Origin of the sequence: Saccharopolyspora sp. NPDC050642 (genome assembly GCF_040654735.1) — a bacterium.
Taxonomy (GTDB): domain Bacteria; phylum Actinomycetota; class Actinomycetes; order Mycobacteriales; family Pseudonocardiaceae; genus Saccharopolyspora; species Saccharopolyspora elongata.
In genome coordinates, this window is the sequence record NZ_JBFAIN010000007.1 from 172642 (window position 1) to 229884 (window position 57243).

51 protein-coding genes and 3 pseudogenes (2 of these 54 cut by a window edge) are annotated in these 57243 nt (G+C 68.6%); 22 read left to right on the plus strand and 32 right to left on the minus strand.

The window, feature by feature from the left end:
* Nucleotides 1–1478: the 3' portion of a transglycosylase domain-containing protein gene (locus AB0H93_RS14160; protein WP_358572205.1), read on the plus strand. The gene continues 541 nt to the left of window position 1, outside the view; the window shows 1478 of its 2019 coding nt (coding positions 542–2019); its start codon lies off the left edge, out of view; it ends in the stop codon at nt 1476–1478.
* 49 nt (nt 1479–1527) lie between these two features.
* On the opposite strand, the gene AB0H93_RS14165 is transcribed toward AB0H93_RS14160, so the two are convergent.
* The 3 genes from AB0H93_RS14165 to AB0H93_RS14175 form a co-directional block, all read right to left on the minus strand.
* The gene (locus tag AB0H93_RS14165) at nt 1528–3945 is read right to left on the minus strand and encodes a hypothetical protein (protein ID WP_358572207.1); all 2418 of its coding nucleotides are present in this window, start codon (nt 3943–3945) and stop codon (nt 1528–1530) included.
* 73 nt (nt 3946–4018) lie between these two features.
* Nucleotides 4019–4642: a class F sortase gene (locus AB0H93_RS14170; RefSeq protein ID WP_358572209.1), complete on the minus strand. Its 624-nt coding sequence runs from the start codon at nt 4640–4642 to the stop codon at nt 4019–4021.
* Nucleotides 4639–5310, minus strand: a complete 672-nt coding sequence (locus AB0H93_RS14175) for a DUF4142 domain-containing protein (RefSeq protein ID WP_358572211.1) — start codon at nt 5308–5310, stop codon at nt 4639–4641. The genes AB0H93_RS14170 and AB0H93_RS14175 overlap by 4 nt, the downstream gene beginning before the upstream one ends.
* A gap of 295 nt (nt 5311–5605) precedes the next feature.
* Between AB0H93_RS14175 and AB0H93_RS14180 the strand changes: the two genes are divergently transcribed.
* Nucleotides 5606–6028 (plus strand): hypothetical protein, encoded by a 423-nt coding sequence (locus AB0H93_RS14180; protein ID WP_358572213.1) that lies wholly within the window; start codon nt 5606–5608, stop codon nt 6026–6028.
* 18 nt (nt 6029–6046) lie between these two features.
* Here AB0H93_RS14180 and AB0H93_RS14185 read toward each other — a convergent pair.
* The 7 genes and pseudogenes from AB0H93_RS14185 to AB0H93_RS14215 form a co-directional block, all read right to left on the minus strand.
* Nucleotides 6047–8267: pseudogene (locus AB0H93_RS14185) on the minus strand (heavy metal translocating P-type ATPase).
* 190 nt (nt 8268–8457) lie between these two features.
* Nucleotides 8458–9249: a crotonase/enoyl-CoA hydratase family protein gene (locus tag AB0H93_RS14190; protein WP_358572215.1), complete on the minus strand. Its 792-nt coding sequence runs from the start codon at nt 9247–9249 to the stop codon at nt 8458–8460.
* A gap of 53 nt (nt 9250–9302) precedes the next feature.
* On the minus strand, nt 9303–10421 hold the full coding sequence (locus AB0H93_RS14195; RefSeq protein WP_358572217.1) for an acyl-CoA dehydrogenase family protein: 1119 nt from the start codon (nt 10419–10421) through the stop codon (nt 9303–9305).
* A 1-nt stretch (nt 10422) separates the two neighbouring features.
* Nucleotides 10423–11238: an enoyl-CoA hydratase-related protein gene (locus AB0H93_RS14200; RefSeq protein ID WP_358572219.1), complete on the minus strand. Its 816-nt coding sequence runs from the start codon at nt 11236–11238 to the stop codon at nt 10423–10425.
* Nucleotides 11238–12185 carry an acyl-CoA dehydrogenase family protein gene (locus tag AB0H93_RS14205; protein ID WP_358572221.1) on the minus strand — a complete coding sequence of 316 codons (948 nt, stop codon included), beginning with the start codon at nt 12183–12185 and terminating at the stop codon, nt 11238–11240. The genes AB0H93_RS14200 and AB0H93_RS14205 overlap by 1 nt, the downstream gene beginning before the upstream one ends.
* A complete protein-coding gene (locus AB0H93_RS14210; RefSeq protein WP_358572223.1) occupies nt 12182–13108 on the minus strand; it encodes an acyl-CoA dehydrogenase family protein in 927 nt (308 codons plus the stop codon). Before AB0H93_RS14210 ends, AB0H93_RS14205 begins: the two co-directional genes overlap by 4 nt.
* A gap of 2 nt (nt 13109–13110) precedes the next feature.
* A complete protein-coding gene (locus AB0H93_RS14215) occupies nt 13111–14250 on the minus strand; it encodes an acyl-CoA dehydrogenase family protein (protein WP_358572225.1) in 1140 nt (379 codons plus the stop codon).
* 43 nt (nt 14251–14293) lie between these two features.
* Between AB0H93_RS14215 and AB0H93_RS14220 the strand changes: the two genes are divergently transcribed.
* Complete coding sequence (locus AB0H93_RS14220) at nt 14294–14731, plus strand: Zn-ribbon domain-containing OB-fold protein (RefSeq protein ID WP_358572227.1); 438 nt, start codon at nt 14294–14296, stop codon at nt 14729–14731.
* Nucleotides 14732–14846: 115 nt separating this feature from the next.
* On the opposite strand, the gene AB0H93_RS14225 is transcribed toward AB0H93_RS14220, so the two are convergent.
* Both AB0H93_RS14225 and AB0H93_RS14230 read right to left on the minus strand, forming a co-directional pair.
* On the minus strand, nt 14847–15584 hold the full coding sequence (locus AB0H93_RS14225; protein ID WP_358572229.1) for an FCD domain-containing protein: 738 nt from the start codon (nt 15582–15584) through the stop codon (nt 14847–14849).
* Between the two features lie 666 nt (nt 15585–16250).
* Nucleotides 16251–16658, minus strand: coding sequence for a VOC family protein (locus tag AB0H93_RS14230; protein ID WP_358572231.1), 408 nt, complete (start codon nt 16656–16658; stop codon nt 16251–16253).
* Between the two features lie 77 nt (nt 16659–16735).
* Between AB0H93_RS14230 and AB0H93_RS14235 the strand changes: the two genes are divergently transcribed.
* A complete protein-coding gene (locus AB0H93_RS14235) occupies nt 16736–17191 on the plus strand; it encodes a MarR family winged helix-turn-helix transcriptional regulator (protein ID WP_358572233.1) in 456 nt (151 codons plus the stop codon).
* 117 nt (nt 17192–17308) lie between these two features.
* On the opposite strand, the gene AB0H93_RS14240 is transcribed toward AB0H93_RS14235, so the two are convergent.
* The 7 genes from AB0H93_RS14240 to AB0H93_RS14270 form a co-directional block, all read right to left on the minus strand.
* Nucleotides 17309–18529, minus strand: a complete 1221-nt coding sequence (locus AB0H93_RS14240; RefSeq protein ID WP_358572235.1) for an amidohydrolase — start codon at nt 18527–18529, stop codon at nt 17309–17311.
* A 34-nt stretch (nt 18530–18563) separates the two neighbouring features.
* Complete coding sequence (locus tag AB0H93_RS14245) at nt 18564–19565, minus strand: oligopeptide/dipeptide ABC transporter ATP-binding protein (protein ID WP_358572237.1); 1002 nt, start codon at nt 19563–19565, stop codon at nt 18564–18566.
* Nucleotides 19562–20575 (minus strand): ABC transporter ATP-binding protein, encoded by a 1014-nt coding sequence (locus AB0H93_RS14250; RefSeq protein WP_358572239.1) that lies wholly within the window; start codon nt 20573–20575, stop codon nt 19562–19564. Before AB0H93_RS14250 ends, AB0H93_RS14245 begins: the two co-directional genes overlap by 4 nt.
* Entirely contained in the window at nt 20575–21576 is a 1002-nt protein-coding gene (locus AB0H93_RS14255) for an ABC transporter permease (protein WP_358572241.1), read from the minus strand. The genes AB0H93_RS14250 and AB0H93_RS14255 overlap by 1 nt, the downstream gene beginning before the upstream one ends.
* 59 nt (nt 21577–21635) lie before the next feature.
* A complete protein-coding gene (locus AB0H93_RS14260) occupies nt 21636–23354 on the minus strand; it encodes an ABC transporter substrate-binding protein (protein ID WP_358572243.1) in 1719 nt (572 codons plus the stop codon).
* Between the two features lie 35 nt (nt 23355–23389).
* The gene (locus tag AB0H93_RS14265) at nt 23390–24406 is read right to left on the minus strand and encodes an ABC transporter permease (RefSeq protein WP_358572245.1); all 1017 of its coding nucleotides are present in this window, start codon (nt 24404–24406) and stop codon (nt 23390–23392) included.
* Between the two features lie 847 nt (nt 24407–25253).
* Nucleotides 25254–26531, minus strand: a complete 1278-nt coding sequence (locus AB0H93_RS14270) for a M20 family metallo-hydrolase (protein WP_358572247.1) — start codon at nt 26529–26531, stop codon at nt 25254–25256.
* A gap of 134 nt (nt 26532–26665) precedes the next feature.
* On the opposite strand from AB0H93_RS14270, the gene AB0H93_RS14275 reads away from it, so the two are divergent.
* Nucleotides 26666–27715 carry a LacI family DNA-binding transcriptional regulator gene (locus AB0H93_RS14275; protein ID WP_358572249.1) on the plus strand — a complete coding sequence of 350 codons (1050 nt, stop codon included), beginning with the start codon at nt 26666–26668 and terminating at the stop codon, nt 27713–27715.
* A 331-nt stretch (nt 27716–28046) separates the two neighbouring features.
* Here the strand turns inward: AB0H93_RS14275 and AB0H93_RS14280 are convergent, their stop codons facing one another.
* Nucleotides 28047–28958: a serine protease gene (locus tag AB0H93_RS14280; protein WP_358572251.1), complete on the minus strand. Its 912-nt coding sequence runs from the start codon at nt 28956–28958 to the stop codon at nt 28047–28049.
* A 462-nt stretch (nt 28959–29420) separates the two neighbouring features.
* Nucleotides 29421–29620 (minus strand): annotated as a pseudogene (locus tag AB0H93_RS14285) (hypothetical protein); the annotation flags it as partial.
* Nucleotides 29621–29865: 245 nt separating this feature from the next.
* On the opposite strand from AB0H93_RS14285, the pseudogene AB0H93_RS14290 reads away from it, so the two are divergent.
* The 3 genes and pseudogenes from AB0H93_RS14290 to AB0H93_RS14300 form a co-directional block, all read left to right on the plus strand.
* Nucleotides 29866–29940 (plus strand): annotated as a pseudogene (locus tag AB0H93_RS14290) (hypothetical protein); the annotation flags it as partial.
* A 106-nt stretch (nt 29941–30046) separates the two neighbouring features.
* A complete protein-coding gene (locus tag AB0H93_RS14295; RefSeq protein WP_358572253.1) occupies nt 30047–30247 on the plus strand; it encodes an ATP-binding protein in 201 nt (66 codons plus the stop codon).
* Nucleotides 30248–30440: 193 nt separating this feature from the next.
* On the plus strand, nt 30441–30845 hold the full coding sequence (locus AB0H93_RS14300) for a hypothetical protein (RefSeq protein ID WP_358572255.1): 405 nt from the start codon (nt 30441–30443) through the stop codon (nt 30843–30845).
* A gap of 228 nt (nt 30846–31073) precedes the next feature.
* Here the strand turns inward: AB0H93_RS14300 and AB0H93_RS14305 are convergent, their stop codons facing one another.
* Nucleotides 31074–31556, minus strand: coding sequence for a cytidine deaminase (locus tag AB0H93_RS14305; RefSeq protein WP_358572257.1), 483 nt, complete (start codon nt 31554–31556; stop codon nt 31074–31076).
* A gap of 524 nt (nt 31557–32080) precedes the next feature.
* On the opposite strand from AB0H93_RS14305, the gene AB0H93_RS14310 reads away from it, so the two are divergent.
* The 8 genes from AB0H93_RS14310 to AB0H93_RS14345 all read left to right on the plus strand — a co-directional run bounded on the left by AB0H93_RS14310 (nt 32081) and on the right by AB0H93_RS14345 (nt 39623).
* Complete coding sequence (locus AB0H93_RS14310; protein WP_358497382.1) at nt 32081–32536, plus strand: VOC family protein; 456 nt, start codon at nt 32081–32083, stop codon at nt 32534–32536.
* A 560-nt stretch (nt 32537–33096) separates the two neighbouring features.
* Nucleotides 33097–33246, plus strand: a complete 150-nt coding sequence (locus AB0H93_RS14315) for a hypothetical protein (protein WP_358572259.1) — start codon at nt 33097–33099, stop codon at nt 33244–33246.
* 273 nt (nt 33247–33519) lie between these two features.
* Nucleotides 33520–34449, plus strand: a complete 930-nt coding sequence (locus AB0H93_RS14320) for an NAD(P)H-binding protein (protein WP_358572261.1) — start codon at nt 33520–33522, stop codon at nt 34447–34449.
* Between the two features lie 388 nt (nt 34450–34837).
* On the plus strand, nt 34838–35860 hold the full coding sequence (locus tag AB0H93_RS14325; protein ID WP_358572263.1) for an alcohol dehydrogenase: 1023 nt from the start codon (nt 34838–34840) through the stop codon (nt 35858–35860).
* Between the two features lie 237 nt (nt 35861–36097).
* Entirely contained in the window at nt 36098–37075 is a 978-nt protein-coding gene (locus tag AB0H93_RS14330) for an alpha/beta hydrolase (protein ID WP_358572265.1), read from the plus strand.
* Nucleotides 37076–37327: 252 nt separating this feature from the next.
* Entirely contained in the window at nt 37328–38515 is a 1188-nt protein-coding gene (locus AB0H93_RS14335; RefSeq protein WP_358572267.1) for an AI-2E family transporter, read from the plus strand.
* Between the two features lie 102 nt (nt 38516–38617).
* Nucleotides 38618–38794: a hypothetical protein gene (locus AB0H93_RS14340; protein ID WP_358572269.1), complete on the plus strand. Its 177-nt coding sequence runs from the start codon at nt 38618–38620 to the stop codon at nt 38792–38794.
* Between the two features lie 64 nt (nt 38795–38858).
* Nucleotides 38859–39623: an SDR family oxidoreductase gene (locus AB0H93_RS14345; protein ID WP_358572271.1), complete on the plus strand. Its 765-nt coding sequence runs from the start codon at nt 38859–38861 to the stop codon at nt 39621–39623.
* Between the two features lie 89 nt (nt 39624–39712).
* Here AB0H93_RS14345 and AB0H93_RS14350 read toward each other — a convergent pair whose 3' ends face one another.
* From AB0H93_RS14350 to AB0H93_RS14370, 5 genes are all read right to left on the minus strand, one after another.
* Complete coding sequence (locus AB0H93_RS14350; RefSeq protein ID WP_358572273.1) at nt 39713–40447, minus strand: NAD(P)H-binding protein; 735 nt, start codon at nt 40445–40447, stop codon at nt 39713–39715.
* A gap of 64 nt (nt 40448–40511) precedes the next feature.
* A complete protein-coding gene (locus AB0H93_RS14355; protein WP_358572275.1) occupies nt 40512–40949 on the minus strand; it encodes a cupin domain-containing protein in 438 nt (145 codons plus the stop codon).
* 367 nt (nt 40950–41316) lie between these two features.
* On the minus strand, nt 41317–42360 hold the full coding sequence (locus AB0H93_RS14360) for a phosphotriesterase-related protein (RefSeq protein WP_358572277.1): 1044 nt from the start codon (nt 42358–42360) through the stop codon (nt 41317–41319).
* Entirely contained in the window at nt 42357–43364 is a 1008-nt protein-coding gene (locus AB0H93_RS14365) for a DMT family transporter (RefSeq protein WP_358572279.1), read from the minus strand. Before AB0H93_RS14365 ends, AB0H93_RS14360 begins: the two co-directional genes overlap by 4 nt.
* 127 nt (nt 43365–43491) lie before the next feature.
* Complete coding sequence (locus AB0H93_RS14370) at nt 43492–44232, minus strand: glutamine amidotransferase (RefSeq protein WP_358572499.1); 741 nt, start codon at nt 44230–44232, stop codon at nt 43492–43494.
* Nucleotides 44233–44383: 151 nt separating this feature from the next.
* Between AB0H93_RS14370 and AB0H93_RS14375 the strand changes: the two genes are divergently transcribed.
* The 3 genes from AB0H93_RS14375 to AB0H93_RS14385 all read left to right on the plus strand — a co-directional run bounded on the left by AB0H93_RS14375 (nt 44384) and on the right by AB0H93_RS14385 (nt 47756).
* Nucleotides 44384–45394 carry a LacI family DNA-binding transcriptional regulator gene (locus tag AB0H93_RS14375; protein ID WP_358572281.1) on the plus strand — a complete coding sequence of 337 codons (1011 nt, stop codon included), beginning with the start codon at nt 44384–44386 and terminating at the stop codon, nt 45392–45394.
* Nucleotides 45395–45407: 13 nt separating this feature from the next.
* Nucleotides 45408–46499 carry a M20 family metallopeptidase gene (locus tag AB0H93_RS14380; protein ID WP_358572283.1) on the plus strand — a complete coding sequence of 364 codons (1092 nt, stop codon included), beginning with the start codon at nt 45408–45410 and terminating at the stop codon, nt 46497–46499.
* A gap of 369 nt (nt 46500–46868) precedes the next feature.
* Nucleotides 46869–47756: a mechanosensitive ion channel family protein gene (locus AB0H93_RS14385; protein ID WP_358572285.1), complete on the plus strand. Its 888-nt coding sequence runs from the start codon at nt 46869–46871 to the stop codon at nt 47754–47756.
* A gap of 114 nt (nt 47757–47870) precedes the next feature.
* Here the strand turns inward: AB0H93_RS14385 and AB0H93_RS14390 are convergent, their stop codons facing one another.
* The 3 genes from AB0H93_RS14390 to AB0H93_RS14400 all read right to left on the minus strand — a co-directional run bounded on the left by AB0H93_RS14390 (nt 47871) and on the right by AB0H93_RS14400 (nt 51499).
* Entirely contained in the window at nt 47871–48950 is a 1080-nt protein-coding gene (locus AB0H93_RS14390; protein WP_358572287.1) for a DUF4185 domain-containing protein, read from the minus strand.
* A 186-nt stretch (nt 48951–49136) separates the two neighbouring features.
* Nucleotides 49137–49916 (minus strand): formylglycine-generating enzyme family protein, encoded by a 780-nt coding sequence (locus AB0H93_RS14395; protein ID WP_358572289.1) that lies wholly within the window; start codon nt 49914–49916, stop codon nt 49137–49139.
* A gap of 173 nt (nt 49917–50089) precedes the next feature.
* Complete coding sequence (locus AB0H93_RS14400; protein WP_358572291.1) at nt 50090–51499, minus strand: sulfatase-like hydrolase/transferase; 1410 nt, start codon at nt 51497–51499, stop codon at nt 50090–50092.
* 119 nt (nt 51500–51618) lie between these two features.
* Between AB0H93_RS14400 and AB0H93_RS14405 the strand changes: the two genes are divergently transcribed.
* Together AB0H93_RS14405 and AB0H93_RS14410 are read left to right on the plus strand one after the other, a co-directional pair.
* Nucleotides 51619–53046, plus strand: a complete 1428-nt coding sequence (locus AB0H93_RS14405; RefSeq protein ID WP_358572293.1) for an MFS transporter — start codon at nt 51619–51621, stop codon at nt 53044–53046.
* Between the two features lie 10 nt (nt 53047–53056).
* Nucleotides 53057–53788, plus strand: coding sequence for a GntR family transcriptional regulator (locus tag AB0H93_RS14410; RefSeq protein WP_358572295.1), 732 nt, complete (start codon nt 53057–53059; stop codon nt 53786–53788).
* Between the two features lie 224 nt (nt 53789–54012).
* Here the strand turns inward: AB0H93_RS14410 and AB0H93_RS14415 are convergent, their stop codons facing one another.
* Both AB0H93_RS14415 and AB0H93_RS14420 read right to left on the minus strand, forming a co-directional pair.
* On the minus strand, nt 54013–54957 hold the full coding sequence (locus AB0H93_RS14415) for an EamA family transporter (RefSeq protein ID WP_358572297.1): 945 nt from the start codon (nt 54955–54957) through the stop codon (nt 54013–54015).
* 346 nt (nt 54958–55303) lie between these two features.
* Nucleotides 55304–55915, minus strand: a complete 612-nt coding sequence (locus AB0H93_RS14420) for a TetR/AcrR family transcriptional regulator (RefSeq protein WP_358572299.1) — start codon at nt 55913–55915, stop codon at nt 55304–55306.
* Between the two features lie 201 nt (nt 55916–56116).
* On the opposite strand from AB0H93_RS14420, the gene AB0H93_RS14425 reads away from it, so the two are divergent.
* A protein-coding gene (locus AB0H93_RS14425; RefSeq protein ID WP_358572300.1) for an MFS transporter crosses the window boundary here: on the plus strand, nt 56117–57243 show its 5' portion. 331 nt of this gene lie beyond the right edge of the window; only the first 1127 of its 1458 coding nucleotides appear in the window; its start codon is at nt 56117–56119; the stop codon falls past the right edge of the window.

Genomic DNA, 57243 nt, shown 5'->3' on the forward strand with positions numbered 1-57243 from the left:
CTTGGGGCGTCCACGCCGCCGCCAACGCCTACTTCGGCAAGCTGCCGCGCGACCTGAACGCATCCGAAGCGGCACTGCTGGCGGGCGTGGTGCAGAAGCCGAACGAGAACGACCCGCGGGTGGACGCGGATCAGGCGAACTGGCGCTGGACCTACGTGGCCGACCAGATGCTGGCCAACGGGATGGTCGACCCCGGGCAGCGGGCAGCGATGCGGATGCCGGAGACCCGGGAGCGGTTCGCGTGGCGGGGCGAGGAGATGTCCGGTCCGCTGTTCCACGTCCGGGAACGGGTGCTGCAAGAGCTGGAGCAAGCCGGATTCAGCGCCCAGCAACTGCATCAGAACGGAAGCACGGTCATCACCACGATCGACCGCGACGCGCAGCGCGTGGCCGAGTCCGCGATGGCCGCGGAGACCGCGAATCAACCGCAGAACATCCGGGCCGCGCTGGTGGCGATCGAGCCTGGCACCGGCGCAATTCGCGCCTACCACAGCGGAGACCGCCAGATCGGCGGCTTCGACTGGGCCAAGGCCGTGCAGCCGCCGGGCACGACGATCCAGCCGTTCGTCGTGGCCGCGGGGTTGATGCAGGGTTACGGCCTCGGCGAGGTCTACAGCGGGCGATCACCGCAGGAGATCAACGGCGCCACTTATCGGAACACCGGTTCCTGCCCCGACCTCTCGACCTGCAGCGTCCGTGCGGCGATGTCGGAGTCGGTCGAGACGGCCTTCCTGAACATGACCCTGAAGTTCGGTCCTGGCAAGGTCCGCGATGCCGCCCTGCGTGCGGGAATTTCCCCGACCGCCGGGGGGAAACCGTCGATGCAGGAGCGTGATGGCGAGGTGGGGATCCGCATCGCGATGGGCGACTACCCGGTGAGCACCGTGGACATCGCGCGCGGGTATGCGACGCTGGCCGACGGCATGCGGTCGCAACCGCACTTCTTGCAGAAGGTGTTGGACAGCAACGGGAACGAGTTGGCCGACTTCGCGACCGAGCCGGAGAGCGCCTTCTCCGACAATCCCTCGGAGAGCAGGGACATCGCCGGGAACGTCACGGAATCCATGCGGTGGTCGTTCCCTTCGATGCTCCTCAACGATCCGGTCACCGGCGGGCTCACCACCGAGCGGCCGGTCGCGGGGAACAGCGGCATCGCCCAGTTCGGCGGTTCTCCGGACAAGACCCTGACGGCGTGGACGGCGGGCTTCACGCCGCAGATCGCCGTCGCGGTGTCGGTCAGCGCCAGCGACGAGAAGGGCCGACCGCAACCGGTGGTGGGGTCCGGCGGCTCGATGATGGGCGAGGTGTACCCGAACCGGATCTGGCGGCAGTTCATGAAGGCATACCTGGAGCCCAGGCCGGCCGAGGCGTTCATGCCGTTCATCCCCATCGGGACCTACGGCGACCCCAATCAGCTCCCACCGCCCCCGGGCGCGGCGGTGTTGGCAACCACCACCCCGACAGCGAGGCCGCGCTGACACTTGTTCGCTCGACCCGCTGCGGCGGGTATTCGTTCACCGCACCGGATCACTTGAACGGCTTCCAGCGCTCTCCCGCGAAGCGGACGAGCGCCTGCTCGAGCTGAGCGGGCACGGAGCCGTCGGTCGGCAAGTGGTACATCGCGATCCATCCGGCGGAGTTGACCCGCACCCACGCGGCGAGCTCGGCCTCGGGCGCCGGGCGCACGTGCAGCATGAACTCGTCGCTCTTGCCGAACGGCGGCTCGAACTTGCGCACGGCGACTTCCGCGACCTCGTCCCACGGGAAGGTGAGCGTCCGGCGGCCGACCGTTGCCTCGATGACCTCGCTGGTCAGATGCAGCTCGATCTTCCGGCTCAGGAGGCGGAGCAGGCCCCAGACGACCAGCATGGGCCCGCCCAGGAGTGCGCCCATGCTCAGCCACGCCTGGATGTCCGTCAAGCTGCTCCCGGACTGGACGATGAAGACCACCGCCATGACGGGCAGCAGCACCACGACCACCTGCAGCTTGAACCCGGTTCCGCCGCGGCTGTGGATCCGCAGCTCGTCCGCCTCGTACCGGCCCGCGACCTGTGCGGCGTCCTTCCCGGTCCACGCCGACGCGAGCCGGGCCTGCAGATGGGAGTGCCGGAACTGGTACACGCCGCCGACCCGGCGCAACACCCCGGCGCGGTGGGCATCTTCGAGGAAGGTCAGGACCGACCAGGGCAGGCGGCCCATTCCTGCCAACACCGCCTTCGCCAGCAGCCATTGGCACCACGGGCTCAGCACGACCACCACGACCGCGGACGCCAGCCCGCCGATCACCCAGATCCCGGACGCCGCCGCCCAGCCCGACGTCGGCAGCAGCCAGGCCACCGTCGCTCCGACCGCGGGGCTGACCAGCGCCGCCGTCAGTGCGGTGCACGCCTGCTCACCGCGGAGCAACGCACGGGGCCCCAGTACTTGAGCAGACTGCATCGGCGCGCTGAATCCAAGGATCAGGATTGCTGTGACGCCGACGCCCAAGAACAAGATGTCCGCGCCACTGGGCAAGAACGGCACGAGCCCAAGCACGATCGCGAGCGTCGTGATCATGCCGACCAGCCGCCCCTTCAGCCTCGGTCTCCGTGGCAACTCGCTCTTCCACAACCGAAGCAAGCTGATGACAACCCCACCGGCGAGCGCGGTTTTCAACGCAACGTCCGAGCCGAGAACGATCTCGAACGACTGGAATGCGTTCGGGGTGGGATACCAACCGATGAGGAGGTCCATCACCTGAACCAGGACGAAATAGCTCGCGACCAGAGCGGGTACCTCGACGAGCGGGACCGGATTCGCCCGGCTCAGCCGCCACCACTTGATTTCCCTGCTGTGCAAGCGCGTCACGTGCGCGGCCAGGAACGCCAGCCACCGCTGGGCCCGCAGCGGCCCCCAATCCCGAATGGGTCTCGGCTGATCCGGCGACCTCGGCCCAGCCGGGAAGACCGCCGGCACCAAGGCGTCGAGCAGGTGCCGGTCGATCGCCAACGCAGCTGGAAAGCGCTTCCTGTCGAGCAATGCGGTGGGATCGTTCGCCTTGCTGCTGTAGACGGTGCGCGCGAGCCACAGCATCAGCGGCGAAGCGAACGCCTTGGCGACCGGTCCGTCGGGATTCGTGGTGAGCTCGGACAGCACCGGCTCCCACCGGTCCAGCTGCCGCGGCTGGGAAGTCCTGCGCAGATAGCCTGCTGCCGTCTGGGTATCCACTGGCTGCGCACGGATCACGGCGGCACCGCCGAGCACGCTCTTGTCAGTGATCGCCTCGGCGTACTCCGCGGCCCGGCACGTGAGGATCACCGGCGAGCCGTCGCCCAGTGCCCTGTTCAGCTTGGCCAGCGCTTCCTCGAGCAGGAACTCCGGCATCTCGTCAAGGCCGTCCAGAACCGGAAGGATCCTGCGGTCGCGCACCAGCTCCCGGATCCGGTCACGGCTCAGATCCTCGCCCTGCCCCAGGTACTCCTCCTTGATGCGGCGCCCCAACCAGACGTCGAAGTGCTCCTTCACCGGATTCCACGACGACGCCAACAAGATCACCGGTACCGGCTGGTCCGCCGCGCGATCACGCAGCAGTTCCAGCGCCAGCAGGATCGCCAGCGACGTCTTGCCCGAGCCCGGCCCGCCGATGATCGCCAGCCGCTGCTCGGGCATCTCGCGGAACGCCTCCGTCAGCTCGGCCAGCCCACCGGCCGGCCCGGATCCCACGTTCTCCCGATGGTCGGCCACCGACCAGTCCGCCACCCATTGCACGGGAAGCTTTCCCGCGCCCGCCAGACCTCTCGCCACGGCCTCGTCCCGCCACTGCGCGTGCACGATCCCGGCAAGCCCCCTCGCCGCCGTGTCCAGAGCCGAATCCGTGACGGCCGGAAACACGATGTCACCGATGATCTCCCCGGCCTGCACCACGTAGGTCGCGTTCCCCGCGAACTGGTTGTGGACCTCCCCCATGGCTTTGATCTACCACCCCAGCCCGGGCAGAACCAGCCGCCGACTGTGTGGATGGCCTGGGAATGCCATGCGCCTACGTCGGGACGGCGTAGGCGACGATGTTGTGATCGTATTCGCGGGTGCTGTCGTTGAAGGGGCCTCCGCAGGTGATCAACACCAGGCGGGGATGGCCGGTGCGGTCGAACACGTCCGCCGGCAGGGATGCCTTCGGGTAGCTGCGCACTGCCGCAATCCGGTACCGGGTCGTGCTGTGCGCGGAGGCGATCTCGATAGGATCGCCCGGCTGGAGATCAGCCACCTGGAACAAAGCACCTGGACCGGCATTGCGGGTGTCGACGTGCCCGGCCAGCACGACTGTGCCGTGCCGGGAACCCGGTGCGGCGCCGGCGCTCCACCAGCCGACCACGCTGGGTGATTCGGGCACGCCCAGCTGCTGGTCCGGTCCGGGCAGAACCGGTTGTACCGGTGCGGCGACACCCAATGTCGACAGCCGCACCCGCTGCGGCACCTCGCTCGCTGACACCGACTCCAGCGCGTCCTGCTCCGCAGCAGGAGCAGGTCCCGCATGGGCGGGCGGGACGGTTCCGACATGCGGCAGGGTGGGACCGCCGGCCAGAACGTCGCCGAGTCCCGCCGCCGCAGTCACCAGACCGAGCGCCAGCAGAGCCTCCGGCGCCCGGCGCCGCCATGAGCTCACCCGAGCTGCCGGCGCCGACGCAGCAGCACCACGCCTGCACCCACGGCCATCGCCAGACCTCCCGCCACCAGGCCGAGGTCGGCAGCGTGGGACCGTACTCGCTCCGCCAGGCCGCCGGAACCCGTGTTGGCCCCCTTCGGCGGAATTCCGAGGGCCTTCGCATCCGCCTGGGCATGACTCAGGTGCTTGAGGACCGCCGGGAGAAAGTCCTTCGCGTAAGCCTGCACGTCAGCATCCCGGCCGGAGTCGATTTCGGCACGCGTTTGCGTGCTCGCCTCCTGGTGTCCGGAGATCTGCGCCTGCAGATAGGTGGTGTCGAACATAGCGCCGGACGCGCTCTCCAGCTGCTTCCCGGTGTTCTGCTGTTCCGCATTCGGCGACGACGGAAGCGTCACGCCCTTCTGACCGGCCAACTGCTCGAGCTTGCTCTGCGCGTTCTGGTGGTCGGCGAGCGTTTCCTGCGCCAGCGACCGCACCTGCGGCGTGGTGGCCTTCTGCAGCGCCAGCTTGCCTATCGTGATCTCCGCCAGATTCACCTGCGCAGCCTGCGTCATGAAGGACTTGTCCTGTTCCGCCGGTTCGGCGGCCGCGATGCCGGACGACTGCGCCGGATTTGTCGACGGCGAAGCCGCGTGCGCCGCAACGCCGGGCACAGCCAACGCCGCCACCAAGGCCGCACCACCGAACGCTGCCGCAGCGCATTTCCTCATCCCGGTCACCATCCCCCGGTCAAGAACCATTTCCGTGCGGGGAGTACCCCACATGCCGCAGCAGAAACTCCGGTGCAATACCGGATCTTTGGCCGGTCGGCCTGATTTCGCTCTTGGTTCGGCGATTCGATCGAGCTTCGGCGATCAGACCAAGAATCACAACACATGGCAGAAGGCCCTATGAACTGCACTTGCGTGCCGACCAGCGGGCCCTCACCAACGTCGAGCCGACAGAATTCGAACCTGCGGCACCTTGACCACCCAGCTCTGTCGCCGTGCCCGACAGCACCGGCAGCGCGCCGGCGTGACTGCCAAGCCCACGCTGAGCAGTGACAATCTTGCCGCTGCTGTCGACGCGCTGCAGGACTGCGTCGAGGCGGTGACCGCATGCGCCGCCGCGATGCTGACCGAGGACGACCTGCAGCCCCTGGCCCCCGCCGTGAGCCGTGACATGGATTGTGCCGACGTGGTCACCGCGACCCGCAACGTGCTCACCCGCGCCAACGGCGAACTCCGGAAGCACGGGCGCGGCAGACGTCGGTGTGGACCGCGTGCTGCAGACCGCCACCGAGCACGGCCTGACCGGGCCCGTCGAGATCACCCCGCCATCGGACGGCGGTGCGTACACCGTGCAGCAGATCCAGCGGCGCTCGCGATGTTGCTCTCGTCGCTGTAGCCCCTGAAACGAGTGGAGCTACTCCTCCGGTAGCGCGGTATCACCGTCGCGGTGGGCCGTGCTACCGGAGAAGCGGCGCAGTCGTTGGCTGTTCGACACGACGAGCACGGAGGACAGGGCCATCGCGGCCGCGGCGATGAGCGGATTGAGCAGGCCCAGCGCCGCAAGCGGAAAGGCCGCGACGTTGTAGCCGAACGCCCAGACCAAGTTGCCTCGAATCGTGCGAAGCGTGCGGCGGGCCAGCCTGATCGAATCCGGGACGGCGGTGAGTTCCTCGCGGACCAGGACGATGTCGGCGGCGTTGATCGCGACGTGAGTGCCCGAACCGATGGCGAGCCCGAGATCGGCGCATGCCAGGGCCGGTGCGTCGTTCACGCCATCACCGACGACCGCGACCGCACGTCCCTCGGACTGCAGGCGCCGCACGACTTCGACCTTCTCGTCCGGCAGGACCTCGGCGATCACCTCGCCGATGCCCACTTCCTCGGCGACCTTCCGCGCGGTGGCGTCGTTGTCGCCGGTGAGCATCACCGTGCGCAGGCCGATTCGGTGCAGTTCGGCCACAGCGGCCGCAGCCGACGGTTTGACCCGGTCCGCCACCGCGATCACGGCAACCGCACTCCCGTCGCAACCGACGACGACCGTCGTGTTGCCCTGCTGCTCCCATTTCCGGCGTGTTCGGTCGAAATCCTCCGGCAACACCAGACCATGCTCGTGGAAGAGCTTGGCGCGTCCCACAAGCACGTCGTGGCCGTCGACGGTTCCAGTGGCCCCCAGCCCCGGCATGCCTGTGAACCCCTCGACCTGCGGCAGAGTCTCCAGCTCCGCGCGCGCGTGGGAGCTGATCGCCGCAGCGACGGCGTGTTCGGAGACATCCTCCACCGCGCCGGCCAGGCGCAGAACACGACGCACGTCGACGTCGGGGACGCAGCTCACCTCGACCACGGTCATCCGACCGTCGGTGACGGTGCACGGTCTTGTCCAGAACCACGGTGTCGATGTCCTGCGTGGACTCCAGCGACCGGTAGCCCTTGATGAAGATCCCCAGCTGCGCCGCCCGGCCTGACGCCACCATGAGGGCCGTTGGTGTCGCCAGTCCCAGCGCGCACGGGCAGGCGATGACCAGCACGGCCAGCGCCGCGGTGAACGCTTCCTGCGGCGACCCCACCGCGAGCAGCCATCCGAGCAACGTGCCCGCCGCCGCCACCAGCACGGCGGGCACGAAGTAGGCGGAGATGCGGTCGGCGAGCCGCTGCACCGCGGCCTTGCCCGACTGCGCCTCCTCGACCATCCGCACCATCGCCGCCAGCTGGGTGTCCTGACCGACCCTGGTCGCTTCGACGACCAGCCAGCCGTTCAGCACGACCGTGCCCCCGACGACCTCGTCGTTCGCGATGACCTCGACCGGAACCGACTCACCGGTCATCGCGCTGCAGTCGACCGCGGCCTGCCCGTCGACCACGCGACCATCGGTGCCGATCGTCTCCCCCGCCCGCACGAGGAACCGCTGGCCGACGCCCAGTTCATCGACGGGAACCTGACGCTGCGAGCCGTCGTCGAGCAGCACGGTCACAGCCTTGGCACCGAGCGCGGCGAGCTCGCGCAGCGCGTCACCCGCGTTGCGGTGCGCCCTGGCCTCGACGTAGCGACCGGCCAGCACGAACGCCGCGACCCCGGCCGCCACCTCCAGGTAGATCGCCCCTTCCGGCCGCAGCAGAAGCCGCCACCCCACCGCATCGCCGGCACTCCCGGTCTGGAAGAACATGGCGTACAACGACCAGCCCGTCGCCGCCGTGATCCCGAGCGACACGAGAGTGTCCATCGAGGACGCCCGGTGCCGCGCGTTGATCAGGGCGGCTCGGTGCAACGGCCAAGCCGCCCACCCGACGACAGGCAGGGCCAGCACGAGGAGCAGCCACTGCCAACCGGTGAACCGCGCCTGGGGCAAGAACATGAACAACAGCGACAGGTCGCAAATGGGCACGAACAACGCGATCGAGACCACCATGCGGCGCCAGAGATCGCGTGCCCGGTCATCGTCCGGTTCCGCCTCGCTTTCCGGAGCGAGCACCGCAGCCTGGTACCCGGCTTTCTCCACGGTGTCCACCAGCAGCGCATCGTCCACCAACGACGTCGCCGTCACGCTCGCGCGCCCGGCGGCGTAGTTCACGGTGGCGTGCACACCGTCGAGCTTGTTGAGCTTGCGCTCGATGCGCGCGGAGCAAGCGGCACACGTCATGCCGCTCACCGACAACTCCACGCGCCGTCCGGCGCCGGTGCTGTCGGAGGTCGATGACTTCACGGAAGAGCGAACCTTTCGTCTGTTCCTGCACACCGAGTCGCGATGGACTCGATCAGCTGCGCCGATCGACATGGCGCTGAACAGGTGGTCGCGCACCGGTGGCGAAAAGTTCCCGCCCCATGACTCTTCAGCGTCCCGTCCATATCGGCTTGCGCTTCTCCGCGAACGCTGCCAGCCCCTCAAGTCGATCCTCGGAGTCGAGCGCCCTGGCGGCGATCGGCTGCTGCGCCTCCCACGCCTCCTCCTCTGTCACCCACGACGACGACCGGAAGATGATCTCCTTCGAGGCCATCACTGCCGTAGGCCCGTTTTCCTGCAGAGATTCGGCGAGTTCCAATGCGGCCTCGAAGGCGGCTCCCGGGGGTACGACCCGGTTGACCACGCCCCAGTGGTGGAAGAACTCCGCGTCGCGGAACACACCGGTCAAGGCGAGCTCCATGGCCACGTGGTACGGCAACCGCTTCGGCAGCCGGAACAGTCCGCCGCCGGCCGCCACGACGTTGTGCCGGACCTCGGGCAGCCCGAACCGAGCGGTGGCGGCAGCGACGATCAGGTCGCAGGAGAGGCACAGCTCGAACCCGCCGCCGACGGCGAACCCCTCCACCGCGGCGATCAGGGGCTTGCGCGGTGGCCGCCGGAAAACACCGAAACCACCCCGCTTCGGCGTGACCGCCTTTTCGCCCCTGGCCGCCGCTTTCAGGTCCGCCCCGGCGGAGAACGTCCCGCCTGCGCCGGTGACGATGCCGACGAACAGGTCGTCGTCGTCATCGAGCAGGTCCATCGCCCGCTCGATCTGCTCGGCGGTCGCCAGGTCGACCGCATTCCGGGATCCGGGTCGGTTGATCGTGACGATCAGGGTTCGATCGCGCCTTTCGGTCAGGACCAGGTCCTCGGCGGAGCTGCTGGACCGCTTTGGCATGGACAGCGCCTCTTTCCCTGGCCGGTGAGCGAACGTCGATCCAGTGCGAGGTCTCAGGCGCGCAGCCCGAATTCCTGCCGGGCGATGAGCCCGCGCATGACCTCCGAGGTGCCGCCGCCGATGGTTTCGAGGATCGACTGGCGCCACATGAACTCGGCGTCGGTTCCCTTGACGAGCGCCTCGGCCGAGCCGAACTCCAGTCCCGCACGGGCGATGTCCTGTGCCAGGACCGTCCCCGCCAGCTTGTGGTAGGCCGCGGGCACCGCCGATGGCTCACCGCTGATCACCTCGCCGAGAAGTGCCAGCGCCAGCGCCTCGACCTCCGCAACGCGCACGGCCAATTCCGCGAGCCGACGCCGGACGACCGGGTCGCCGAGGGCACCGGCGGCCTCCAACCCGGTCACCACGTCGTGCAGGTCCCGCCGCAGCCGTTTCGGTGGGAACTGCACGTGCCGCTCCACCGCGAGCGCCGAGCTGACCACCTGCCAGCCCTCGTTCTCGTCGCCCACCCGGTTGCCCACCGGGACCCGCACGCCGTCGAACCGGACCTCGTTCAGCCGCCCGCCGTCGAGCGTCGGAATCGGCGACACCGACACCCCGGGGCTGTCCAGCGGCACGATCAGCACGCTGAGCCCGCGCGATCTGCTGTCCTGGGTGCCGGTCCGGCACAGCAGCCAGATGTAGTCCGACCAGTGCGCGTTGGACGTCCAGCATTTCGCACCGTCGACCACGTACTCGTCGCGGTCGCGCCGGGCCCGGGTGCGCACCGTCGCCAGGTCGGAGCCGGCGTCCGGTTCGGAGTAGCCGAGGCAGAAGTTGATCCGGCCGCGCCGCAGTTCGGTCAGGAACCGGCTGCGCTGCTCGTCGGTGCCGTGCGACATCAGCGCCTTGGCCACCAGGCCGGGTCCCATCGGCGGCCGAGCCACGCGGGCGTAAGCCATCTCGTCCCACAAGATGAACTCGTAGGCCGGCGAGCGGCCGGCGCCGCCGAACTCGACAGGCCAGGACAGCGACAGCCAGCCCCGGTCCCCGAGCGCCCGGTAGACGCGCCGGACGCCGTCGGGTGTGTTCACCCCGCGATGGAAGTAGCCGTTCACGTCGCGGTAGTTGTCCAGGAACTCGAGGACCTCGGCGCGGAAGGCCTCTTCTTCAGGTGTGAAGCCGAAATCCATCTCAATCCTCCGCGCCGGTGGTCCACCGCGGTTCCCGGCCCTCGCTGAACGCGCGCGGCCCTTCCTTGGCGTCGGGGTGGGCCCAGTGCATGCGCAGCAACGCCCAGCCGTACTCGCACGCTTGCGCGTATCCCATTTCGAGCGAGCCCCAGATCGCCTGCTGCGACAGCGACACCGCGGCCGGCGAGTTCCGCACGATCGCGCGGGCCATCTCCTCGGCCGCGTCCATCAGACCGTCCGTTGTGGACAGTTCGTCGACCAGGCCGAGCTGGTAGGCGCGCTCGGCCGGCATGCGGTAGCTCTTCCCCAGCAACGTCATCCGCAGCGCGGACCCCAGCGGGAGCCGCTTCGCCAGCCCGATGTTCTCCATCGCGCCGACGAGCCCGACGTTCACGTGGGTGTCCATGAAGGCCGCGTGGTCCACGGCGAGCACGATGTCGGCGTCCACCACGAAATGCAGTCCCGCGCCGGCGACGAGGCCGTTGACCGCGCTGATCACGGGCTTCCACACCCGGTTCTGCTTCGGCGACCAGTACACCTCGTCGGTCAGCGGCCCGGTGCCGGTGCTCATGCCACCTCGTTCGGCGACCGCGTTGACGTCCGCACCGGTGCAGAAGTGCCGGTCGCCGGCACCCGTGACGATCGCCGCGCGGATCCACGGGTCGTCGCGCACCTCGCCCCAGATCTCCTTCATCCGCGGCATCATCGACCCGGTCAGCGAATTTCCCTTGCGCGGACGGTTGAGCGTGATGTACGCGACGTGGTCACGCTTGTCGAAGAGCACCTCGGGGGCAACCGCTTCATCCTGCTCGCGCATCATTCCTGACCTTTCCGGCAGTATCTCGCCAATACCTGTTCGCCCAAGCCGTTCGCGTAGCCGGGCAGCGTTGCCAACTGCCTGATCCGGTGCGCCACCTGCCCGATCGGCCCCTCCACGGAATACCCGATCGCACCGAAGGTCTGGTGAGCGACGAGCGCCGCCTCGACCGCGGCCCGGGAAGCGGACAGCCTCGCGGAAACCGCCAGCACGCCACCGTCCTGCGAACCGGCGTCCACCGCAAGCGCGGCCATTGTGGTCAGCTTCTCGGCCGAGGTCAACGCGACGCCCGCGGTCACGATCGGATGCGCGACCGCCTGGAAGGAGCCGATCGCCCGGCCGAACTGAACGCGGGTCCTGGCGTGCTCGGCGGCCGCGTCGAGCAGTCGCCGGCCTGCGCCCCACAGGTAGGCCGCAAGGGCCACATCGGACAACGCCATCCCGGCGCGCACCCGCTCCAACGCCCGCACGCGCTCCAGGACGACCCGGCCCCACGGCTCGCCGCCCAGCGTCTCGACCGGCTCGACCGTCCCGGTCGGACGGGCCAGCCACGCCCCTTCGCCGTCGGTTTCGATGAACACCTCCGCCAGTGGGGCCCAGGGCAGCAGCGGTGGCTCCCCGAACGCGGGAAGGCCGGTGCCGCTGGCGAGGGGGTCGATCATTCCCGCAGGCAGCGTGTGCGTGGCGAACACGGTCGCCGCAAGGGGCCCGGGTGCGGCGGCTCGCCCGAGTTCCGCACCGACCGCGGCGATCTCGCCTGCCCCGCCGCCCTCACCGGGCACCGCCAGCGACAGCACGCCCAGCTCGGCCAGCCCTCGCCAGAACGGCCACGGGAAGGACCCGGGACCAGCGCCCCGGACCTCCTCCGTGCAGCGCGCCGCGCAATAGCTCCGGACCAAGTCGGCCAACGCGCGTTGCTCCGCGGTGCGGGTCAGCGCGATGCTCATGACGCCCTCGCCCAGCGCGCGGCCACCACCGTGCGTTCGTGCGCGCGCCGGCCGCCGAGTTCGGCCCGCTGCGCCTGCATGCGCAGCGTCCACAGGTGCAGGTCATGTTCCTTGGTGAGCCCGACGGCGCCCATGATCTGGTGCGTTTCCCGCGTCAACCGGCTCAGCGCGGCCATCGTGTGCGCCGCAGCGACCGCGGCCGACTCCGTCGGCGCACCGCGGAAAGCAGCCTCGTAAACCAGCCAACGCGCACCCTCGACGAGCACGCTCAGCTCGGCCAACCGGTGCTGCAACGCCTGGAACGACCCGAGCGATCGGCCGAACACCTTGCGGTCCTTGGCATAGGTGACGGCAACGTCCAGGGCCTGCCGCATCATCCCCACTGCTTCCGCCGACGCTCCGACGCGCCACCAGTTCACCATGATCGCGGCAGTTCCGGGAGCAAGCTCGTGCCGCCGTGCAGGAGTCACCCGCGCCAGCGGGTAGCCGTAGGCGGATGGCACCGGCTCGGCGGCAGCCGGGTCGACCTCGGCGACGACACATCGGTCGCCGTCGGCCAGCAGCATCCGCCCGGCCTCGCCACCGAAGCGGGCCGGGCTGGGATCCCCGCCCACCGCCATGGCGATGGGCCCCTCCTGTTGATCGAGCCCGAGCGCCGGCAGCACCAGCAGGTGCGGTACCGGCGTGATGGCGCCAAGCTCGGCGGCGATCCGCTCGACCGCGAGCGCCGCGCCGAGTGGACCGGCTTCCTCAGCGCCGAACAGGTCGAGGAAGCCGGCCCGCCGCAGCTCGGATTCCAGTATGTGGTCGTACTCGCCACGCACCGCGAGTTCACGGCTACGAGTTGTTCCGGCGTGCCAGCTCAGCAAGGTGCCCAGGGCGTCGAGTAGTGCGCGCTGGGTCGACGACGGCTCGAAATCCATGGCTAGTCCTTCGGCAGGTTCAGGATGAGACGGGTGATCAGGTTGAGCTGGACCTCGTAGCTGCCCGCTGCGATACCCGCGCCGAGCGAGTTGCGGAACTGCGCGTCGCCCAGCTCTCCCTCCACCAGGGCTTCGCTGCCCATGACGTCCAAGGCGAGGTCGCCGACGGCCCGTTCGGCCTGCACCATCGCCGCGCGGGCCTGGTACGCCAGCGGCGAGGGTTCCTTCGCCTTCGCTCGCTCGTCGATCACGCGGTAGACGAGAACCCTGGCCGCTTCGCACAGCGCCCGCGCGTGGCCGAACTGTTCTTGGACACCGACGTCGGCCAGGCGGCCGGCCGCCCCGCACGACTCGGCCAGCCGGTCGAGCACCAGTGCGGCGCGCGCGTACCGAGGTGCCCCGACGCGTTCGTAGGCGAGTGTGCGCCGGACGATCTCCCAGCCCTTGTTCTCCTCGCCGAGCAAGCATTCGGCAGGAATCCGGGCGCCGGTCAGGAAGAGCTCGTTGAACGAGTGATCACCGACGAGTCCGTCGATGCGCCGGACCTCGACCCCGGGTGTCTTCAACGGCAGCAGGAAGACCGAAATGCCGTCGCGTCCGGCGGCGACCGAACCGGTCCGGGCCAGCAGGAAGCAGTGGTCCGCCGCATTGGCGTAGGAAGTCCAGATCTTCTGTCCGTCCAGGACGTAGCTGTCCCCGTCCCGCACCGCCCGCGTCCGCAGCGCCGCCAGGTCGGTACCGGCCTCCGGTTCGGAGAAGCCCTGGCACCAGAAGACTTCGCCGCGCGCGATCGGCGGCAGCAGCTTGCGCTTCTGCTCCTCGGTGCCGTACTTGATGATCGCGGGGCCGACCCAGTTCACGTTCATGTACTGCGGTCCGCGTGGTTCCCCGCGCTTCCACATCTCCTCGCCGAGCACGAAGTGCTGCCACGCACCTTGACCGCCACCGCCGTACTCCTCCGGCCAGTGCGGTGTGAGCCATCCCCGGTCGGCCAGCTTGCGCACGAACGCACGCGAGAAGTCACTGTAGACCGCACTGCCGAGGCCGGTCTCGGATCGCTCCCAGCCGGCCAGCTCGCGGTCCAGGAAGGCGACGGGGGCGAAGGTCGCACTGGCGAACTGGACGAAGGGCCTGCTGCTCATGACCTCGGAGTGATCAGTGCCTGTTGACGTACCAAGCCGGCCGATGCCGATCCCCACTGCCCTGTCGGAACCGTTCTGGCAGGGCTGCGCCGAAGGTGAGCTGCGCTACCAGCATTGCACGCAGTGCGGGGCGGCGGTGTTCAAGCCGCAATCGCACTGCCCGCAGTGCCTGTCCGAACGGCTCACCTGGCGGGCCGGCTCCGGAATCGGCGTGGTGTACAGCTTCTCCGTGGTGTGGCGGCCACAGACCCCCGCCTTCGAGGTTCCCTACGTGGTGGCGATCATCGAACTCAGCGAGGGCTACCACATGATGAGCAACATCGTGGACTGCGACGCCTCGTCCGTCCACTGTGGCATGCCGGTGGAAGCGACCTTCACGCGCATGCCGGAGGGCATGGTCCTGCCGTTCTTCAAACCCCGGTGCGGCGGGCCGCCTACCGGTACCGCCACAGCCGAATCACCGGAAGGAAGTCCAGGATGACCGAGAGGCACCTGCCCGACAGCCGGTTGCCGGACATGGAGTTCAGCGGCAAGGCCCTGCACCGCTAGAACGAAAACCGGCGGGCGGGTCCGGCCAGGTGCCACCGCCCGCATCGTCAGGACTCCGACTCGAACAGCGCGGCGATCGCCTGCAGGTGTCGCCGCATCCGGTACTGCGCCAGCGGCGCGTCCCCGGCGACGATGGCCGCAACGATGGCGCGATGCGCGTCGTGCGACTCGACCGCGGCATCGTGGTGCCCGTCGTCCTTCTTTTCCGTCGCATCCCATTCCCGCTGAACGATGTCCTGATCGAGCTGCGCCAGCACTTCCACGAAAAGTGTTATCGCGGGGTTTTCGGCCAGTTCGGCGATTACCCGGTGCAGGTTTCTCGCATGACCGCGAGTCACACCTTGATCGATGAGCTCCTGCTCGACGCGCAGCGCCTCGTTCAGCACATCGATTCCCGATTCGGTCAATTTCTCGACAGCACTGGTTATCCCCGCGAGTTCGAGCGCCATGCGCGCCTCGAACAGTTGCTGCCGACTCACCGCAGCATGTCGCAGGTACAGTCGAGCGGCATTTCGCACCACCCCGGGGTCGGGTTCGGTGACCACCAGCCCGCCCCCCGGGCCTCGCCGCATGCTGGCCATCTGCTGGTGTTCCACGAGCCGGACCGCCTCGCGGAACACCGCCCTGCTAACACCGTAGCGCTCGATCAGGTCCAATTCGGAACCGAGCACCGAACCAATCTGCCAGCCACTGTCGATGATGTCTTTTTCGATCGATTCGGCAACCTTCTCCGCAAGCCGCCGATTTCCTCGGGCCGCAGGCTTACTCTTCCGCTCGGTTGCCATCAATCAGTCCCTGTTTGCTCGACGTCCAGTGGATCGACAATTGCGATAAGGACATCATAGCCGATACGCACACCTGAGGTGTCCACGCGAGCACTAATGCGGCAACGGAACCGATGTCCCGCGCGGAATCGCCCTCGCAGTGCCGAATCAAGTCGGCAGGATGGCCGACTCCGACACCGCGGTCGGACTCTCCTCATGCGCAGCGGCACGGGCAAGCCTCACGGCCCTGCCCCCACGACAGCGAGGACTTCCTGGCTTTCCTCAAGCAAGTCACCAAGCCTCGCCCCAAAAATGGTCTATATAGAACTGTCCACTCACGACACTGCTGAAGTTGATTCATAGCTGGAGAAAGACCCGCACGCCCACTTCGATCCCGCCGGCTCGTCGTGACCGAACGAGGTGGATATCCGGTTTTCGGCCATCACCCGCCAGACGCGGATGCGGTGGGCAGCAGGCCGTGTCATTGCAGCCGCTATCCGTCCCATCCGGATCGCGTTCGTGGCCCCGACGAATCATTCGTCCTCAGACCAGGCCAGGCGGAGCCGTTCGGCGGCCAGCCCAGCCAGCCACGCCGTACCGACCACCCCTCCGGCGCCCAGCACAACCGCTGCCCCACCCAACCTCGTCATCACCCGTATCCCCCATGTCGTGACCAGCTACTAGACCCTAGTAGGACTGAAGCTCGATCAGGTGGCCGTCGGGGTCGCGCAGGTGGGCGCTGCGCAGGTTCGGACCCCACTCCGGCCGGTCGACCGGGCCGATGACGAGGCGGCCACCGTGCTCCAGGCAGAGGGCCAGCCGCTCGTCCACATCTTCCACCCGGAAGACCAGCATTGCGGTGTCCTGCGCCGGGCCGGGTTGCGCAGGAAGCGCCCTGGTGCCAATGGTTGCGGCCATCGCGCCGCGGTCGAACAGCACCAGGACTGCCTCGTCGTCGACGTCCCAGTTGGCATAGGGGCCTTCCGGGGTGCCCTTGACGAGGCTTGCGCCGACCAGCGGCGGCAGGATCGCCTCGTAGAAGCGGAAGCACTCGGCGAAGCGGGTGACGAGCAGGCGGGGGTAGAGGGCATCCACAGCAGGGCTCCCCAGGTCGATGGCCGACAAATTAGTGGGTCTACACCCACTATAGGTGGACACCTTAGACTCGCACCATGTCCGCCGATCGATCCACTCCACCGACCCTGCTGGATCTCAGCACCTACCTGCTCTCCCGGGTCGGCAAGACCGCCCGCGGCCTGCTGGCCGAGCGGCTGGCCGAGCGCGGCCTGCGGCTGTGGGACATGGCGACCCTCGCCGCGCTGGCCGACTTCGGGCCGCACGCCCAGCGCGACCTGGTCGTCCGGCTGGGCGTGGACCCGAGCGACATGGCCAAGGCGGTCGACCAGTTGGCCGCCGCCGGGTACGTCGACCGGGCACGCGACATGGCGGACCGGCGGCGGGTCTCCGTCTCCCTCACCCCCGCCGGGCGGGCCGTCCTGGCGGACCTGGACGCCGAGGCGCGAGCCGTCCAGGACCAGGTGCTCAAGCCGCTGGACGCGAAGGAGCGCCAATTGCTCCAAGGATTGCTGCTACGCGTCCACGAAGGACTGGCGGACGTCGACGGATAGAAGGCCGCGATCACTTCCCGGAACGGCGACAGGGTCGATCGTCCGCGCCGACGATGAGCGGAGTCCCTTCGCGGAAGTCGCCGGTGTGCCCATCCGGTCCGGCTTCCGGCAAGGGGCTCAGCGGCGTACCAGGGCCAGTTGGTCGGCGACGACCACACCGTCATGCAGGACGGTGCGGTCGGTGCCGCGGTCCATCACGGCACTGGTCGGCGTCTCGCCGTCGACCAGCACCAGGTCGGCACGGTCGCCGACGGCAAGACCGGGCCGGTCGGCGACCCCGGCGAGCCGGGCGACGTCGTGGCTCATGATCGAGGCCCCACCGATGGTCGCGACCGCGAGCGACATCTCGATCAGGTCATCACGGCGGAACTTGTTGGTGAAGGCCAGCTGCCAGGTGCGGTCGAGCATGTCGCAGTTGCCGTAGGGGCTCCAGTAGTCGCGCTGGCCGTCCTCGCCCAGGCCCACCCGGACGCCCGCCTCCGTCAGCGCCTCCAGGGACAGCTGGTTGCGGTCCGCCGGTGCCACGGTGGCCATCGCGATGTCCAGTTCGGCGAAGTCGTCGATGATGCGACGGCTCACCGATTCGGAGACCGAGCCCAGCTCGTAGGCGTGGGACATCGTGACCTTGCCCTGCATGCCCAGCGCCCGGGTGCGTTCGAGCACGAGATCGGTGGAGAACACCCCGAGATGCCCCGGCTCGTGCAGGTGGATGTCCACCTCCACCTGGTACTTCTCGGCCAGCCCGAACACGACGTCCAAGTGCCCCTTGGGATCCCGGTCGAGGCTGCAGGGGTCGATGCCGCCGATCACCTCGGCGCCGGCCTTCAGCGAGGCCTCCAGGTAGTCGGCGGTGCCCTCCTCGCGGAGGATGCCGGCCTGCGGGAACGTCATGATCTGGACGTCGGCCTGACCGGCGAACTTCTCCTTCGCGGCCACCACGGCATCGAACTTCTCCAGCTGGCAGTCCACATCCACCTGGGCGTACGACCGCACCCGCGTGGTGCCGCGGGCGATCATCCGCTCCAGCGTGCCGGCCACCCGCTCCTCGATGGAAACCTCTGCGGTGCGCCAGTTCTGCCGGTCGTTGAGCATCATCGTCCACACTCCCGGACCGCCCGTGTGCGGCCGGAACGGGAGGCCGATCCGCGTCGAGTCCAGGTGCACGTGCACGTCGCTGAACGACGGCAGCAACAGCCGGCCACGGCCCTCGACCACCTCGCCGGCCGGCTGCGCGGCCGGATCGTGCTGGCGGATCCCCGCAATGCGATCGCCGGCCAGCTCGACATCGCTGCGCTCGCCACCCCACGGACGGATGTCGCGGATCAACACGGTCGTCACCTTTCTGTTGCTCGGTACGGATGTTCAGATCGGCTCACCGGCGCACGGCGGCCAGCGCCTCTCCTGCGGAATCGGTGTGATGGCAGGCGATGTCGCCGCTCGGCACGCTGTCGGTGCACAACTGCCGACGTTGCGGGTCCAGCAACGGATGCGCCGGGCACCGGGACTGGAACACGCAGCCGCGCGGCGGGTCGGCCGGGCTGGGCAGATCGCCGGACAGCCGGATCCGCCCGCTCCGATCCGCCGCCGGGTCCGGTTGCGGGACGGCGGACAACAGCGCCTGGGTGTAGGGATGTTCCGGAGCGCCGAAAACGCTTGCGCTGTCCCCGTGCTCCATGATCTTCCCCAGGTACATCACCGCGACGCGGTCGGCGAAGTGCTTGACCACTGACAGGTCGTGCGCGATGAAGAGGTACGCCACCCCGGTGTCCCGCTGGATGTCCTCCAGCAGATTGATCACCTGCGCCTGCACCGAGACGTCCAGCGCGGACACCGGTTCGTCGCAGATGATCAGCTGCGGGTCCAGGGCGAGCGCCCGGGCGATGCCCACGCGCTGCTTCTGGCCGCCCGAGAACTCGTGCGGGAAGCGGTTGTAGTGGTCGGGACGCAGCCCCACCCGGTCCATCAGGTCCCGAACCTTGGCCTTGACGCCGCCGGCCGGTGTGACCCGTTGGGCCAGCAGCGGCGCGGCGATCGCACTGCCCACCGACTGGCGCGGGTTGAGCGAGGACGAGGGGTTCTGGAACACCATCTGCACCCGGCGCCGGTACTCCTGCAGGTCCGACCGGCGGAGCTCGGCGATCTCCTGGCCGTTGAGCCGGATGCTCCCGGAAGTGGCGGTCAGCAACCGCATGAGCAGCCGGCCGGTGGTCGACTTGCCGCAACCGGACTCCCCCACCAGCCCGAGGGTTTGCCCGGCGTCGATCGAGAAGCTGACCCCGTCGACGGCTTTGATCACGCCGCCGGCGGACCTGAAGACGCCGGAGCGGATCGGGAAGTGCTTGGTCAGGTCGGTGACCTGCAGCAGCGGCGTCATCGGACCACCTCTCCGGCCGGGGGCAGCGTCTCCAGGTGGCACCGCGACGGGTGCCCGTCGGGGCCGATCAGCGTCGGCATGCGGGTGCCGCAGGCGTTGTCCGGCACCAGGTGCGCCTTCGGACAGCGGTCCGCGAACAGGCAGCCCTCGGGCAGCGCCAACAGCGACGGCGGGAAGCCCGGAATCGGGGTGAGCCGCTCGGACTCCCCCGCCAGTGATGGCATCGAAGCCAGCAGTCCCTGGGTGTAGGGATGCCGCGGGTCGCTGAAGAGGTCGGCGACCGTCGCCTGCTCCACGTGCACCCCGCCGTACATCACCACGACCTGGTGGCAGACCTCGGCGACCACTCCGAGGTCGTGGGTCACCATGATCACCGAGGTCCCCGTCTCGGCCTGCAGCTCGTTGAGCAGATCGAGGATCTGGGCCTGCACGGTGACGTCCAGTGCGGTGGTGGGCTCGTCGGCGATCAGCAGCTCGGGCTCGCAGACCAGCGCCATGGCGATCATCGCGCGCTGCCGCATGCCGCCGGAGAACTCGTGCGGGTACGCCGAGTACCGGCGCCGCGGGTCGGGAATCCCGACCCGGCCGAGCATGTCGACGGCGACCGCCGCCGCGGCCTTCTTGGACACCTCGTTGTGCACCCGGTACGCCTCGGCGATCTGCACCCCGACCGGGTAGAACGGGTGCATCGCCGACAGCGGGTCCTGGAAGATCATCGCGATCTTCTTGCCCCGGTAGACGCGCATCTGGGCCTCGGTGAGCGCGTTGAGGTCCTGTCCGTCCAGCAGGATCTGACCGGTGACGGTGGCCGAGGTGTCCTTGAGCAGCCCCATCAGCGCCTGGGTCGTGACGGTCTTGCCGGAACCGGATTCGCCGACGATGCCGACGGTTTCCCCGCGCGCCAGGGTCAGGTCCATCCCGTTGACCGCGTGCACCACGCCGTCGTCGGTCGGGAAGCTCACCCTCAGATCGCGGATGGCCAGCATGGGCGCGGCTTCAGGCGTGGTCATCAGGCGACCCTCACTCGTGGGTCGATCACCGCGTAGGCGACGTCGACCAGGACGTTGGCGACGATGATGAAGAACGCGGCCATCATGGTGATGGCCATGGTGACCGGCAGGTCGCCGGACTGCGCGGCGTGCACCGCGGTGAATCCGACACCAGGCACCGAGAAGATCTGCTCGGTGAGCACGGCACCGCCCAGCAGGACGCCGATGTCCATCCCGAGCATGGTGACCACCGGCGTGATCCCGGCCCGCACACCGTGCTTGAACACGACGCGCCGCCGGGGCATGCCCTTCGAGCGCGCGGTGCGCATGAAGTCCTCGCCGAAGGTCTCCAGCATGTTGCTGCGGGTGACCCGGATGTACTGCGCGCTGAACAGCACCGCCAGCGCCACCCAGGGCAGCAGGTAGTTCAGGAACCAGCCGCCCGGACCCGCGGCGCCGAACGGCGAGACGATCTCATTGGTGGTGAACGGCAACAGGTCCAGCGTGCTGACGAACAACAACAGCAGCAGCAGGCCGGTCACCGGAATGGGCAGGGACACCCCGATCGAGGCGGCGCCGACGATCACCTTGTCGGTGAGCCGGCCCTTGCGCAGCGCCGCCAGCAGGCCCAGCCCGACGCCGGCGATGGTCCACAGCACGATCGCACCGCTGGCCACCGACACCGTGTACGGCAGGGCCCGCCCGATGATCGTGGTGACGTCCTCGTTGGTCTGGAACGACTTCCCCAGGCACGGCCAAGAGCACAGGGTCTCGGTGCCCGGCGCTCCGACCGCGCGGTCGCCCAGCAGTCCGGACATGTAGGCGAAGTACTGGCTGAGGAACGGCTTGTCCATCCCGAGCGCGACGCGGGCCTCGGCGATGCGTTCCGGAGTGCACTCCTGCCCGCACGCCGCCGCGGCCGGGTCCGCCGGACCGAGCTGGAACAAGCTGAACGTCACGAAGCTGATGACGAACAGCAGCACGATCATCGCGACGAACCGCCGCAGTACGAACCTGGTCATGGGCGCAACCTGCCAGCTCGGGATGGACTCACCGCTCTACCTCTCTCGTGCCCGGACCGTCACCGCTCGACGCCGACGATCGACAGGTCGATGGAGCCGAAGAAGTAGCCCACCTGCGCGTTGCGGACCTTGGAACCGACCACGCTGTTGGTGAACGTGCGCACCAGCGGAACCAGCGGGTAGGACTGCATGGCCTGGTCGAACAGGGTCGCCCACTTCTTCCCCAGTTCCTCGCTCGACCCGTTGGCGCCGCGGAGCTGGTACATCTCGCCGGAGATCTTCGGGTCGTAGTACCGCGGGATGTTGGAGAAGCCGTAGGTCTTGCCGTCAAGGCTCGGCCCCACGTTCGGGTCGATGGTGGTGCGCACCGAACCGCTGTCCGCGCCACCGCACCAGCCGCTCCGGGCGATGTCCGGCATCTGGTCACCGGCCAGCACCGTGTAGTAGTTGGCGGCCGGGATCGGACGCAGCTGCACGTCGATGCCGAGCGCCTTGAGGTCCTGCTGCAGCACGGTGCCGACGTTCTTGTACCGGGTGTTGGTGTCCGCGTAGCCGTACACCAAGGTCTTGGGAACGTCCTTGCCTTCCAACAGCTTCTTGGCTTCGTCCAGCTTCGGCCCGCCCGCCGGGTCCAGGTCGGTGCGCTGCTCGACGTACCCGCGCTGAGCCGGGTTGATGTAGGACTGGGTCACCTTGCCGAACCGTGCGCCGCCGTACTGCAACTGGATCGCGTTCCGGTCGATGGACAGCGCGATCGCCTTGCGCACCTGAGGATCCTTGATCGTCTCGGTGTTGAGGTTCAGCACGTCCGTGCAACCCAGCAGACCTGCCGCGGTGCGCGCCTTGATCTCGGGCTCGTTGAGCTTGGCCGCGTCGGACGCCTGCAGGCCACCGTTGCTGTCCAACGTGATCGCCGTCGGATCCGAGTCGGCGATCAGCTGCTGGCTGATGGTGGCCTGCGCGGTGGACAGGGTGAAGGTGAACGTGTCCGGCAGGGCGGGCCGGTTCGGATCGGTGGCCGGGTCCCACTGCTCGTTGCGGACCAGCTTCATCGACCGGCCGCGGTCGTACGACTCGATCTTGTACGGGCCCGACGAGACCGGGTGCGCGGTGTAGTCGAGCCTGCTGTCCTTGGCCTGCGGCACCGGCGCCGTGTTCGACCGCGAAACCAGGGCGGGGAACTCGGCGAACGGCTGCTTGAGGTGGAAGACGACGGTGTTGTCGTCCGGGGTGTCGATCGCCTTGAGGTCGCCGCCGGTGTACGGCCCCTTGTAGCCGTCGTCGGCCAAGGCGGAGTTCAGTTCCTGCGGCGCCTGGGTGTAGACGTCGCGGGCGTAGGTGCGCTCGACCCCGTACTTGATGTCCTTGCTGGTGATCGGCGTGCCGTCCTCGAACTTCAGCCCCTTCTTCAGGGTGTAGGTCCAGGTGAGGCCGTCGGCGGAGGGCGTGCCCAGGTCGGTGGCCAGATCCGGCACGATGGTGGGCGGCTGGCCGGCCGTCTCCTTGGCCATGGTCAGCGTGCGGTAGTACAGCTGCCCCACGTTGGCGGTCTGCACGTAGTTGCTGTTGCCGGGGTCCAGCGTCTGGAAGTCCGAGGACATCAGGACGTTGATGTTCCCGCCCTTGGTGGTGTAGCCGTCCCCGATCTTCACCGGGGTGAAGGCGTCGGCCGGCGAGCCCGAGCCGGAACCCGGGGCGGGCTTCTCACCGCCGCACGCGGTCAGGACCAGCCCGGTGGTCACCGTCAGGGCGAGCGCCACCGTGGTGCTTCGTTTCACTGCATCTCCTCGCGGATGGGAAAGGAAGGGGTGGATCAGCTTCGGGAGGACTGCGGGTCCAACGCGTCCCGGACCGCGTCGCCGAGCAGGTTGAACGCCAGCACGGTGATCACCAGCGCGCCGGCCGGGACCGCCAGGAACCACGGGTCGGACAGGTACCAGTTCCCGGCCTGGGCCGCATTGAGCATCTGACCCCACGACGGCGTGGGGTCCTTGACCCCGACGCCGAGGAACGAAAGGGCCGCCTCCGCGGTGATGTTGGTGGGGATCATCATGGTCGCGTAGACCAGCACGACCCCCATGACGTTCGGGATGATCTGCCGGAAGATGATGCTCCGGTGCGAGGCTCCGTAAGCCTGTGCGGCCTCGACGAATTCCTGCTCCCGGATCGAGAGCACTTGGCCGCGCACGACTCTGGCCAGGTACGCCCAGCCGAAGAAGCCGAGGATGATCACCAACGAGGCGATCGGCACCAGGCTGCCCGAGTCAAGGGCGGTGCCCTGCAGCCGGGACTGCATGATCGGGGTCAGCGACAGCACCAGCAGCAGGTGCGGGAACGCCAGGAACAGATCCATCACGCGGCTGATCACCATGTCGACCTTGCCGCCGAAGTACCCGGCGGCAGCGCCGAGCACGGTGCCCAGCACCACCGACACCACTGTGGACAGCAGCGCGATGGTCAGCGAAATCCTTGCGCCGTAGGCCATTCGCGCGAAGATGTCGCGGCCGAGCCCCGGCTCCAGCCCGAGCCAATGCTCACCGGACGGGTAGCGGTAGTACGGCAGCGGCAAGCCCGGCGCGTAGAAGTCGTCCAGGTAGTCCGGCCCGATCCGGGTGGTGAACGGATCCGAGCCCTCGATGGCCACCAGCACCGGGGCCAGGGCCGCGAACAGCACCATCAGGACCACCACGACCAGCGAGGCGATGGCGATCCGGCTGCGCCGGATCCGCAGCCACGCCGTGCCCAGCAGCGACCGCGCGGTGGCGATCTCCGCAGCGGGCCCGCGATCGGCCTTCGCAGCCGCGGATTCCGGTGAAGGCAGGGTGGACACCTGCCCATCAACGTGCTCCGATGCGCTGGCGCGGCGCGCTCGACTCGTCGACTCATGCGGATCCGGCACATCGATCCTTCGGTGCTCAGGGGTGTGAGGTGAAGCGACGGTACATCAAGGACGGCAATCTGTATACCAAATGTTTGACCTGCTTGAACGCGCCGACACCGGGACCACCCCGCCGAGCCGACGACCATGAGCGCCGATGTTCCTACGACGAAGCGGTTTACACCCACTGCGGGATCGCGCTATCCAGTCCCGGTGGGCCACTCGATCAGAAGCTCCGACCGCTCGATCGCGTCAGATGGTATACCCAAAAACACCGTCGATGAAGACCGCGACGGAGAGCCGGTACGACGCCACCGGTTACCTGCCGATGAATGCCCTGTGCGGCTCGTCGATATCGTCGGCGAATGACCAGTGATCACACTCGACCGCGGTCGGACAACCCCGTCGGCGGGATCCTCGCCGCGCAGCACCCGGGCGACGCCTTGAACGACGGCAACGCCCCTTCCGACGCTGGCCTGGTCGACGAATACCGCGATGCTCGGGGTGGCGATCAGGTTGGGCACACCAGGAAAAGGCTGCCGTGCGGCGGTTCGACGGCGCACACATCGACCCGACACCGACAAAATGTCCACTGTGGAACACGGGCGCGAGCGCGAATTCACCGACCGGTCAACCGCGGGCGGGGTTCACCAGGCAGGAATCATCGCATGGTGATTCTGCGGCGGGCGTCGATCACGGCCGCCGCGCCTGGACACAATGCGATGGCAGCCTCCTGGCGGCGCGGTTTCGCCTACCGCCAACGCTCAGCGGATGTCGCCGTCAGCAGACTTCCGGTTCTTCATCGGCCAGCCCCGAAATCGTTGTCCACGGTGGCCTCTTGATCCATCCGGACCAGGCCGGCCGCCAGCAGGTGCACGCCAGTGGCGATCTGGTCGGAGTCGGTCCATTCGTCGGGGCAGTGGCTGCGACCGTCACGGGAGGGCACGAAGATCATCCCGGCCGGGCAACGCGCAGCCAGATGTGCGGCATCGTGGCCGGCCCCGCTTGGCATTGCCATCCACGAGAGGCCGAGTTCGTCGGCGGCGGCCGACGTCAGGTTCTGCACGGACGGATTCGTCGGGACGACCGGGTTGTCCACGGTCCAGTCGATCAGCACTTCGACACCGTTCTCGGCGCTTTCCCGAGCGATCTCCTCGACGATCCGCCGGCGAACACCGGACAGCCAGACCTGGTCCTCGCTGCGGAACTCGGCCGCCAGGCGCGTCCGGCCCGGGACCACGTTCTCCGCACCCGGTTCGACCCGCAGGTCACCGCAGGTGGCGACCGCATTCCCGGGCGCCGCGCACCCCTCGCGCTCGACGGTCAGCACCGTCCTGGCGGCCGCGACCAACGCGTCCCGCCGATCATCCATCCGCCTGGTCCCCGCGTGATCGGACCGACCGGTGAACGTGGCGAGGAAGCGCTCGATACCGACGATCGCGGTGACGATCCCGATGCCGATGCCCCGTTGTTCCAGCGTCGGCCCCTGTTCGATGTGCAGTTCGAGGTAACCGTGCAGCGGCCTCGTTGCCCAGGTGGGCGTGAGCATCCCGTTGGGGTCCAGCCCGAAGGCCGTCGCCACGTCGCCGAGCCGGTTGCCGGCCACGTCCACCCGGTCCAGGTTCTCCGCCGTGAGCACCCCGGCCGCCGCCTGGCTGCCAAGGCAGCTGCCGCTGTAGGGGTTGGACTCCTCGCCGAGGAAGTCGACGACGAGGAGATCGTGGTCGAGCCGGGTCCCCGTTTCCCGCAGCCGCCGCGCGACCTCGATGCCGCCGAGCACTCCCACGATCCCGTCGAACCGCCCGCCTCCCTGGACGGTGTCCGTGTGCGAGCCGGTGACCAGCGGAGCGCCACCGTGCAGGCCCGGAAGCCGGCCGACGATGTTGCCCGCGAGGTCGACGGAGACCTCCAGCCCGGCATCGCGCATCCGGTTGCGCACCCAATGCCGGGCCGCCCGGTACGGCTCGCTGAAAACGCGGCGCGTCCAGCCTTCCGAATCCGGCTCGCTCAGCCGCGCGAGATCGTGCAGATCGGACCACAGCCGTTCGCGGTCGGGCGCCAGCAGTTCGACGTTCACTCGATCACCTCCGGTGCGCGTCCGGGCAGAACGCGCTCATCACCGACCGGTCACCCAAACGTTTGCCCCAAACGTTTGGGTGACTATGCTGGTCTTGTCCACCAGGCGTCAAGAGGCTGGGTAGAGTTCCTCCGATGTCGACGCAAGACGCCCCTCGCGGAGCGCCGCTCAAGCCGCGCCGCCCCGCGACCTTGCGCGCCATCGCAGAGGCCGTCGGAAGCCACTCCTCGACGGTCTCCCGCGTGCTCAACGGAACAGCGCAGGAGCGGCGCGCGGCAGCCTCGCCCGAACTCGCCGAGCGGATCCGCCAGATCGCCGAGGAGCTCGACTACCGGCCCAATCCGCACGCGGCCAGCCTGCGCACCCGGCGAAGCGGCTTGATCGGCGTGCTCGTCCCACGCCTGTCGGACCTCGTGCTCGCCATGGTCTACGAGGGGATCCACGCCGCAGCGGCAGATGTCGGCCTGTCGACGTTCGTGACCAACACCGACGACCTCGCGCAGCGGCAGCGAAACGCGGCCGAGGTGATGCTCGCCCGCCGCGTTGACGGGATGATCTTCGGCGACGCCCACCTCGACAGCGCGTTCCTCACCGAATTCGCCGATCGCGGCGTCCCGTTCGTGCTGGTCAACAGGTGGTCGGGCAGCTTCCCGGCCGCGACCTGCGACGACTACCTCGGTGGCCGGCTGGTCGCGGAGCACTTCCTGGACCGCGGCTTCGAACGCGCTGCGGTCTTGGCCGGGCCGAAGTTCGCGAGCACGGCCCGCGACCGCACGGCCGGATTCGTCGACCGCTACCGCGAAGAGGGCATCGAGGTGCCCGGGAATCGGATCGTCCAGGCGGGACTCGATGTCGAGGAGGGCCACCAGGGCGCCGATGAACTGCTCGCCCACGGCCCGGCGCCGGACGCGATCTTCGCCGTCAACGATTTCGCCGCGATCGGCGCGATCGGGGCCCTGCGCGACCACGGCATCCGAGCCGGCGAAGACCTGGCGGTCGCCGGCTACCACGACACGCCGCTGGCCGCCGAACTGCCCATCCCGCTGACCTCGGTGCGGACTCCCGTGAAGCAGATGGGCAAGGCCGCGGTCGACATGCTCGCGCAAGCCATGGCCGGGGAGACACCGGAATCCGTGCGCCTCCCACCGACCCTGGTGATCAGAGCCTCCACCGACCAGGGCTGAGCGCAGGTTCGCAGATCAGCGCGACTCGCCGGAGCTTCGCGAGAACCGGGCCAAGCCGGGCGGGTTTCCCGCCGGCGTACGACGTTCCGCGAGTTCGGTGGTGGTATTTGAACCTGCGACGCCTTTCCTCGGGCAGTCCACAAGAGACTGACCAGCTAGAACCGAGGAACTCCAGGCCAAATCGGTGCATCCGGGCGTCGGTCGGCGAGCGCGGAGACGGCTGCCGTCCCGCAGCTGCCGCGCCTCGTGGCACGGCAGCTGCGGGATGGCGAGGGAGCCCACGATGGAGATGCGACCTCGGGGCCGAGGGTGTCCGCCGCAGGCGATGGATTCACCGGTGGCGCGGCGTCCCCGGCGGGAGCGACGGCTTGCCAGAAGGCATGTCGGAACCTCCGCCGGAAGACTTGCCGGGCACCTCGGACGAACCGTCAGAACCGCCAGAACCGCCAGAACTCATGGTCTGGTTGATCCAGTCAGCGTGCGCCACGACGTTGCTGTAGATGCCCGGCTTCTCCGCGCAGTTCTCGGCCATGCCGCGGCTGGTCGCTCCGACCAGTGCAAGACCGCTGCCGTCTTGCACCACGGCCGGGCCACCGGAGTCGCCATAGCAGGCGTTCACCTTGCCCGACTGATTGTCGATGCACAGCTCCCGTGCCGAATCGAACCCGTCCTGCGAGCTGCTGCAGTTCGCCGGGGCGAGCGTCTTGGTGTCCAGCTCCTTCAACTTCACCGGCGGCTCGCCGCACTTGGGCGTCCCGCACGTCTGGCCCCAGCCGAGCAGCTGCAGCGCGGTGTCGGCCTCCGGTGAAGTGGTAGCGATCTTGATCGGCTGCTCCTGCACCGGGTTCGACAGGTGGACCAGGGCCAGGTCGTAGCCGGCGGAGACGTCGCTGCCGGCCTGCTTCTGCTTCGACTTGGGGTGGGCCACGAACTTGTCCGGCTTGACCACCTCACCACCGCTGGTGCGGTCGGTCGTCCCGATCCGGTACTGGACGTTGCCGGGCTGCTGCCCGTCCACGCAGTGCGCGGCGGTGACCAGCCACTGCTTGTCGATCAGCGAGGCGCCGCAGTGGTGCTTGCCGTCGGTGGACTGCATGGACGCCATGAAGCCGTAGGTCTGAGTCGCTTGGCTACCGCCGATGACCAAGGGCGCAGCCACGGCGGTCGTCGCCGCGAGCGCCAGGCTGGCCAGGATCGTCACGGCGACCGCAAGAACGCCTCGGACCAGAGAACCTCGGGGCATGTTCTCTCTCCTCCTATCCCCAGCCGGCGTCCCGGGGGATGAACAACGCCAGGAGCTGGGGGTTCGTGTGCAATTTCCGGGCGATACTGCCCGTTACGACGACTAATGGCGTTAACCCGAATGGGGGATTCACCGCGGGTGTTCTCTCGGCTATCGAGAGTACAAAGGGACACCCGTTGCACGCGGTGCCTCGTGTGAATGCGGCGCCGCACGCGCCGTGACGGATTCACGAGACCAATGGACACGGATGGGACTCGAAGCCGACCGGCGGACCGCATTCCGGTCCCACTGCGAGCCGGAAGCTCCCTTCAACACCCACAACCCGGGACAGCCCAGTCGACCCGCCGGCAAGCGCAGTCGGTCAGGTAGGGCGTGCGGCCCGCGCAAGCCCTGACCGCGGTCGGCGAGCGATCCCGACCCATCAGCCCTGCCCGGAACACCGTCGCCTCGACGTGGATGTCGAAGGATCTCGGCGTGGGTCCGCAGCGCGGTGGTGTCGTGTTCGCCGGACCGCACTTCGGAAGTCCACAGTGGCCAGTCATCCGGTGTGGCGAGGACCTGGCTCAGTCGTGCGCGGTGGACTTGCTGATCGCGTTGTCGCAGGCCAGTTGCGCCACGCGGGTGTTGTCGAGGAACCAGCGCAGGATCAGGACTGCTTGCTCGAACGGGCTCGGCGCTCGGCTGAAGTTGATCTCGGAAGGACCCTCTTCATACCGGGGTTCCGCGTCTTCGTGCTGTACCGCACCACCCTTCTGCGCATCCTCTGTCACCGCTACCAACGTCGCGACTGGTTACCCGGAAAGGCTCAGCGTGGCATCCGAACCCGGAACGAATCTGCTCCTCGTGGACGACGAACCCACGGTGCGAGAACTCCTTGCCGCCACACTGCGTATTCGCCGGTTTCACGGTGACGTCCGCTGCCAGTGGCGACGAAGGGCTGGAGCAGGCACGACTCAGCACCCCGGATCTGGTGCTGCCGGACGTGATGCTGCCGGACATGGACGGCTTCGAGGTGATCCAGCGACTCCGGAAGCAGACCGACACGAGCGGACGAAGGTCCGGGGCTGACCGCCGAACAGCAGGCGCGCGTGTTCGGCCGGTTCTACCGCGCGGACGACTCGCGCAGCCGCACCGACGGCGGCGGCGCCGGACTCGGCCTGGCCATCGTGCATTCCCTGGTCACCGCGCACGGCGGAACGATTTCCCTGGATACGGCACCAGGAGCCGGCGCGACGTTCCGGGTGCTGCTGCCGCTCGTCGATGATGCGAGCTCCGACGCAGCTGAGTGAAATCCCGGAAAGTTCTGGGAGTTCCCTGGAAACCGGGCGGTGCTCTCCAGCGAGAACGGGCTCGCCTCTCCCCGCGAGCCCTCGGATTCTCAGAACTCTCCCAGATCTTCTCCGAGATCGCTCAAACGGGCCGGACACGCTGTGCTCATCCGGTCCTCGAGGACCGGTGCACACAACGCGAAAGGCGAAACCCATGTCTGCCAAGAGCACGCGCCGCGTCGGCGCCATCGCCGGCCTCGCCCTGCTGCCCGCCCTCGTCTTCGGTGGGACCGCCGTTGCCGCGTCCGCGGACGGCCAGGTCGCGAAGAGCCACCCGAGCCAGACCCGGCAGGTGAAGCCGTCCGATGAGACGCACAACATCAGGGTCGAGGGCCAGGTCAGCAAGATCGAGAAGCGGGGCGACGTCGTGTGGGGCGAAGTGACCGTGTTCTCCGTCGTCGCGCACCCGGGCGGCCCGGAGCTGGAGTTCGTCCTGACCCCGGACACCGTGATCGAGCTCGAAAACGGCGCTCCCGAGGTCGGTGACGAGGTGACCGCCTCGGGCGAGGTGCAGCAGGACGGGAAGACCGTTGTCGCCGACCACATGGTCTTCCACTGACACGAGTTTCTCCTGCCGCGGCCGGTGGACGGGGTGGGGACCCGCCCACCGGCCGGGTAGTCCCGCGCGTGGTCGAGGCGCGCTTCCCCAGCTGTTCCCGGTACTTCCGCAAGGTCAACCGAACATCGCGAACGGGCAACTGCCGCAGCGAGCGGCCACCATCGGCTCGTGCAGTCGACCGACGGACAAGGCCGAATGCGAAGCCGTGCAGCCGCCCCGGTGGTCATGTCAGGGTCGATGCTCGGGATCGTCGTAGCTCGACGCGTCGAAGGCGGCCGTGCCGGCTTCCGGGGTCCACTTCTGGAACAGCGGCAGCAAATCGGCTGCCACCACAGTGCGCAACCCGCCCGAAGTGGGCACGACAACACGCATCATCGGGTAGTAGTCCGCGAACACCTGCCGATCACGCCCACACGGGCCCGTGACACCGCGCCCGTCGCTGCCGACCGCGACGATGCACTTCATCTCCCGCGCGCCCTGGGCCCGAGCCGCGCCGAGCGCGACCAGCTCGGCGCATGGGCCGCCGGTGAAGTGGAAGAGATTCACGCCGCTGAACATGCGGGAATCGGCCGCCATCACAGCGGCGCCCATCGTGTGGATGCCGTCCTCGTCAGGACCGGAATCCGCGTTGGCGTCGATCGTTCGGCGGGCGAGCTCGACCAGTTCGCGTTCCTCCGCGTTGAGCGGTCGCGCCGAAGGCGGTACGTACATGCTGACTTCCTCCTGATGATCCGGACGCCACCCTCGTCGAGCGCGTAGCTGACCGCAAGCGAAATTCGCGGTCCTGCCGAAGGACAAGTCGCGTCGGCAGCTGCTCAATCATCTGCCTCGGGCTCGCTGGCGGCCGCCGCTCTCCGTTCACGTCCCAGTCGGAGCTGGCCGTCACCAACGCGGACGGCGTACGCGAGGGCGCTGGCGGCGAACAGGCACAGCACCAGCACGAGAAATGGTGCTTGTGTCCGCCCGGTCGCCGCGAGGCAGGTCGGCGCCCCCTGTTGGATGATGCCGGGGAGGAACCGCAGGAAGAGCGCGCGAGAAACGGCGCCTGGGCTAGCAGCGGTCTCCGGCCGACGACGCGAGCACCCCCGGCCTGGGCGATTACAACGAGGAGGTCCTCCCCCAGCTCGGCTTCAACACCGCCGAGATCAACAAATTCCGCACCGAGGGAACGGAGAGCGATCCGCACCGCTGGGGCGATCAGCGGTTCGCGACCAAGCGATCGTTAGGAGATACCAGTGACGGACCATGACGACTTCCCCGCGCCACAGCAGGGGCTGGTTGTGACGCACTTCCTGACCGTGCGTGACGTCAGCGTCTCGCGAGAGTTCTACGTCGACATCTTCGGTGGGCAGGTCGTGCTGGCCGAGAACCCGACCACCGTCCGGATCGCCAACAGCTGGATCATCATGAATCCCGGAGGCGGCCCCACACCAGATAAACCGGACATCAGCCTGACCCCGCCCCAACCTGGGGACCCGGTGTCGGCGTTCCTGAACATCCGAGTCGCCGATATCGCCGCGTTCTATGCCGATGCCCGCGCGAAAGGCGCGCAGTTCCTGACCGAGCCCAAGGACCGCAAGGCCGAGTTGCGGTGCTACCTCCGCGACCCGGACGGGTACCTCATCGAGATCGGACAGGCCACCGGAATGCTGCACGGTGTCTTCGCCGACCGGCCCGCCCCTTCAAGCTGATCCTCTTGCTACGACCAAGCATGCACGCGCCTCGTGCGCGCAGGTCACCGTCGATCAGCGGACCTCGAGGAAGGTGATCACCGCGAGGTCGTGTCGGTGCGTGTCGTCGGTCGCCGGGAGGCCAAGCTTGTCCACCACGGTGGAGGCGGTTCTCGGAATCACCTGCCCGGCACGAGTGGTTTGAGCCCCGCGGTTTCCGGTTGCCTGAGCTGTGGTTCAGCAAATCTCGTCGTCGATGTCGCCTCCGGTGACCGACTGTTCGCAGCGCAACGCTCTTTCCTTCGCGTCGGCGAATCAGCGGGTCCGCCGGCCACTCAGTGACCACGGAACGTGCGCGGGGCAAAAGTCCCCTTTTTCTCACCGGAGTCCGGCACTACTGTCGAAAACGCAGTACATGAGAGCCATCGGTGATGTCTTTCCGCCGATGGCTCGGGGAATTACCGCGTACTCCCGCCATTCGCCATCAGGAGCGCGCCTGGTGTTGTCACTGCGCACAGCACGATTTTGAAACAGAGATCCACTGAAACCATTGCGCCCAACAGCGATGATGAGGAACCGCCATGAAGATCAGCACTGTCTTCGGTCGTCAGCGCACCAACTGGGGAGGTTGGGGCGGCTGGGGCTGGGGTGGCTGGGGCTGGGGCGGCTGGGGCTGGGGCGGCTGGGGCCGCTGGGGTGGCTGGGGCGGCTGGGGCTGGGGCGGCTGGTAACCAGGCCCTAGTACTCCCAGAGACCGCATCCAGCTCAGCCAATTCCTAGCTCAGCGTGCTCTACCGGTTGCTCCCACCCAGAAGGAGTCACACCCTGCTGCCGACTGGAAGCAAACAGATATGGGCGGTTGTGCTGTCGTTTCTACTGGACAGCACAACCGCCGCTTTCGTGCCTCAAGGTCCGCCGCCCCAGCACAGCCAGCGCTCTCGCCTCTGCCGAACGCCACGACATGATGATCGATTGTGCCGCTGCGACTAGCCTGAGGGGTTTCGATGACCACCGAACCCACGTACCTGATCACCGGTGCCGGTGGTGGCGTCGGCGGGATCAGCCGGCTCGTCGTGGAACACCTCCTCGCCCACCGGCTGGCAGTGCGGGCCATGGTCCACCACGACGACGCCCGAGCCGAAGCCCTGCGAGACCTCGGCGCAGATGTCGTCGTCGGCGACCTCACCAACCCCGTGCACGTCGCCGCAGCCACCGACGGCATCAGCCGGATGTTCTTCAGCATGAGCGTCTCGCCGGACTACCTCGAAGCCACCGCCGTCGTCTGCGCGGCGGTCCGAGAACCACCCGGCCTCGAAGTCCTGGTCAACATGTCGCAGATGACCGTCTCCCAGATGACGGCGACGAGCACGGCGGAATCCCACCAGCAACGCCTGCACTGGCTGGCCGAACACGTCATCGACTGGTCCGCGGTCCCGGCGGTCCACATCAGACCCACGGTGCTGCTCGAGAACCCGCTGTTCTCCGTGCTCGCCGCGCAATCGATCCGCGACCACGACACGCTGGCACTGCCCTTCGGAACGGGCCGCACCTCCCCCATCGCCGCCGGCGATGTCGCCAACGTCGTCACCGCAGTCCTGCGCGCACCGCAACGCCACATCGGCTCGGTGTACGAACTGACCGGCCCCGCGGCCCTGCACATCGACGAACTCGCCCACGAGTACTCACGCGCGCTGGGCCGGCCCATCACCGCCGCGCACGTCTCCTACGACGAGTGGTTCGACCAGCTGACGAGCACCGACCTGAATCCCCACGTGCAGCAACACATCGCCACGATGGCGAAACTGCACCGCGACGGCCGCTACGACCGCGCCACCACCGACGTCGAGCAGATCACCGGCCAACCAGCCCGAACGGTTGAGCAATACGTACGAGAACGGCGCGAAGTGTTCAACAGCCGGCAAGAAGGACCGTGAGGCACTCCCCTCCCACGGTCACTTGCCACCGGCGGGTCCGCGCGATGTCGGATTCGGTCGGTACGGGGGTCCGGTCCTGTTGGAGCTCACGGGGTGAACAGGTGATTCGTTCGGCGACGAATTCTTCAACGGTCCGCGCGGGTTCTCCCGTGATCATCTCAATGTCCCAAGTGGACCGTTCGTAGCGGTTCCGGCGGCGCAGGCGCGCCGTAGTGGCGATGTGCGCCTCTGCGTGCGGCGGAAATCCCGCGATGCTTTCGCCCCCAGCACGACCCGCCCACGAACCCCGGTCGCGGCAGTGAACCGCTCCCGTCGGCGTGCGCGTGGGAGCGGGAACTGGTCTGCTGGTACCGGAAGCCGTCAGCGACCGTGCTCGGGAGAGATCCAGATGAGCCCCTATCGAGTCGCGCAGGTCTCCGCGGCCGGCGGACCATTCGAGATCGTCGAGCGCGAGGCAGCGCATCCGGGCCCCGGCCACGTGTGCATCGCCGTCGAGGCGTGCGGAGTCTGCCACAGCGACTCGTTCTTCATCGACGCCGCAGTTCCAGGTGTCCGGTTCCCGCTGGTCCCTGGCCATGAGATCGCCGGACACGTCGAGCAGCTCGGCGAGGGGACGCACACCGGGTGGCAGGTGGGCGATCGGGTGGCGGTGGGCTGGTTCGGCGGCAGCTGCCACCGCTGCACACCCTGCAAGCAGGGCGACTTCATCGTGTGCGACAACCTGAAAGTCCCCGGATGGGCCTACGACGGCGGTTTCGCCGAGGCGGTCATCGCGCCGGTCGACGCCCTGGCCCGCATCCCAGACTCGCTGGCGGCCACCGATGCGGCCCCCATGGCCTGCGCGGGAGTAACGACGTACAACGGACTGCGACGCAGCTCTGCGCAGCCGGGCGACTTGGTAGCCGTACTCGGCATCGGCGGTCTGGGCCACCTGGCAGTGAGGTACGCGGTCGCCATGGGCTTCGAGACGGTGGCGATCGCCCGGGGAGCCGAGAAAGCCGAGTTCGCGGAGCAGCTCGGCGCGCACCACTACATCGACAGCACGGCCGACACCCCCGTCGCAGCCGCGCTGCAGACCCTCGGCGGTGCCAAGGTCGTGCTCGCCACCGCCGCCAACGCCGATGCCATCACAGCGACCGCGGACGGGCTGTCCCACCGCGGCGAGCTGGTGGTCATCGGCGCGGTGGCTGAGCCGCTGGGCATCAGCCCGAACCAGCTGGTCATGCGCGGCAAGATCGTCCGCGGCCACCCGTCCGGCACCGCACAGGACGTGCAGGACACCCTGGCCTTCAGCGCTCTGCACGGGATCCGCCCGATGATCGAGCCCCTCCCGCTGGACCAGGCCAACGAGGCATACCAAAAGATGCTCTCCGGCGCCGCCCGGTTCCGCATGGTGCTCACCACTGGCTGACCCGGCAAGCTCGATCGAACCCGCGTGCACGAACCAGGTTTACGAGGCGCAAGGACCTTCTGCTCTATAAGCACGAGCTGCATCGATCCACTCTCGACGGGTCAGTCGTCATCTGCCGATCGGCGGTCCACGGCCAGCCATCGAAGGCTGCCTCGTCGGGTACGTGCTGGGCTTGCCGGTTCCAGATCGACATCGGTAACGGGCGGAAAGCCCGAAAACCCCTTGGAGAAGATCACGATGAGCAGTGGCGCCAAGCCCGTCGGGACAACGCTCGTCGAGCCTCGCACGCAGGAATGGCTGGACCAGCTCGCCGCTGCCGGGGGCACGCCGCTTTATGAACTCTCGCCGCAGGACGCGCGCGACGTGCTTCGGGGAGCCCAGACCAGCGTCCCGGTCGAGGTGATGCCCGCCGATGTCGAGGATCGCGTGATCCCGGGTGGACCGACCGGCGAGGTGAGCATTCGCATCGTCAAGCCCCAACACACCACCGACGTGTTGCCGGTGATCGTCCACTCGCACGGCGGCGGCTGGATTCTCGGGGACAAGGACACCCATGATCGCCTCGTGCGGGAGCTGGCGAACGCGGCCCGAGCGGCAGTCGTATTCGTCGATTACACGCCGGCACCCGAGGCGCACTACCCGGTGCAGAACGAGCAGGCCTACACCGCGCTCGAGTGGGTGGCGGCCAACGCTGCGGACTTCGGTGGCGACCCGAGGCGGATCGCGCTGTTCGGCGATAGCGTCGGCGGCAACATGACGGCGGCGCTGACGCTGATGGCCAAGCAACGCAGTGGTCCGCGGATCGCGGCCCAGGTGCTGTTCTACCCGGTCACCGACGCCGATCTGGATACCGGCTCCTACCGGCAGTACGCGGAGGGCCCTTGGCTGACGCGTGCCGCGATGCAGTGGTTCTGGAACGCGTATCTGCCCGATGAGAAGCAGCGCTGGGAGCCGACGGTCTCCCCGCTGGAGGCGTCGATCGACCAGTTGCGCGGACTGCCGCCGGCGCTGGTGGTCACCGACGACGATGTGCTCCGCGACGAGGGCGAGGCATACGCGAGCAAGCTCGCGCAGGCGGGAGTGCCGGTGACTCAGGTGCGCTATGGCGGGACGATCCACGACTTCGCGTTGCTCAACCCCATCGCGGACACACCCGCGCCACGCGCCGCGATCGCGCAAGCCGGTCAATTCCTACGCCAGCACCTGGGCACCTAGGCATGTTCCTCGCAACAACACCAACTGATCCATAGTGGACGAACGGCGCATGCATGGGAAAGCCGGCCGGCAAGACAGGCCGGGCAGTCAACACGCGGACCGCATTCGACGACGGCGAAGCCTTCCGCGAGCAAGACCGAATCGAGAACTGCCACGAAGCCCCAAGACGCGCAGGAAGGACCCACGCATCCACCGAAAACGCCGCCCTCACCGGGAAGACCGCTGACGCAGAACAACCGGCGGGAGGACACGGTGACGACGGATCCCACTGCCGAGCCGGAAGATCGCGACGAGCACGGTTGTGATGCGGGAATGACTCGTCGACCAGCAGACGAACCCGGGTCGCCGGGTGACGAGCCGGAGCCCAACGCGGCGACGGCGGCCAGGTCGAGGGGCGACGAGCGACCGGGACGTACCCTTGACCGGCGCTCCCCCTTCGTCACCGGCATGACGGCGGCCGCCGGCGTGGCGGTGACCTTCGGCGCAGTCCAGCTGATCATCACCGCACGGCAAGTGCTGATCCTCATCGGCCTGGCCTTCTTTCTGGCAATGAGCCTGGAACCAACGGTGTCGTGGTTGGTACGACACCGGCTGCCGAGATGGGCCGCGGTGCTGAGCGTGCTGGTAGTCGCTCTGGGCGTGGTGGCCGGATTCCTCGCGGCGGCGATTCCGCCCCTGATCGCTCAAGCAGGCCAGTTCACCGCGCAGGTGCCGGGATATCTGAGCAGCCTGCAAGACCCGCGGTCCACGCTCGGGCAACTCAATGCCCAGTTCGAGGTCCAACAGCGCGTGCAGCAGTTGCTCAGCGAACAAAGCGCAACGCTGGCGCAAGGACTGCTCGGGGCAGGACAGCTGCTGTTCGACGCGATTTCCGGTTCGGTCGTGGTCGCGGTTCTCGTGGTGTACTTCCTGGCGGCGATGCCGCACATCCTGCGGACGCTGTACCAATTGGTACCGGCACAGCGGCGGCCCCGCGCCACCCGGATCGGCAACGAAATCTTCGACCAGACCGGTGGGTACCTGCTCGGCAACCTGATCACCTCGCTGATAGCGGGGACCGCAACCTTCATCTGGCTGATGATCTTCGGCGTACCGTTTCCGCTGTTGCTGGCGGTGCTCGTCGCGCTCCTGGACCTGCTGCCGGTAGTCGGCCCCATCACCGCCGGTGTGATCGTCTCGATGCTCTCCCTGACCGTGTCGGTGCCGGTCGCATTGGCCACCGTGGCTTTCCTCATCGTCTACCGGGTCATCGAGGACTACCTCCTCGTGCCGAAGATCATCGGCCGGACCGCGCAGGTACCTGCCGTCGCCACGGTCGTCGCCGTCTTGCTCGGAGCGGCCCTGCTGGGAGTCATCGGGGCATTGATCGCCATTCCCATGGCCGCAGTGATCAGGCTTCTCCTGCGCGAGTTCGTGCTACCTCGCCTGGACCGCGCGTGACGACCCACCCGACAAGCCTGAGGCACCGACGAGGGCTTTGACGTTGACGCCCTGCACGCCGGGTGACCGGACTTCTTGAAGGCGGTTCCGAGGTAGCGGACGGTGAACACCGCGCCGGGCATGATGATGCCGCCGAGGACGATCGACTGGAAGATCCACGACGAGGTCCGGCCCGTTTCACTGCGGGCCAGGTTGAGCGCGGCCAGCGTCGCGAAGCACAAGCTGATCGCAATCGCACTGCAAGCGAGTAGAAGCCGGGTTCGCGCACATGTGTTCTGAGGGCGAAGGGCCATGTGACCGGGGCTTGGGCACGGGGAGCATCGGCGAGCGGGAGGGATGTCGCATGGGGCAGCTCGACGGGAAGGTCACCGTGATCACCGGCGGTTCCGAGGGTATTGGAGCGGCCACTGCTCGACGTTTCGCCTCGGAAGGTGCGACCGTGTTCGTCACCGGTCGGCGACAGGCCGAGTTGGACACCACGGCGAAGGCGATCAACGCGCAGAACGACCGCGGACAAGCCATCGCCGTGCGAAGCGACGTGTCCTCGCTCGAGGATCTCGACCGCCTTTACGCCCGGGTCGGGGACCACAGCGGCCGCATCGACGTGCTGTTCGCGAACGCGGGTGTGGCCGAGCTCGCGCGGCTGGAAGACGTCAGCGAGGAGCATTTCGACCGCATCTTCGGCGTCAACGTCCGGGGGCTGCTGTTCACGGTGCAGAAGGCGCTGCCGCTGCTGTCGGATGGCGCGTCGGTCATCCTGACGTCGTCCATCGCCGCGTCCAAGGGCGTCGAGGCGTCGAGCGTCTACAGCGCCGCCAAGGCCGCCGTTCGCAACTTCGCGCGGACCTGGGCGGTGGAGCTGGCGGGGCGCCGCATCCGGGTCAATGCGATCAGCCCAGGTCCGATCGAGACTCCGATGTTCTCCGGCGTCACGGCCGATCCGGCTCGGGAAACCGACTTCAAGGATGCTCTCCTGGCCGGCATGCCCCTCGGCCGGCTGGGAGACCCGGAGGAAGTGGCCGCGGCCGCGCTCTTCCTGGCAACTGACGCCAGCAGTTTCACCACCGGTGCCGAACTCTTCGTCGACGGAGGACTTGCCCAGGCCTGAGCCAGCAAACCCACTTCGTCCGTTTGGCATTGGTGGCATCAGCCGGTTCGGCTTAAGGTGCGCAGCAGCTGTGTCGTCGCCGAGCCGAGTCAGCTCGCGAGCCATTCCCGATAGGTGGTCTTGGCGAGGACGGCGTCGTCCTTGGCGATGAGGACGTCGCGCGGGGCGGCGGCGAACATGCCGGCGCTGTTGTCGGTGACGACGGTGCGATGGTCACCACGGGCGGCGAGGGTGATCTCGCCCAGCTCGTCGAGCGCGAAGACCTCGGGGCCGGCGACGTTGCGGGTGCCCTGCAGCGGGTCGCCCAGGCTGACGTCGGCCACGGCCCGGGCGACGTCGGCCGCGGCCATGGGCTGGACGAGAGTGGCGGGCAGGCGGACGGTTCTCTCGTCGGCGGTCCAGGACAGCACCGCGTCGATGAACTCGAAGAACTGCGTGGCGCGGACGATCGAGTACGGCACGGGGCCGGCCTTGAGGATGTCCTCCTGCAACACCTTCGCGCGGTAGTAGACCAGGCCCGGCACCTGGTCTGCGCCCACGATCGAGAGGATTACCGCGTGGCCGACGCCGGCGGCCTTGGCTGCCGTCAGCAGGTTGTCCATCGTCTTCTGGAAGAACTCGAGCGAGGCTTCGTCGAAGGTCGGCGAGTTCGTCAGGTTGACGACGACGTCGGCCTTGTCCAGCGCTTCGGGCAGGCCTTGCCCGCTGAGCAGGTCCAGACCGGTGGACGGCGAGTGCGGCACCGCCTCGTGCCCACTGGCGTTCAGGAGCTTGACCACCTGCGAGCCGATGAGGCCGGTGCCACCGATGACAGCGATCTTCATTTCGTCGACCTTCCGCGTTCTCGGAGATGAGATGTCCGAGCCTTGAACACGACGGGTCTCGCGGTCAGCTCGTGCGCGGGGCCCGGCGGCTCTTGCGCCGGACGAGCTCTTCCTCGTCCACCAAGGTGAGCATGGGTTTGCCCGGTTCGCAGAACATGGTGACGGTGAAGCGCACCGGGACGTCGTCGCGGTTGTTGCCGTCCTGGTAGTGGATGACGTCGCCACCCGGCTCCCAGAACGCCTCGCCGGCCCGGACGACACGCGCCGGCTGACCTTCGAGCTCGAACACCATCTCGCCGTCCAGCACATAGCCGAAGGCCGGTCCGGGGTGCCGATGCGCAGGGGTGCCGGGGTCGCCCGGTGGGAACTCGACGACGATGGTCGTCACGTGCGCACCCGCCGGGATGAAGGGCGGCTCCGCCTCCTGCACCACGGTGACCGCCGACTGCCACGCGTTCGATCGTGGCTGCTGCCTGTCGTTCGTCGACTCGATGTCCGACATGAAAAGACCTCCCCGAGGAATGGGAGCGGAGGGTCCGCTCAGCTCCTAGGACCGGACAGCGCGGGTTGTGACACCTCACCAGCTCTTGATTCAACAGCCCCGCCCCTGGCATGACCGGTCGCACGGCAAGGATCAGGAAGAGGCCGCTGACGCCATGACCGGCTCCAGCATGCCGTCGGCGGCGGGGCATCAGCCTGGGGCTTTGGTCCTGTGCCACCGGGTCGACCTGGTAGCTGAGCAGTCGACGACAGGCTGTTCGAGCGCATTGCCTGAGAGCTTCCGGATACTCGTCAGCCACACGACCGAGACAGCAAGATCACTCATGTGGCCAAGGCCGGAACGGACCTCCGGATGTGGAGCCGGCCTGTTACTGCCCGCTGAGCATGCGGGCAGGATTGGTCCGGGTGAGCGTCTCGATCCAGTCGTCGCCGACTCCGAGCACCCGCAGCATCTCGGCGAAAACCGTTGGCACGAATGCGAATCCGTTCCCGCCGTGGCGCGTCCACATCTGCTTCAGGAAGACGTCGTGGCTGAGCAGCACCCGGTGGCCGTGGCCGGCCTCGACGAGCCCCGCGACGGCCGCCGCGCTCACCCGGCTCGCCGGGGCCTCGCCCTCCTTCGGGAACGTGATGTCCATGCCGATCATGTCGAACTCCAGCCAGACCCCGCGGTCGGCGATGCCGGTCTGGTAGGCGGTGTCCGCTGCCGACGGGTCCATGTGCGACAGCACCACCCGGCCGGGGTCGACGCCGATCTCGTCGAGCACGATGTCGAGCACCTCGTGCCCGCGGCGCTGCCAGCCGGGCAGGTGGATCATGAGCGCCACCTCGGGATGCTCGCGCTGGGCGAGCGCGGCAGCCCGCAACGAGGCCGACTCCGCCGGGGTGAAGTCCGGGGAAACACCGATCTCGCCGATGATCCCCGGCTGCGCCCGGTGCTCGCCGACGCCGCGGGCGAGCTCGTCGCCGATGCTCGCGGCCTGCGCCTCGACCGAGTTCGCCGTGATGCGCTCGCCCTCGAACTTCTCCAGGTAGGCGCCGCAGCCCATGACGATGTTCAGGCCGGTGCGGTGGGCCGCCTCCACCAGCTTGTCGGGGTCGCGGCCGATGGCCGCGCTGCACGTGGCATCGACGATGGTCCGGCCGCCGACCGCCTGGAAGGCCGCGACGTCGTCGACCACGCCGTCGACCTGCTTGGCGGCCAGGTTGTCCGCGCAGCAGTACGGGTCCTGCCGGAGCGCCCACGCCGCCGATGCGTCGACGGCGCGATCGGCCAGGAACTCGGTGAACCGGTAGCTCGGCGGGTCGAGCACCCCGGACAGGTCGTTGAAGAGGTGCTCGTGCGGCAGGACGAGCCCCAGTTCGCCCGCGGGCACCGGGCCCGTGACGGTCTGCACGAACCCGCCGGTCACCGCGCGGCTCCCGGTTCACCGGCCTGGCGGGAGGGGATCATCCCGATCCCGGCGGCGATCAGCGCGAGCACGGTGCCGATCACGGTGACGAGGTGGATGGGGTGGCCGACCGCGGGCACGACGAGGTCGAGCAGCAGCGAACCGACGAGCTGCCCGGCCACCGAACCCAGCCCGAGCAGGAGCAGGCCGAGACCGCGCACCAGCAGCGCCATGAATCCGATCGACAGCAGGCCCAGCACCCCGCCGGTGTACATCCACCAGGTCGGCGGCAGCGAGAAGTGCGCCGTCCCGATCGCCAGCCGGACCAGCAGGCCCGCCAGCAGGACGACGAAGCCGACCAGGAAGTTGAACGTGATCGACACCAGCATCGAGCCGCTCTCCCGCGCCACCGCCGCGTTGCCCGCCGGCTGCCACCCGGCGAGCAGCCCGGCGGCGAACGGCAGGACGGCCAGCGCGATCGCGTGCGGCACGTGGAAGTTCGGCGAGATCGTGACCGCGGTGGCGGCGACGGCCAGCGCGGCGCCGAGCCCGCGGGCGACCGAGATCGGCTGCTTGACCGTGGCGGTGACGCCGATCCGGTCGCAGATGACCCCGGAGAGGATCAGGCCCGCGATCAGGGTGATCTGGAAGACCGCGACCCCGAGCACCCCGACCGAGACGCCCTCGGAGAGCACCACCGCGCCGCCGCAGAGACCGGCGAGGTAGTTCCACCAGCCGATGCGGCGGCTGCGGATCAGGCGCGGGATGGCCAGCGCCTGCCGGCGCGTGCCGGGCCGTGCGAACACGATGACGAGCATCAGCACCAAGCCGCTGCCGAACGAGATCACGGCCGCGCTGTTGCCGTCGCCGACGGTCTCGCCGAGCGCTCCGTTGACCGCTGACTGCAGCGGGCTGAGCATGCCGGCCAGCACCGTGGCGATGACCAGGGCGGTCGTGGTGACGCCGCGGGCCGCCCGGCCGGACGTCGCCGGCGGGGTCACCGGAGGAGCGGGTGTATTGGTCATGGCGGTGCGCACTCCCTAGTTGTCCGTGGTGCACCGGATTAGGTGAGACGGGGGCAAGGCTTGGACGTCGTTGTCGTCCGAGGCACACCGCGGGTGACGTGGGCAGCCCGGCGGGGCGCGGACTGGGCTACCGGTCGCCGGCCAACCAGGTGACGGCCTGGTGGAACAGCCGACGGTACCCCTGCCACTCCATGAACTCGGTGGGTGCCCAGTGCGGCGAGATGTCCGAGGCGAAGGCGAGGGTCCGGCCGGCTCCTTCGGCGCGCACGGCCAGCAACGGCCGGGATTCGACCGTGGCGAGCACGGCCGCGTCGGGCTTGGCGATCAGCCGCTGGTAACCGAGCAGGATCGGCCACTGCTCGTCCAGGCCCTCGGTGACCGGGTGCGCGGTTCCGGTGAGCTCACCGGCGACGCCTTCGGGGCATTCCACCCGGTCGTCGTAGGGCAGGATCTCGACCGGCAGCACGTCCTCGATCGGCGTGCCGTGGAAGTTCGCCTTGGCCTGGAACCCCTGGAAGCTCAGGTAGCCGCCGGCCATGGCCAGCCCGCCGCCGCCCCGCACCCACTCGGCCAGCAGCTTGAGCCGGTTCGGGAAGGGGCGTCCCTGGTTGAACACCTGCGGGTGCAGCAGCAGCGAGTTCGCGCCGATGTCCGACAGGATCACCACGTCGTATTCGTCCAGTTCCGCCGTCGAGGCGGGGAAATCGGTCGCCACGGCGTGCGACGGCAGGTGCACCACCTCGTGCCCCTCTGCGCGCAACGCCGCGAGCAACACCTCGGCGCCGATCTCGAGCTGGGCCCGGTCGATGGCATCGAAGCCCTTGACGTCGGTCGTCCGGGCGACCCAGGACTCCCCGGCCAACAGCACCCGACTCAATTCCGCCTCCTGGTGAAAGTACGTTGCGCAAATTTTGCGCTCGATGTTGCGCAAACATAAGCGGACCCGTTCGGCGCGTCAAGAGCAATCCCCTGAAGACCGGCCGATACACTGCGGTCGAGCACTCGACGAAAGGGCGGCGATGACGTTGACGCGCGTTGCGCAACTTGCGCAAGTGTCGACCTCGACGGCGTCGCGCTACCTGCGCGGCCAGCTGAAGGTGCAGTCCGAAACCGCTGCCCGGATCGACGCCGCCGTCCGGGAACTGCACTACGAGGTGCGCCCGGCGGCATCCCCGGACGCCGCGCGCGACCACGGCCCGGTCATCGCGCTGATCGTCCCGGAACTGGTCAACCCGTTCTTCGCGGCGCTGGCCGAGGAGATCGCCACGGCCGCCGCGGTCAGCGGCGCCTCGCTCGTCATCGGCGTGACCGGGCGACAGGCGCAGCGGGAAGCCAAGGTGAGCGATTTCGTCGCCGGCGCCGAGGACATCGACGGGATGATCTACGTCGGGATGCACCGGGAGAACCCGCGACTGCTCCAGGCCATCGCCGACGGGCTGCCGGTGGTCGTGCTCGACGAGGAGATCGCCGACACCGCCGGGGTGGACACCATCGGAGTCGACAACTACGGCGGCGCCTACCAGGCGACGGCGTACCTGGCGCAGCTGGGGCACCGGCGCATCGCGCACATAGCCGGACCGCGGGAGCTCTCCACCACCCGCGACCGCCTCCGCGGATACCGCGACGCGATGCTGCACGCCGACCTGGAGGTCGACGAGGACCTGATCCTGCACGGCCCCTACACCGAGCAGTTCGGCGCGAGCACCTTCCCGTACCTCACCGGCGCCGCGCAGCCGCCCACCGCCGTGTTCGTCGGCAGCGACATCGCCGCGGTCGGCGTCCTCGGCGCCGCCGAACTGCACGGCCTGCGCATCCCGGAGGACCTGTCGGTGATCGGCTGCGACGGCATCCGGGTCGGCGAATGGCTGCGCCCGAAGCTCACAACCCTGCAGCAGCCCGTCGCCGACCTGGCCCACGGGGCGCTGGAACTGGTCCACGCCCGCATCGCCGAACCGGAGACCGACACCGTGCGGCGGACCCTCCCGCTGCAACTGGTCATCCGCGGTTCCGCGACCCCGCCCCAGCACTGACCACGGAGGACCCGTGACCGATCCGATCGCGCTCGCCCAGCAGCTCGTCCGACTCGACACCCGCGCGGCCGGCGAGAAGGCCGCCGCCGACCTGCTCGCCCCGATGCTGACGTCGGCCGGTTTCGAGGTCGCGGTCGACGAACCGCGCCCCGACCGCGCCAACCTGGTCGCCAGGTTCGGCACCGGCACCCCTATCACCCTCACCGGACACCTCGACACGGTGCCTGCCGACCCGGCGACGTGGTCGTTCGACCCGCACAGCGGCGAGATCCACGGCGACCGGCTGCGCGGCCGCGGCAGCAGCGACATGAAAGCCGGAGTGGCGGCGATCGCCGCCGCCGCGATGCACTGCGCCCGCACCAGCCCCGACGACCTGGCCGTGCAGCTGGTGTTCACCTTCGGCGAGGAAACCGGCTGCGAAGGCGCGGCGCTGCTCCCCGAGCTCGCGCCCAGCCCCGCGCTGCTGGTCGCCGAGCCGACCGCCAACCGGATCGTGCTCGGGCACAAGGGAGTCCTGTGGCTGCGGCTGACCGCGCACGGCCGCAGCGCCCACGGATCCCGCCCGGAACTCGGCGAGAACGCCCTCGCCGCACTAGCCGAAACCGCCGTGCGCATCCACCGGCACGCGGGCTGGCCGACCAGCCCGACGCACGGCCCCGCCACGGTCAACGTCGGCGCGTTCCACTCCGGTGTGCAGCCGAACCTGGTCCCGGACCGGGCCGAGCTGGTGCTCGACATCCGCACCACGCCGGAGTTCACCGCCGCCGAAGCACGTGCCGCGATCGGCGAGCTCGCGCTGCCCGGTACGGACTTCGCCACCGAGCTGGACCTGCCCGGCGTCGCCACCGACCCCGAGAACCCGTTGGCGCGCACCATCATCGACGCCCTGCGCCCGGCGGATTCCGACCGACGACCCGAGTACGCCACGTACTTCACCGACGCCTCGGTGCTGGCCGCTGCCCTCGGCTCGCCCGCGGTCGTCATCTACGGCCCGGGCGATCCCGATCAGGCGCACGTCACCGACGAGACGTGCTCCGTCACGGCGATCCGCGAAGCGACCGAGGCGCTGACCCGACTGCTCACCACGTGGCGCTCAGGCCAGTAGGGCTTGCTCGCGTCCTTGCAGGGGCGCGCGCACGCCGTGCAGCGGTTCAAAAGGGGGCCTATCCCTGCGAACACGTCCGGACAACGGCAAGCCCGGTCGAACGCCGAGCCCGCAGACGCGGATCGTCACCGGCACCGTCCAACAGCCACTCCACCAGCGGCCGAACCGCGACGCACTCGCGCTCCAGAAAGAGATTCGCTGCTCCTTCGTGGCGAGCTCGGCGCAGTGTCCTGCTCTCAGGGCGCGAAAAAGCGGGCGGCCGCTCCTGTTCGGCTCGGCCACTGCGAATAGCAGGACAACCGCCAGGGCCTTTGGACGGCCGGGTTCCCCGCCGCCAGGTCGCGATGAACCGTGCGGCTGCGAACTTTCTTGTCCGAGCACGACATCGCCGTGGTCGCCGAGTGCTCGCTGGGAGCTCTGGGAGGTCGATTCCGCAAATCCAAGGCGGCCGACCCCTTGATCTCGTGGCTGACTCCCCGAGAATCGAAACACATGGACTCCCCGAACGACGACCCCAGCATCGGTGACGGCAGCCGGCGGCGGAACATCCGGCTGGCCCTGAAGCCACGACGGCTCACCGCCGACACGAAACGCGGCGTGGGCGCCACGTTGTCAGCCGTGGTGATGCTGGTGGCGGCAGCCCTGATCGATCCGGCCGAGTGGTTCCGCAACGGCCAGCCCCTGTACAAAACCGCTGCGATCGGGGGCGCGATCGTGTTCGTCGCGCTGGGATCGGTCGCCGTGCAGAGCCTCGCGAGGGAAGCGGGCCGCCGCGCCAGGGTTCGGCTCAGCGCAAGCCATGCCGGGGCGATCCGCTTGGTCATCTCCCTGGCCGGTTATGCCCTCGTCGCGGTCCTGACGCTGGGAGAGCTGGGCGTGCGCGTGGACCAACTCCTCCTCGGCGGCGCCGTCACCGGAGTGATCATCGGCATTGCGGCACAGCAGTCGCTCGGCAACGTGTTCGCCGGCCTGATGCTCGCCACCGCGCGCCCTTTCAACCTCGGCGACCACCTGATCGTTCACTCGGGGACTCTCGGTGGGCCCTTGGAAGGCCGCGTGGCAGAAGTGGGCCTCGTCTACCTGACGTTGGAAAGCGACGACGGCATGATCAAGCTGCCCAACACCGCCGTCCTCAACTCGGCCATCGCGCCCAACAACGGGATCCGTTCGCCGCAAACCGACCGGCCGAACGCCTCCACCGACACCGAACGAGGCGCGAGCAGATCGAAACCGTGTCATTGCGGGGAGTCGTCGTGATCGGCGAGGGCTGAAGAAGCTGGAGTTGTCGTCGCCGGCGCAAATCGCAACGTCGGTCCGTTGCGTGCAGAGCGCACCTCCCAGACCAACGCCGGCGGGCGAATCGGCACACTGCTAACTCATGCGGCGCAGGACGAGGTCTTGAGCTGCCCTCAGGATCCGGCGACCAGTACCGCTGCCCGTTTCCTCCGCCCCGGGCAGCGGGCGAGCCCCAGCGCGGGGAGCGCTACCCGCGAACTGCATCGCCCGGTACGGCCAGTTCTGCTCGGTGTTCCACTGGCTGACGACCAGGTGCAGGTCGTCCAGCGTCGAGCCGGGCACGATGTAACCGCCGTAGAGTTGCGCGACATGCCCGCTGCCGTGGTTCTCGCCGTGCCACGAGCAGCCCTGCAGCGCAGTGCTGCGGACCGCTTCGTACAGGTTCGACGTCGGCCCGTCGAGGTTCATCACGTCGATGCGGTAGTTGCCGGCATCGAAGAACGACAACAACCAACGATCGTCGACACGACGCAGGCACAGTTCACCGTAGGCACCGGTGAGCGCGATGGTCGGCGGATTTCCCCACGCCCAGACGCCGTCGCGGAAGCCCCAGCCCTCCCACGCACGGGGATCGGTGAGGCGGTCGGCCGGGACGCGTTGCAGGACCAGGCCCTTGTCCCGCTGGAACCCGGTCGAGAAGGCGTAGACGTAGCCGTCGTCGCCCAGTTCCCAGGTCAACATCTGGAACAGACCGCCGTGGTGGTCGCCGGGCCACCACGCACCGGTGTGCGCCCAGGACTCACCGTTGTCGGTCGAGCGGTGCACCTCGGTCCAGTGGACGTTGCCGAGCCCCTCGCACACCATCACGTGCAGGTACATCTCGTCGCCGATGGTGATGACGTCGGTCGGGATCACGGTCCCCACGCGCCGCCCGCGGACCATCGAGTCGTGGTGGTACGGCAGCGCCTGCTCGGCGTACGGGTGAGCGCCGGTCGAACCGGTCCACCTGATCCCCGACGTGGCGGTCCGCGGATCGCCGAACAGCACGACCGGCGACCGCCAGCCGGGCCCGCCCACCCCCGCCCGCTCGAACGTGTCGCCGAACACCGACACCAGCCGCCCGTCCGGCGCGACGGCGGTGACCCCGAGATCGGTACCCCCGATCCCGAAACCATCCGTGAGCCCCGGCCCGGTCAGATCCTTCACCTTGCGCACCAGCGCTCGCACCTCATCCCGCAGTCCGTCGGCCGATCCGTGCACACCACCGCCACACCGCGGCGGCCGCACCCACCTCCGACTGTAGGCGCCACACCGCGTGGGGTGCGATGGCCGCCGCAGCGTGCTTGACCCGAACCAAGAACGAAACCAGTGGGTTCGTCTCTCAATAGACCCCCAGCGGGATCAGTCGCGTTGGGATATGTCGGCGGCGCAGCGGAAACCCAGGTTTCCGGAGGAGCTGTCGGGGCTGTTGGCGGTGCGGGCGGCGACGCGGTAGCGGTTGCAGTACGAGGTGTGGCACAGGTAGGAACCGCCGCGCATGGACCGCGCCCGAGCGCTGCCGTCGAACCAGTCGGCGCACCACTCCCACACGTTGCCCGCCACGTTGTGCAGCCCGTATCCGTTGGGGTCGAAGGAATCCACTGGTGCGGTGCCGGAGTAGCCGTCTTCGGCGGTGTCCTTGGCGGGGAACCGGCCCTGCCAGATGTTGCACTTGTGCACGCCGCCTGGGGTGAGTTCGTCGCCCCAGGGGTAGCGGGCCTGGTCCAGGCCGCCTCGCGCGGCGTATTCCCACTCGGCCTCGGTCGGCAGTCGTAGTCCGGTCCACTGGCAGAACGCGGCCGCGTCGTGCCACGAGACGTGCACGACAGGATGGTCGTAGCGGCCTTCCAGCGTGCTGCCGGGTCCTTCTGGCCGGCGCCAGCACGCCCCGGACACCGCGCACCACCACGGTGTCTGCTCCGGCCTCGGTGATGCCTTTCGCAGCTCGGCGGGCAGGAACTTGGCGAACACGTAACTCCAGCCGAACCGCTCGGCGTCCGTGCGATACCCGGTCGCGTCGACGAACTCGGCGAACCGCTGGTTCGACACGCAGTGCGGGTCGATCGCGAAGGGCGCCACCGCCACCTCCCTCACAGGTCCCTCGCGGTCGGCGGGGAACGCGTCGCGGTCGTCGGTGCCCATCCTGAACGTCCCACCTGGCAGCACGATCAGATCGTCGAGATCGACTCCGCCACGACACGGCACGGCCCCGGCCACGTCGAGCCGCCGACTCGTACCCGACGGCGGACAACACCCGGACACCCCGGATCACCTCCTGCTCCGATCACGTCCTGCAACGGCACGGCCACCACCCGTCAGCTGTCGAGGAGCGCCAGCCACGTCGGGTCCGCGGTGAGCTCGTGCTCGCCGGGGTCGCGCCAGGCTTCGTCCTTGTTGTGCCGGGGCAAGCTGCGCACCCGCAGGCCGCTGCGTTCGGGCCGCTCGTGACCGCCGAAGTACTCCTCGATGCGGTTCGTCAGCTCCTCGACCAGATTCCGGTGCTCCGGGAAGGAGATCCGGTTGACCGTCTCCCGCGGGTCCGCCTGCAGGTCGAACAGCTCGTTCGGCCCGTCCGGGTAGCGGCGGACCAGTTTGTGGCGCGAGGTGCGGATCATCCGCAGGTTCCCGTACTCGCCGAAGACCGCGTCGGGCCAGTCGACGGCCGCTTTGCCGAGCCACAGGTCGCGGTACGACCGGCCAGGGTAATCGCGTTCGCGGGGCGGCGTGAGGCCGACGTGTTCGACGATGCTCAGGAAGGTGTCGCAGTGCGTCACCGGTTCCTGCCGGATCTGTCCACTCAGGACGCTTTCCGGGTGGTTGATGATGAGCGGGACCCGGATGGACTCCTCGACCACGTTGTAGGGGATGGTGCCGTTGCCCTTGCCCCAGATGCCGTGGTGCCCGGCGTTCAAGCCGTGGTCGGACGTGTAGATCACCAGGGTCGATTCACGCAGTCCCTGGGCGTCCAGCTCGTCGACGAGCCGCCCGAGTTGTTCGTCGATCTCGCTCACCGAGGCGTAGTACTGGGCCAGCGCCTCACGCGGATCGTTGCGGCTGGTGTACATGGCCTCCGACCGCAGCCGCCCGAAGGGGTAGGTCGCATCCCGCGGGATGTCGGCGAAGGTGCCGCGACGGTAGGGCTCGACCAATCGCTCGGGGTGGCCGGACCACGGGCTGTGCGTGGCGAGGTAGCCGACGAAAAGGAAGAACGGCTGCTCGGCCGGTCGCTCGCGGAGGAACTCCACGGCGTGGTCGGTGATCGCATGCGGGTTGTAGCGCCCCGGCGCGGGCGTCGACTTCGGCCAGGGCGATTCGTACCCCTGCGGAGCACGGACCGGCGCGCCGTGGGAGTACCAGTAGTCGAATCCTGCGGGGCGCACGTCGGGGCGGCCCAGGTGCCATTTGCCGGACAGTCCTGTGGCGTAACCGGCGTCGTGGAACAGCCGGGCCAGAGTCGGCTCCGACTCCAGCCACGGGGTGGCCATCACCTCCGGGTCGCTCTCGGCGAGGTAGTCGTGCACACCGTGCTGCGAGGGCAGCCGGCCGGTCCACAGGCTGGCCCGGGCCGGGGAGCACACCGGCGACGGGGTGAACGCGTTGTCCATCCGGACGCCGGTCGCCGCGAGGTGGTCGAGGGTCGGCGTTCGCAGCTCGGAGTTGCCGTAGCAGCCCGCTGCCCACTGGGCGTGGTCGTCCGTGCACACGACGAGAACGTTCGACGGCATCCGCAATTCCTCCCTTGACAATCCCGGGTCGGCGACCCGTAATAGCACCCTAAAGGTTGGACCTCTGGAACTCCAACCCTTCCACTCGCTCCCGCCGGTGATATCGGAGGATGGTCGTCATGCCCGCACTGCAAGCACCCGGAACGCTGCGGGTACGGCCTGCCTGGCTGGTGGTCGCGCTGCTCCTGGCGGTCGGCAGCTACCAGCTGAACAACACGATGGTCGCCCCGGCGAACCCGCAGATCATCAATGGACTGGGCACCACGACCGCGGCGATCGGGCTCGCGCAGACGCTGTTCTTCCTCGTGTCGGCGATCGCTTCGGTGGTGGTGACGAGGCTGAGCGACTGGGTCGGACGCCGCCGTGCCCTGCTGGCGATCCTCGGCGTGATGATCCTCGGCGAGGCGTTGTGCGCGATCGCCCCGAGCGCTGCCGTGTACATCGCGGGACGGGCCATCAGCGGTTCCAGCGGCGCGGTCTTCGCCTTCGCGTTCCTGATCTTGCGGGAGACCATGACGCTGGTGGGGTTCAGCCGAGCCCTGGCGATCATCGCGGCGATCAAGAGCGGCGTCGGCGGGTTCGAATCGGTGGCCGGCGGCGCGATCGCCGACTTCCTCGGCTTCCGGGGCGTCTTCTGGTTCATGATCGCTTTCACCGGCGTGGCGATGGTCGCCGCGCGCTGGGCGATCCCCGAGGTGCGCGTCGTCGAGCGGCAGCGGTTGGACTGGCCGGGGTCGGTCACCATCAGCCTCGGATTCACCGGGGTGCTGGTCGCGCTGTCGCAAGGCGGGAGCTGGGGTTGGGGCGACGTCCGCACGCTGGGCTTCCTGATCGGCGGCGTGGTGTTCCTGGCGTTGTTCCCGGTCGTCGAACGCCGCCACCCGCAGCCGCTGATGAACGCCTCCCGGCTCGCCTCACGCGCGTCATGGCCGCTGCTGGCGACCAACGTCCTCGTCCTCGCAGGCGCTTTCGCCGCGACCGGTTTCGTGGTTCCGCTGCTCAGCCAGTCCACGAGTGGCGGGTTCGGGATGTCCGCGACGTTGTCCGCGCTGCTCTACGTCATGCCGGTGTCGACGGTGGGCTTCCTCGTCGCGCCGATCGCCGGCTGGCTGGCGCCCCGCGTCGGCTGGCGGCGGCTGCTGGTCGGCGGCCTCGGTGCGACGGTGGCGGCGATGGTCGTGCTGAGCCTGTTCGCGAGCGACCCGGTGGTCGTGTTCGCGGTGATCGTCGTGCTCGGCGGCTGCTACACCGGGCTGGTGCTCACGTCCCTGGACGGGCTGGGCGTGCTGCTCTCCCCACCTGATTCCCCCGGCTCGCTCACCGGGCTGAACACCGCGGCATTCGGCGTCGGCGCCTCGCTGGGGACCGCGATCGCCTCGACGGTGATCACTCAGATCTCCGGCAGCAAAGCCGGCAACATCGCGGGCTTCACCGGGGCGCTGTGGGTGTGCACCGGGCTCGCGCTGGCCGGACTGCTCGTGTCGCTGCTCATCCCCCGCGAAGGCGTGGGCGTGGTCGACGACGAGAATGCCGTGAGGACGAGTTGAGGAGCGACCGATGGCGCTGATTCGCACGCTCAAGGCACAGGCCGCCGCCGAGCTGCGCAAACTGATCGGCGAGGAGTACCGGCCCGGCGACCGCCTGCCGCCGGAAGGTCAGCTCGCCCAACGCATCGGGGTCAGCCGCAACACGCTGCGCGAGGCCCTGGGCGATCTCGTGCTCGAAGGGCTCGTGGAGCGGCGTTGGGGTGTTGGCACGGTCGTGCGCGAGAGCACCGGCCCGGTGTCGCTCAGCCTCACCGAGATCATCCCGGTGCGGGAGATCATCCACGGCTACGGGCACGAAGCGACGTTGCCGCACGTCGCGATCGAAGAGGTCGGCTGCGATGCCGGGCTCGCGGAGATGCTCCAGGTCGAGCCGGGCACCCCGGTGTGGCGCATCGAGCGGGTCTTCGCCGTCGACGGCACGCCGGCGGTGCTGATGCGCGACCACGCCCGAACCCGTTACCGGGACCAGGAATTCGACCCGCACCCGTTGTCCGATGTGGACGTCGACCTGATCACGCTGATCAGGGAGGCGGGCGCACCGCTGAGCCGGATGGAAGGCCACCTCGACGCCGTCGAAGCCAGCGCCACCACCGCCCGGCTGCTCGCTGTCGAGCAGGGGCGCCCGCTCGTGTGCGTGACGCAGACTTGCTTGTCCGACCGCGGAAGCGTGCTCCTGCACACCGAGGTGTACTACCGCACCGACGTGATCAAGCTCAACATCAACCGAACGGTCCGGCGGTAGACCCCGTCACCGACATGGGCGGGGCGGGGAAAGGTGCGGCTTCCTCGTGACCAGCTGCGCGGGAGCCAGGGGTCTGCGTTCTGCCTGCGCCGGAGTAGTTCGATCAGGGCGCCATGACGGTGAAAGGCCAGGGCCGGCGAAGCCTTGTGGCGCCCGCTCGTCGGCATGCCGCATGTGAGCGCACTCGACCGGATTGCCGAGCGTCCCGGGTCGACGGTCTCGGCTCATCTACCGCGCAGCTCGAGTGCGACCGCGCCGAGCACCAAGGCGCCCCCGACGAACGCACCGGCCCAAAGCGACTCGCCGAACACGGTCGCGCCGATCGCGGCGCCGACGAGCGGCGTGACGTAGGCGTAGGTACTGACCAGCGGCGCCGGCGCGCTCTCCAATAGGCGCGTGTAGAGCATGAAACCGACGAGCGAGTCGAAGACGAGCAGGAACACCGCCGCCCCGGCCGAGGCCCAGCTGACGTCCGACCACCGAGTCGGGGCGAATTCACCGAGCGACAACGCGACCAGCAGCAACACGGTCCCACCGGCAAGCAACTGAACCGCGCTGGCGACCACTCGATCGACCGTCCCGGCGACGTTCGCCATCAACAGGCTCCCCGCGGCCCACAGGATCGGCGCAACGCAGAAAGCCGCGACCGCCCACGGCGCCCCGCCGATCGCACTACCCGGCGCCGTCAGAACCACGACCACGATGCCACCGAAACCCGCCACGAGGCGCACCCACGACGCGACCGGTACACGGGTTCCGATCAACCCGCTCAGGAGTACCACCCACAGCGGGATCGCCGCAGCGAGGATCGCCCCGAGACTGGCGGTCACCGCGGTCAGCGCGACCGTGGCGAGCCCTTGCCCGCCCACCAGCAGCAGCACGCCGGCAGCCGCCAGGTGCCGCACTTGCGCCCGCGTAGGCCGGGGACGCCCACGCGCGACACCAGCGAGCACGACCCCGCCGAGCAAGAAGATCAGCGCCGCCCCACCGAGCGGCGGCACGCTGTCGACCATCAGCTTCATCGCCGGAATCGCCGAGCCCCAGCACGCATAGAGCGCGAGCAGCAGGAACACAGTGCGATCAGGAGGCGCCACGCCCGCCCGCCCACCACCCCGCCGCTGCACGATCCTGATGATCAACGCGAAGCTCCTCACGATCTGCCAGTCCACATCATCCGTCGGTTCGGACGCCCACATCCCTTCATCGACCGAACAGGTGATCACGGTCCCTTCGGCACTCGGCAGGTGCTCCGGCCAACACGCGCTCGCCCACGTACTCGCACCGGAGCCTCTGCTGCTGCACTCAGCCCATTCCAATGTGGACGGACAACCGGTCGACCGGACGGACTTCCTGCTCTACATGGGAACGGCGCTGTCCGTCACGGCGTTGACCGTGCTGGCAAGGATCCTGTCCGACAAGGCCAGTCGTCGGGACCCGGCTCGCTGGTCGTCGCGCTCGCCGGGACGGTCCTCTTCGTGCTGGGCTGCGTTCACCGCCCCGAGGGCGTGACCATCGTCAGCGGTCACCGCGACCTCGGCCTGTGTCCGGTGAACCGGGGCTCCAGCGGACCAGCGGGAGGAAGATCGTGTCGACGATCTCCTCGATCACCTCGGGTGCGACCGGCCGCAGCGTCATCATCGTCTCGCCTCGAAGCAGGTCGAAGGGGAGTGAGGCGATCCGTGGCGTGAGCTTGGCCGGATCGAGCTCGCCGCGCTCGATGGCGCGCTCCATGATCTCGTCGCGTCCGGAGCGGCGTCCGGCGAGGATCATCTCGCGCAGCTCGGCGAAGCTGGTTTCGGTCTCGGCGAAGTAGCCGGAGAGCAGCAGGCTGAGTTGGGCGAGGAACGGCCCCTGCTTCTCGCTCGCCTCGGTGAGGGTGGCGATCAGGTCGCCGCGCAGGGACCCGGTGTCGGCCGGGGTGATCAGCTGGATGACATTGCGGCGTACGACTGCCGCCTCGACCAGCTTCTGCTTGTCCGCCCAGCGCCGGTAGAGCACCGGTTTGCTGGTGCCGGCCCGCCGGGCGACGGAGTCGACGGTCAGGTTCGCGTATCCCCGCTCGCTCAACTCGTCCCAGGCCGCTTCGAGGATCGCTGCCTCGAGCGCTTCGCCGCGCCGTCGTCCCACGACACTCCTTAGACACTTTGACGTTTCTTATCGGTGTACCCTACGCTGGCAGATAAGAAACTAGAACGTATCTTAAGAGGTCGCCGCTCGCCTCGCGGCCGACCGCGGGGATGGATCGCATCAACCGCCTCGCCCCAGTTCCAGTCGACAACACGTCAGGCCGTGCCGGCACCGTCGCGAGCCCGAAGCAAGGAGTCCTCGATGCAGCAGAGCAGGACCGGAAACGCCGGACTGCACACGAGATGGAACGGGCGGCTCATCGGCCTGGTGGCCGTCCTGGCCATGGTGAACTTCGTGGTCGACTCCGCCATCACCGCGCCGCTGCTCGTCCTCCCGGAGATGCTCGACCACTTCGGTACCGACCAGGCGGCGTGGCTCAACGCCACCGCGATGCTGGCGGGAGTGATGTGGGCGCCCCTGCTCGGAAAGAGCGCCGACATCTACGGCAAGCGCAGGGTGCTCGTGCTGACGTTGCTCCTCAGCTGCGCGGGCGCCCTCTTGTGCGCCGTGGCCCCCAGCATCTGGGTATTCGTGCCAGGGCGCATGCTGCAGGGAGCGGCGCTGGCCGCCATGTTCCTCTCCGTCGCAATCGTTCGAGGTGCCTGCGCACCCCGCATCGCGATGATCATCGTGGGCATCGTGACCTCCGGCTCCGCGGTGCTCAACATCGTGTCCCGCTTCCTCATCGAGGAACTGGCCACGGAGTTCGGCTTCCAGATCTTGTTCCTCGTATCGGCCTTCGTCGCGGCCGTGATGGCGATCTGCGTGCGCAACGTCATTCCCGAATCCCCGATCAAGACGCCGGGCAAGATCGACGTCGGCGGTGCCCTCCTCCTCGGCGGAGGGCTCGCTGGGGTGCTCGGCTACATCAGCCTGGGCTCGGACCTCGGCTGGCTCGCCGTCGGCCCGCTGGCTCTCCTCGTCGGTGGCGTCGCGGCATTGGCCAGGTGGTTCCTGGTCTCGAATCGAAAGCCCGACCCCCTGATCGACGTCAGGGACCTCAGCGGACCACTGGTGCTCACGCTCCTCGTCGTCTTCCTCGGAGCCGGTTCGTACCAGAGCATGCTTCAGCTCATCCCGCTCATCGGCGACGTCTCAGCGGATCAGCAACTCGGGTACGGACTGGCCGACCAGGGGTCGGTGGCGCTGTTGCTCGCGGCGCCGGGACTCGGAGTCATGCTCGGAGGTCCGGCGGCCGGATGGCTCGCCGCACGCATCGGACCGGCCTCGACGCTGGCCGGGGCGGTCATGCTCGGAACCGTGGTGACCATCGGGATGTTCCTCGGGGCTTCCCAGCTTCCCGCCGCGCTCTGCTCCGCATTCCTGCT

What these genes read in the sequence shown, in the direction of transcription:
- AB0H93_RS14165 (WP_358572207.1), bottom strand. Translation starts at nt 3,945, where the DNA reads ATGGGGGAGGTCCACAACCAGTTCGCGGGGAACGCGACCTACGTGGTG.
- AB0H93_RS14190 (WP_358572215.1), bottom strand. Translation starts at nt 9,249, where the DNA reads ATGCCAAAGCGGTCCAGCAGCTCCGCCGAGGACCTGGTCCTGACCGAA.
- AB0H93_RS14195 (WP_358572217.1), bottom strand. Translation starts at nt 10,421, where the DNA reads ATGGATTTCGGCTTCACACCTGAAGAAGAGGCCTTCCGCGCCGAGGTC.
- AB0H93_RS14200 (WP_358572219.1), bottom strand. Translation starts at nt 11,238, where the DNA reads ATGCGCGAGCAGGATGAAGCGGTTGCCCCCGAGGTGCTCTTCGACAAG.
- AB0H93_RS14205 (WP_358572221.1), bottom strand. Translation starts at nt 12,185, where the DNA reads ATGAGCATCGCGCTGACCCGCACCGCGGAGCAACGCGCGTTGGCCGAC.
- AB0H93_RS14210 (WP_358572223.1), bottom strand. Translation starts at nt 13,108, where the DNA reads ATGGATTTCGAGCCGTCGTCGACCCAGCGCGCACTACTCGACGCCCTG.
- AB0H93_RS14215 (WP_358572225.1), bottom strand. Translation starts at nt 14,250, where the DNA reads ATGAGCAGCAGGCCCTTCGTCCAGTTCGCCAGTGCGACCTTCGCCCCC.
- AB0H93_RS14220 (WP_358572227.1), top strand. Translation starts at nt 14,294, where the DNA reads ATGCCGATCCCCACTGCCCTGTCGGAACCGTTCTGGCAGGGCTGCGCC.
- AB0H93_RS14225 (WP_358572229.1), bottom strand. Translation starts at nt 15,584, where the DNA reads ATGGCAACCGAGCGGAAGAGTAAGCCTGCGGCCCGAGGAAATCGGCGG.
- AB0H93_RS14235 (WP_358572233.1), top strand. Translation starts at nt 16,736, where the DNA reads ATGTCCGCCGATCGATCCACTCCACCGACCCTGCTGGATCTCAGCACC.
- AB0H93_RS14245 (WP_358572237.1), bottom strand. Translation starts at nt 19,565, where the DNA reads ATGACGCCGCTGCTGCAGGTCACCGACCTGACCAAGCACTTCCCGATC.
- AB0H93_RS14250 (WP_358572239.1), bottom strand. Translation starts at nt 20,575, where the DNA reads ATGACCACGCCTGAAGCCGCGCCCATGCTGGCCATCCGCGATCTGAGG.
- AB0H93_RS14255 (WP_358572241.1), bottom strand. Translation starts at nt 21,576, where the DNA reads ATGACCAGGTTCGTACTGCGGCGGTTCGTCGCGATGATCGTGCTGCTG.
- AB0H93_RS14275 (WP_358572249.1), top strand. Translation starts at nt 26,666, where the DNA reads ATGTCGACGCAAGACGCCCCTCGCGGAGCGCCGCTCAAGCCGCGCCGC.
- AB0H93_RS14280 (WP_358572251.1), bottom strand. Translation starts at nt 28,958, where the DNA reads ATGCCCCGAGGTTCTCTGGTCCGAGGCGTTCTTGCGGTCGCCGTGACG.
- AB0H93_RS14300 (WP_358572255.1), top strand. Translation starts at nt 30,441, where the DNA reads ATGTCTGCCAAGAGCACGCGCCGCGTCGGCGCCATCGCCGGCCTCGCC.
- AB0H93_RS14305 (WP_358572257.1), bottom strand. Translation starts at nt 31,556, where the DNA reads ATGTACGTACCGCCTTCGGCGCGACCGCTCAACGCGGAGGAACGCGAA.
- AB0H93_RS14315 (WP_358572259.1), top strand. Translation starts at nt 33,097, where the DNA reads ATGAAGATCAGCACTGTCTTCGGTCGTCAGCGCACCAACTGGGGAGGT.
- AB0H93_RS14320 (WP_358572261.1), top strand. Translation starts at nt 33,520, where the DNA reads ATGACCACCGAACCCACGTACCTGATCACCGGTGCCGGTGGTGGCGTC.
- AB0H93_RS14325 (WP_358572263.1), top strand. Translation starts at nt 34,838, where the DNA reads ATGAGCCCCTATCGAGTCGCGCAGGTCTCCGCGGCCGGCGGACCATTC.
- AB0H93_RS14330 (WP_358572265.1), top strand. Translation starts at nt 36,098, where the DNA reads ATGAGCAGTGGCGCCAAGCCCGTCGGGACAACGCTCGTCGAGCCTCGC.
- AB0H93_RS14345 (WP_358572271.1), top strand. Translation starts at nt 38,859, where the DNA reads ATGGGGCAGCTCGACGGGAAGGTCACCGTGATCACCGGCGGTTCCGAG.
- AB0H93_RS14350 (WP_358572273.1), bottom strand. Translation starts at nt 40,447, where the DNA reads ATGAAGATCGCTGTCATCGGTGGCACCGGCCTCATCGGCTCGCAGGTG.
- AB0H93_RS14355 (WP_358572275.1), bottom strand. Translation starts at nt 40,949, where the DNA reads ATGTCGGACATCGAGTCGACGAACGACAGGCAGCAGCCACGATCGAAC.
- AB0H93_RS14365 (WP_358572279.1), bottom strand. Translation starts at nt 43,364, where the DNA reads ATGACCAATACACCCGCTCCTCCGGTGACCCCGCCGGCGACGTCCGGC.
- AB0H93_RS14375 (WP_358572281.1), top strand. Translation starts at nt 44,384, where the DNA reads ATGACGTTGACGCGCGTTGCGCAACTTGCGCAAGTGTCGACCTCGACG.
- AB0H93_RS14395 (WP_358572289.1), bottom strand. Translation starts at nt 49,916, where the DNA reads ATGGGCACCGACGACCGCGACGCGTTCCCCGCCGACCGCGAGGGACCT.
- AB0H93_RS14400 (WP_358572291.1), bottom strand. Translation starts at nt 51,499, where the DNA reads ATGCCGTCGAACGTTCTCGTCGTGTGCACGGACGACCACGCCCAGTGG.
- AB0H93_RS14405 (WP_358572293.1), top strand. Translation starts at nt 51,619, where the DNA reads ATGCCCGCACTGCAAGCACCCGGAACGCTGCGGGTACGGCCTGCCTGG.
- AB0H93_RS14410 (WP_358572295.1), top strand. Translation starts at nt 53,057, where the DNA reads ATGGCGCTGATTCGCACGCTCAAGGCACAGGCCGCCGCCGAGCTGCGC.